Annotated in this window: 38 protein-coding genes (2 of these 38 only partly in view); 21 read left to right on the top strand and 17 right to left on the bottom strand. The window is 62.4% G+C overall.

Features of this window, described 5'->3' with window-relative positions; all coding sequences use genetic code 11:
• The 3 genes from AAEZ09_RS19335 to AAEZ09_RS19325 form a co-directional block, all read left to right on the top strand.
• On the top strand, window positions 1–9,382 hold the 3' portion of the coding sequence (locus AAEZ09_RS19335; RefSeq protein ID WP_350600395.1) for a non-ribosomal peptide synthase/polyketide synthase. Its footprint begins 2,519 nt before the window's first position; only the last 9,382 of its 11,901 coding nucleotides appear in the window; its start codon lies beyond the left edge, outside the window; the stop codon is at window positions 9,380–9,382.
• 195 nt (window positions 9,383–9,577) lie between these two features.
• The gene (locus tag AAEZ09_RS19330) at window positions 9,578–10,534 is read left to right on the top strand and encodes an alpha/beta hydrolase (protein WP_350600394.1); all 957 of its coding nucleotides are present in this window, start codon (window positions 9,578–9,580) and stop codon (window positions 10,532–10,534) included.
• Window positions 10,535–11,029: 495 nt separating this feature from the next.
• On the top strand, window positions 11,030–11,377 hold the full coding sequence (locus AAEZ09_RS19325; RefSeq protein ID WP_350600393.1) for a DUF6124 family protein: 348 nt from the start codon (window positions 11,030–11,032) through the stop codon (window positions 11,375–11,377).
• A 140-nt stretch (window positions 11,378–11,517) separates the two neighbouring features.
• Here the strand turns inward: AAEZ09_RS19325 and AAEZ09_RS19320 are convergent, their stop codons facing one another.
• The 5 genes from AAEZ09_RS19320 to pvdM form a co-directional block, all read right to left on the bottom strand.
• Complete coding sequence (locus AAEZ09_RS19320) at window positions 11,518–13,995, bottom strand: TonB-dependent siderophore receptor (protein WP_350600392.1); 2,478 nt, start codon at window positions 13,993–13,995, stop codon at window positions 11,518–11,520.
• 238 nt (window positions 13,996–14,233) lie between these two features.
• Window positions 14,234–15,883, bottom strand: coding sequence for a cyclic peptide export ABC transporter (locus AAEZ09_RS19315; RefSeq protein ID WP_045062599.1), 1,650 nt, complete (start codon window positions 15,881–15,883; stop codon window positions 14,234–14,236).
• 77 nt (window positions 15,884–15,960) lie between these two features.
• Window positions 15,961–16,839 carry a dihydropyoverdine dehydrogenase gene (gene pvdO / locus AAEZ09_RS19310; protein WP_350600391.1) on the bottom strand — a complete coding sequence of 293 codons (879 nt, stop codon included), beginning with the start codon at window positions 16,837–16,839 and terminating at the stop codon, window positions 15,961–15,963.
• Window positions 16,840–16,940: 101 nt separating this feature from the next.
• A complete protein-coding gene (gene pvdN, locus AAEZ09_RS19305) occupies window positions 16,941–18,221 on the bottom strand; it encodes a pyoverdine-tailoring periplasmic protein PvdN (RefSeq protein WP_350600390.1) in 1,281 nt (426 codons plus the stop codon).
• Window positions 18,222–18,250: 29 nt separating this feature from the next.
• On the bottom strand, window positions 18,251–19,600 hold the full coding sequence (gene pvdM / locus AAEZ09_RS19300; protein ID WP_350600389.1) for a pyoverdine-tailoring dipeptidase-like protein PvdM: 1,350 nt from the start codon (window positions 19,598–19,600) through the stop codon (window positions 18,251–18,253).
• Between the two features lie 222 nt (window positions 19,601–19,822).
• Here pvdM and pvdP point away from each other — a divergent pair, with 222 nt between their 5' ends.
• Window positions 19,823–21,451, top strand: coding sequence for a pyoverdine maturation tyrosinase PvdP (gene pvdP, locus AAEZ09_RS19295; RefSeq protein WP_350600388.1), 1,629 nt, complete (start codon window positions 19,823–19,825; stop codon window positions 21,449–21,451).
• A 146-nt stretch (window positions 21,452–21,597) separates the two neighbouring features.
• Here the strand turns inward: pvdP and AAEZ09_RS19290 are convergent, their stop codons facing one another.
• Genes AAEZ09_RS19290 through AAEZ09_RS19280 form a run of 3 tightly spaced genes read right to left on the bottom strand, consistent with a single transcriptional unit; the run spans window position 21,598 to window position 26,146 of the window.
• A complete protein-coding gene (locus AAEZ09_RS19290; RefSeq protein WP_350600387.1) occupies window positions 21,598–22,992 on the bottom strand; it encodes an efflux transporter outer membrane subunit in 1,395 nt (464 codons plus the stop codon).
• A gap of 7 nt (window positions 22,993–22,999) precedes the next feature.
• The gene (locus AAEZ09_RS19285; RefSeq protein ID WP_350600385.1) at window positions 23,000–24,973 is read right to left on the bottom strand and encodes a MacB family efflux pump subunit; all 1,974 of its coding nucleotides are present in this window, start codon (window positions 24,971–24,973) and stop codon (window positions 23,000–23,002) included.
• Window positions 24,974–26,146 (bottom strand): efflux RND transporter periplasmic adaptor subunit, encoded by a 1,173-nt coding sequence (locus tag AAEZ09_RS19280; protein WP_350600384.1) that lies wholly within the window; start codon window positions 26,144–26,146, stop codon window positions 24,974–24,976. It abuts the gene before it with no gap.
• Between the two features lie 321 nt (window positions 26,147–26,467).
• Between AAEZ09_RS19280 and AAEZ09_RS19275 the strand changes: the two genes are divergently transcribed.
• From AAEZ09_RS19275 to AAEZ09_RS19245, 7 genes are all read left to right on the top strand, one after another.
• Complete coding sequence (locus AAEZ09_RS19275) at window positions 26,468–26,950, top strand: sigma-70 family RNA polymerase sigma factor (RefSeq protein WP_272873836.1); 483 nt, start codon at window positions 26,468–26,470, stop codon at window positions 26,948–26,950.
• A 142-nt stretch (window positions 26,951–27,092) separates the two neighbouring features.
• Window positions 27,093–28,430 (top strand): lysine N(6)-hydroxylase/L-ornithine N(5)-oxygenase family protein, encoded by a 1,338-nt coding sequence (locus tag AAEZ09_RS19270; protein ID WP_205892453.1) that lies wholly within the window; start codon window positions 27,093–27,095, stop codon window positions 28,428–28,430.
• A gap of 266 nt (window positions 28,431–28,696) precedes the next feature.
• Complete coding sequence (locus AAEZ09_RS19265) at window positions 28,697–29,323, top strand: response regulator transcription factor (RefSeq protein WP_045062614.1); 627 nt, start codon at window positions 28,697–28,699, stop codon at window positions 29,321–29,323.
• On the top strand, window positions 29,324–32,929 hold the full coding sequence (locus tag AAEZ09_RS19260; RefSeq protein ID WP_350600382.1) for a transporter substrate-binding domain-containing protein: 3,606 nt from the start codon (window positions 29,324–29,326) through the stop codon (window positions 32,927–32,929).
• Window positions 32,930–33,043: 114 nt separating this feature from the next.
• Window positions 33,044–34,249: an EAL domain-containing response regulator gene (locus tag AAEZ09_RS19255; protein ID WP_045062615.1), complete on the top strand. Its 1,206-nt coding sequence runs from the start codon at window positions 33,044–33,046 to the stop codon at window positions 34,247–34,249.
• A 113-nt stretch (window positions 34,250–34,362) separates the two neighbouring features.
• On the top strand, window positions 34,363–34,776 hold the full coding sequence (locus tag AAEZ09_RS19250) for a PleD family two-component system response regulator (protein WP_045062618.1): 414 nt from the start codon (window positions 34,363–34,365) through the stop codon (window positions 34,774–34,776).
• Window positions 34,777–34,809: 33 nt separating this feature from the next.
• A complete protein-coding gene (locus tag AAEZ09_RS19245; RefSeq protein WP_045062620.1) occupies window positions 34,810–35,433 on the top strand; it encodes a response regulator transcription factor in 624 nt (207 codons plus the stop codon).
• An 86-nt stretch (window positions 35,434–35,519) separates the two neighbouring features.
• On the opposite strand, the gene AAEZ09_RS19240 is transcribed toward AAEZ09_RS19245, so the two are convergent.
• The gene (locus AAEZ09_RS19240) at window positions 35,520–36,428 is read right to left on the bottom strand and encodes a LysR family transcriptional regulator (protein WP_045062623.1); all 909 of its coding nucleotides are present in this window, start codon (window positions 36,426–36,428) and stop codon (window positions 35,520–35,522) included.
• Window positions 36,429–36,532: 104 nt separating this feature from the next.
• Between AAEZ09_RS19240 and AAEZ09_RS19235 the strand changes: the two genes are divergently transcribed.
• The 4 genes from AAEZ09_RS19235 (at window position 36,533) to AAEZ09_RS19220 (ending at window position 40,399) form a co-directional block, all read left to right on the top strand.
• Entirely contained in the window at window positions 36,533–37,399 is an 867-nt protein-coding gene (locus AAEZ09_RS19235) for a pirin family protein (RefSeq protein WP_350600380.1), read from the top strand.
• 127 nt (window positions 37,400–37,526) lie between these two features.
• Window positions 37,527–38,153 (top strand): isochorismate family cysteine hydrolase YcaC, encoded by a 627-nt coding sequence (gene ycaC, locus AAEZ09_RS19230; RefSeq protein ID WP_008011497.1) that lies wholly within the window; start codon window positions 37,527–37,529, stop codon window positions 38,151–38,153.
• A gap of 137 nt (window positions 38,154–38,290) precedes the next feature.
• Window positions 38,291–39,739 carry a mechanosensitive ion channel domain-containing protein gene (locus AAEZ09_RS19225; protein WP_350600378.1) on the top strand — a complete coding sequence of 483 codons (1,449 nt, stop codon included), beginning with the start codon at window positions 38,291–38,293 and terminating at the stop codon, window positions 39,737–39,739.
• A 219-nt stretch (window positions 39,740–39,958) separates the two neighbouring features.
• Window positions 39,959–40,399 carry a carboxymuconolactone decarboxylase family protein gene (locus tag AAEZ09_RS19220; protein ID WP_045062631.1) on the top strand — a complete coding sequence of 147 codons (441 nt, stop codon included), beginning with the start codon at window positions 39,959–39,961 and terminating at the stop codon, window positions 40,397–40,399.
• A gap of 435 nt (window positions 40,400–40,834) precedes the next feature.
• Here AAEZ09_RS19220 and AAEZ09_RS19210 read toward each other — a convergent pair whose 3' ends face one another.
• Both AAEZ09_RS19210 and AAEZ09_RS19205 read right to left on the bottom strand, forming a co-directional pair.
• Window positions 40,835–42,016, bottom strand: a complete 1,182-nt coding sequence (locus tag AAEZ09_RS19210) for an acetyl-CoA C-acyltransferase family protein (RefSeq protein ID WP_045062634.1) — start codon at window positions 42,014–42,016, stop codon at window positions 40,835–40,837.
• Window positions 42,013–42,795 carry an enoyl-CoA hydratase-related protein gene (locus AAEZ09_RS19205; protein WP_350600376.1) on the bottom strand — a complete coding sequence of 261 codons (783 nt, stop codon included), beginning with the start codon at window positions 42,793–42,795 and terminating at the stop codon, window positions 42,013–42,015. Before AAEZ09_RS19205 ends, AAEZ09_RS19210 begins: the two co-directional genes overlap by 4 nt.
• A gap of 211 nt (window positions 42,796–43,006) precedes the next feature.
• Here AAEZ09_RS19205 and AAEZ09_RS19200 point away from each other — a divergent pair, with 211 nt between their 5' ends.
• The 6 genes from AAEZ09_RS19200 (at window position 43,007) to AAEZ09_RS19175 (ending at window position 50,712) form a co-directional block, all read left to right on the top strand.
• Window positions 43,007–44,110 carry a polyamine ABC transporter substrate-binding protein gene (locus AAEZ09_RS19200; protein WP_045062637.1) on the top strand — a complete coding sequence of 368 codons (1,104 nt, stop codon included), beginning with the start codon at window positions 43,007–43,009 and terminating at the stop codon, window positions 44,108–44,110.
• A 31-nt stretch (window positions 44,111–44,141) separates the two neighbouring features.
• Complete coding sequence (locus tag AAEZ09_RS19195) at window positions 44,142–45,560, top strand: aminotransferase (RefSeq protein WP_350600374.1); 1,419 nt, start codon at window positions 44,142–44,144, stop codon at window positions 45,558–45,560.
• On the top strand, window positions 45,557–46,465 hold the full coding sequence (locus AAEZ09_RS19190; RefSeq protein ID WP_350600372.1) for a LuxR C-terminal-related transcriptional regulator: 909 nt from the start codon (window positions 45,557–45,559) through the stop codon (window positions 46,463–46,465). Before AAEZ09_RS19195 ends, AAEZ09_RS19190 begins: the two co-directional genes overlap by 4 nt.
• A 198-nt stretch (window positions 46,466–46,663) precedes the next feature.
• On the top strand, window positions 46,664–47,164 hold the full coding sequence (locus AAEZ09_RS19185) for a sigma-70 family RNA polymerase sigma factor (protein WP_045062644.1): 501 nt from the start codon (window positions 46,664–46,666) through the stop codon (window positions 47,162–47,164).
• Between the two features lie 40 nt (window positions 47,165–47,204).
• Window positions 47,205–48,188, top strand: coding sequence for a FecR family protein (locus tag AAEZ09_RS19180; RefSeq protein WP_350600371.1), 984 nt, complete (start codon window positions 47,205–47,207; stop codon window positions 48,186–48,188).
• A gap of 97 nt (window positions 48,189–48,285) precedes the next feature.
• Window positions 48,286–50,712, top strand: coding sequence for a TonB-dependent siderophore receptor (locus AAEZ09_RS19175; protein ID WP_350600370.1), 2,427 nt, complete (start codon window positions 48,286–48,288; stop codon window positions 50,710–50,712).
• A 613-nt stretch (window positions 50,713–51,325) separates the two neighbouring features.
• Here AAEZ09_RS19175 and AAEZ09_RS19170 read toward each other — a convergent pair.
• The 6 genes from AAEZ09_RS19170 to AAEZ09_RS19140 all read right to left on the bottom strand — a co-directional run.
• Entirely contained in the window at window positions 51,326–52,477 is a 1,152-nt protein-coding gene (locus AAEZ09_RS19170) for an MFS transporter (RefSeq protein WP_350600369.1), read from the bottom strand.
• A 277-nt stretch (window positions 52,478–52,754) separates the two neighbouring features.
• Window positions 52,755–53,999 carry a cytosine deaminase gene (gene codA, locus AAEZ09_RS19165; protein WP_350600367.1) on the bottom strand — a complete coding sequence of 415 codons (1,245 nt, stop codon included), beginning with the start codon at window positions 53,997–53,999 and terminating at the stop codon, window positions 52,755–52,757.
• 13 nt (window positions 54,000–54,012) lie between these two features.
• Window positions 54,013–55,284 carry a cytosine permease gene (gene codB, locus AAEZ09_RS19160; protein WP_350600366.1) on the bottom strand — a complete coding sequence of 424 codons (1,272 nt, stop codon included), beginning with the start codon at window positions 55,282–55,284 and terminating at the stop codon, window positions 54,013–54,015.
• 71 nt (window positions 55,285–55,355) lie between these two features.
• The gene (locus AAEZ09_RS19155; protein WP_350600364.1) at window positions 55,356–56,180 is read right to left on the bottom strand and encodes an alpha/beta fold hydrolase; all 825 of its coding nucleotides are present in this window, start codon (window positions 56,178–56,180) and stop codon (window positions 55,356–55,358) included.
• A 224-nt stretch (window positions 56,181–56,404) separates the two neighbouring features.
• On the bottom strand, window positions 56,405–56,761 hold the full coding sequence (gene queD / locus AAEZ09_RS19145) for a 6-carboxytetrahydropterin synthase QueD (RefSeq protein ID WP_028621713.1): 357 nt from the start codon (window positions 56,759–56,761) through the stop codon (window positions 56,405–56,407).
• A gap of 74 nt (window positions 56,762–56,835) precedes the next feature.
• Window positions 56,836–57,671: the 3' portion of a hypothetical protein gene (locus tag AAEZ09_RS19140; RefSeq protein ID WP_045060932.1), read on the bottom strand. It continues 244 nt past the right edge of the window; only the last 836 of its 1,080 coding nucleotides appear in the window; its start codon lies beyond the right edge, outside the window — the gene reads right to left on this strand; its stop codon occupies window positions 56,836–56,838.

Raw genomic sequence — 57,671 nt, 5'->3', positions numbered from 1 at the left:
CGAACTGCAGCCCTTGCCCCTGGGCGCTGTGGGCGAGTTGTACCTGGGCGGGGTCGGCCTGGCGCGGGGTTATCACCGTCGAGGTGCGCTGACCGCCGAACGTTTTGTGGTCGACCCGTTCGGCAGAGGCGAGCGCCTGTACCGCACTGGCGACCTGGCACGCTATCGCGCCGATGGCGCCATCGAGTATTGCGGGCGCATCGACCATCAAGTGAAAATTCGCGGCCTGCGCATCGAGCTGGGCGAAATCGAGGCGCGCCTGCAAGAGCATGCCCAGGTGCAGGAAGCCGTGGTGCTGGCCGTCGATGGCCCGGGCGGCAAGCAACTGGTCGCCTACATCGTGCCCCGGGAACGCGACCTGATCAGCGCCGATGCCGGGCAGCAAGGTGCCTGGCGCGAAGCGCTCAAGGCCCATCTGCTCACCAGCCTGCCGGACTACATGGTGCCCGCGCAGACCGTAATGATCGAGCAAATGCCCCTGAGCCCCAACGGCAAACTCGAGCGCAAACGCCTGCCGGCGCCAACCGCGCAGGTCACCCAGCGCGCCTTCGAAGCGCCGCGCAGCGAGCACGAACAGGTGCTGGCGCAGATCTGGCAGGAGGTGCTGGGCGTTGAGCAGGTCGGCCGCCAGGACAATTTCTTCGAGCTGGGTGGCGACTCGATCATTTCGATCCAGGTGGTCAGCCGTGCCCGTCGCGCCGGCTTGAGCCTGCAACCGCGGGATCTGTTCCAGCAGCAAACCTTGCAGGCGCTGGCCGCCGTGGTCAAGGAACAGGCCGCTCCGCTGGCCCAGCAAGGACCGGTGTACGGCCTGCAAAAACTCACTCCCATCCAGCGCTGGTTCTTCGACGAGCCAATCGCGCAACGCGCGCACTGGAACCAGGCCGTCTTGCTGACCCCCCGCGAGCCCCTCGAACTGCCGCGTCTGCAGGCCGCGCTGCAGCGCTTGCTCAAGCAACACGACGCCCTGCGCTTGCGCTTCAGCCCGCAGGCCCCGCGTGTGACCGACGCCGCAAATCCCTGTGGGACCGACGCCACAAATCCCTGTGGGAGCGGGCCTGCTCGCGATGGCGGTGGGGCAGGCGACCTCCATGTTGCCGGTGCTGAGCTCATCGCGAGCAGGCTCGCTGCCACAGAGTGGTCTGCGCGCTATGTTGGCGCGGACAGCGCCGATGTCGTCGACATGCTCTGGACCGCGCGCGTGGCCAGCGATGCTTCCCTGGAGTCGGTGTGCGATGAAGCCCAGCGCAGCCTCAGCCTGCAAGACGGCCCGCTGCTGCGAGTCGCATTGATCGCACAGGCGGATGGCACCCAGCGCCTGCTGCTGGTCATTCACCATCTGGCGGTCGACGGCGTGTCCTGGCGGGTGTTGCTGGAGGACTTGCAGGCGGCTTATCAAGGGCAGGCACTACCGGCGAAGACCAGCTCCTTCCAGGCCTGGGCTGAGCAGCTCGACACCTACGCACGTTCCAAAGCGGCTGCCAGCGAACTGGACTGGTGGCAGGCGCAACTCAGCCTCGGCAACGATTTGCTGCCAGCCGCCAACCCGCAGGCCAGCCAGGCCGGGCATCTGCGCCAGGGCGTCAGCATCGGCCTGGACCGCGAACACACTCGCCAGCTGCTGCAGCTGGCACCGGCGACTTACCGCACCCAGGTCAACGACCTGCTGCTGACCGCACTGGCCCGCACCCTCAGTCGCTGGACCGGTCACCCCTCGGCGCTGATCCAGCTCGAAGGCCATGGCCGCGAAGAGCTGTTCGACGACATCGACCTGACCCGCACCGTGGGCTGGTTCTCCAGCCTGTTCCCGGTGTGCCTGACCCCAACCCCCGACCTGCCGGGTTCGATCAAGGCCATCAAGCAGCAGTTGCGCGAAATTCCCGGCAAAGGCATGGGCTACGGCCTGCTGCGCTATATGGGCGATGCCTCGGCACAAGCCGCGCTGGCCGAGTTGCCGCAAGCGCGCGTCACCTTCAACTACCTTGGCCAGTTTGACCAGAGCTTTGCCGAAGACGCACTGTTCACACCGGCTCGTGAATCCAGCGGCGCTGCGCAGGCGGCGGATGCGCCACTGCCCAACTGGCTGTCGGTGGATGGCCAGGTGTATGGCGGCGAACTGAAACTGGACTGGACCTTCAGTCGCGAATGCTTCGACCTGCACGAAATCGAAACCCTCGCGGCGAATTTCCGTGAAGAGCTGTTAGACCTGATTGACCATTGCCTGAGCGATGGCGCAGGCGGCGTGACCCCGGCGGACTTCCCCCTGGCGCGCTTGAACCAGGCGCAACTCGACGGCCTGCCGGTGCCACCGGCGCAGATCGAGGACCTGTATCCGCTGTCGCCCATGCAGGCCGGCTTGCTGTTCCATAGCCTCTACGAATCCGACAGCGGCGCCTACGTCAACCAGCTCAGCGTCGAAGCCCATGGCCTCGACGCCGAGCGGCTGGGCCGCGCCTGGCAAGCGGTGCTCGACAACCATGGGATCCTGCGCAGCAGCTTCCATTTCCCCGAGGGGTTCGATGCGCCGGTGCAATTGGTCCATCGTCATCTGCAGTTGCCGATGACCTGTCTCGACTGGCGCGGCCGCAATGATCAGGCCGCAGCGCTGGCGCAGCTGCTCGACAGTGAACGCCTGCAGCTCGACGCAACCCGCGCACCTTTGATGCGCCTGACCCTGGTGCGTCTCGACGATGAGCGCCAGCAGCTGATCTACACCCACCATCACCTGTTACTCGATGGCTGGAGTCATTCCCTGCTGTTGAGCGAAGTCCTGCAGCGTTACGCCGGCCAGGACGTGCAGGCGCCGACCGGGCGTTTTGCGGACTACATCGGCTGGCTGCAACGCCAGGATGCCCAGGCCGATGAGTTGTTCTGGCGTGAACAACTGGCCAGCCTCGACAACCCGACCCTGCTGGCGCAAAGCCTGGCCCATGGCAATGGCGGGCAGGGGACCCCGGGCGTGTTCGCAGACCATCACCAGCGCTTCGATGTCACCACCAGCCAGCGCTTCAGCGAGTTCGCCCGACAACAGAAAGTCACCCTTAACACCTTGCTGCAAGGCGCCTGGGCCATCCTGCTGCAACGCTACAGTGGTCAGCGCAGCGTCGCATTCGGCGCCACCGTGGCCGGTCGGCCGGTGGACCTGCCGGGAGCCGAAAGCCAGCTTGGCCTGTTCATCAACACCTTGCCGGTGATCAGCAGCCCCGACTCCGTTGAAAGTGTCGGGCAGTGGCTGGGCCGTTTGCAGGCGCAAAACCTGGAACTGCGCGAGCACGAATTCACCGCCCTGGGCGACATTCAGCGCTGGGCCGGACGCAGCGGTGAACCGCTGTTCGACAGCCTGCTGGTGTTCGAAAACTTCCCGGTGGCCGCCGCGCTGCAACAGGGTGCGCCGGCGGGATTGAGTTTCCTGATTCCCCAGAACCACGAGCGCACCAACTTCCCGCTGACCCTGGCTGCCACCGCCGAGCATCAGCTGAGCATCCATTGGAGCTACCAGTGCAGCCACTTCAGCAGCGCCGCAATTGCCCGCATGAGCGAGCACCTGGCGGGGCTGCTGGTCGCCATGGTCGCTGCGCCGCAAGTCGCCTTGAGTGAGCTGCAGCTGCTGACCGCAGCGGAACGCGCGCAACAGTTAGTCGAGTGGAACCCGGCGTTTACCGTGGTCCAAAACCCGCTGTGCGTGCACCAGCTGATCGAGGCCCAGGCCGACATTCGACCGCACGCCACGGCGCTGATCTTCAACGATCTGGAACTGAGCTTCGACCAGCTCAACCGCCGCGCCAACCAGTTGGCCCATCGCCTGCGCGAGCTGGGCATCGGCCCGGAAGTCCGGGTGGGCCTGGCCATGCAGCGCTCGCCCGAGATGATCATCGGCCTGCTGGCGATCCTCAAGGCTGGCGGCGCCTACGTGCCGCTGGACCCGGCCTACCCGGCAGAGCGCCTGCGTTACCTGATGCAAGACAGCGGCATCGCGCTGCTGATCAGCCAGTCGTGGCTTCGCGAGAAGTTGCCGTCGCCCGAAGGTTTGGCGGTGCTGGACATCGACCACGAACCGCTGGCCCTCATGCCTGAAAGCAACCCGCGCAACCTGACGGGCGGCGAGAACCTCGCCTACCTGATCTACACCTCCGGTTCCACCGGTCGCCCCAAAGGCGTGAGCGTGGCCCATGGTCCGCTGGCCATGCATTGTCTGGCAATCGGCGAGTTGTACGGCATGACCCCGCAGGATCGCGAACTGCAATTTGCCTCCATCAGCTTCGACGGTGCCCACGAGCGCTGGCTGACCCCCCTGGTGTTCGGCTCGGCCGTGATGCCCCGGGACGACGAGTTGTGGAGCGTGGAACGCACCTGCGCCGAGATCGAAAAACACCGCATCACCATCGCCTGCTTCACGCCCAGCTACCTGGCGCAGATCGCCGACTTCATGGGCGAAGCGGGCCGTGACTTGCCCATCCGCTCCTACACGCCATGCGGTGAAGGCATGGCCAAGCATGCGTACGATGAGGTCCAGCAGGTGCTGCAACCCAAGCGCCTGATCAACGGCTACGGGCCAACCGAAACCGTGATCACGCCGCTGATCTGGCTGGTTTATCCGGAGACTGAATTCGACTCGGCATTCATGCCGATCGGGCGACCGGTCGGTAACCGCAGTGCCTATATTCTCGACGGCGGCCTGCAGCCATTGCCGGTCGGCGTGGCGGGCGAGTTGTACCTGGGCGGCGAGGGCGTTGCCCGGGGTTACCATCAGCGGCCGGACCTCACCGCCGAGCGTTTCGTGCCGGACCCGTTCGTGCCGGGCGGGCGCTTGTATCGCAGTGGCGACCTGGCGCGGTTCCGGGCCGACGGCGTGGTTGAATACCTCGGCCGTATCGACCAGCAGGTGAAGATTCGCGGGTTCCGCATCGAGCTTGGCGAAATCGAAGCCTGCCTGATGGAACACCCGGCTGTGCGCGAAGCCCTTGTGATCGATCGCGAAGGCCCGGTGAGTCGCCAACTGGTCGGCTACGTGGTGCCCCGGGATCCGTTGGCCGATGAGCAGGATCTGCAGGCAGCGCTGAGCGCGCATCTGCGCAGCCGTCTGCCGGCGCACATGCTGCCGGCGCACCTGATGTGCCTGGCCGAGCTGCCGCTGACACCCAACGGCAAGCTCGACCGCCAGGGCCTGCCGGCGCCACAGGCGTCCCGTCAACACCAGGCGCAGGTGGCCGCATCGACAGCTGCCGAAACCTTGCTGGTGGAGATCTGGCAGGCATTGCTCGGCCTGGACACAGTGGGCGTCACCGAGAACTTCTTTGAGCTGGGCGGCGATTCGATCATCTCGCTGCAGGCGGTCAGCCGTGCCGGGCAGCGTGGGCTGGTGTTCAGTCCCAGGCAGCTGTTCGAACGTCAGACCATTCGCGCCCTCGCGGCGGTGGCTACCCGTCCTCAAGCAGCGTTGGTCGACGCGCCGACAGTCAAGGCGTTTGCCCTGGTGCCGCACATTGATCTTGCGGCCCGGGTCGGTCTGCAAGACTTGTATCCGCTGTCGCCAATGCAACAAGGCATGCTGTTCCACTGCCTCGACTCGCCGGAACTCAACCCCTACGTCAACCAGTTGAGCGTGGCGGTGGAGGGTTTGCAGGTGCCACGCTTCCGTGCCGCCTGGCAGGCGCTGGTCGAGCGCCATGAAGTGCTGCGGGCGGCGTTCCGCTGGCGCGACGGCCTGGCCGATCCGCTGCAGGCGGTATGCGCTGAGGTCGAACTGCCGATCGAAGAGCTCGACTGGCGTGAACGCAGCGATACCGAAAAGGCCCTGGGCGAACTGGCGGCTGCGGAACAGGCCAAGGGCTTCGACCTGAGCTGCCCGCCGTTGATGCGATTCATCCTGGTGCGCCTGGGCGAGGATCGCTACCAGATGATCTGGATCTATCATCACCTGTTGCTCGATGGCTGGAGCGCCTCACGGTTGCTGGGTGAAATGCTGCGCCTGTATCACAACGACAGCCTGTCGCCCCTGACCGGGCGCTACGCTGACTACATCGCCTGGCTGCAACGTCAGGACGGGGCGCAGGCCGAAGGCTTCTGGCGCGAGCGCCTGGCGTTGCTTGAGGAACCGACCATTCTGGCCAAGGCTTCGGGTGCCGCAGGCTCCGGGCACGGCGTGATGTACAGCAACCTCGACGCCGAAGCGACGCGCAAACTGCACACCTTTGCCAAGCGTCAGCGCGTGACGCTCAATACCTTGGTGCAGGGCGCGTGGCTGCTGTTGCTGCAACGCCACAGCGGTCAGCGCAGCGTCGCGTTCGGCGCCACGGTGGCGGGCCGCCCAACCGGGCTGGCCGGTGCCCAGGACATGCTTGGCCTGTTCATCAACACCTTGCCGGTGATCCAGACCCTCGATCCGCAACAGCCGTTGGGCGAGTGGCTGCGGGACTTGCAGGATTACAACCTGATGGTGCGCGACTACGAGCACACGCCGTTGTCCGACATTCAGCGCTGGGCCGGGCAGGGTGGCCAGGGCTTGTTCGACAGCATCATCGTGTTCGAAAACCACCCGGTGGACCGCGCCTTGAAAGGCGGCGAGGAGGGCGAGCTACGCTTTGCCGAAGTCGGCAGCGGCGGGGTCACCAACTTCCCGATGGACCTGATGGTCAGCGCCAACGAGGAAGGGCTGGAAGTCGAATACCTGTTCCTGCGCGATCGTTTCAGTGACGTTGAAGTTGAGCGGATTCGTGCGCAGCTGGAAGGATTGCTGCGTGCGTTGCCAGAGGACGCTTCGTGCCTGCTCGGCAATATTGGCTTGCCGCAAGCACGCATGAGCCTGCCGCAGGTGTCCGACGACACTGCTGATTTGCTGCAGTCGTTCAATCAACACGTCAAAGCGCAGCCGCAGAAAATCGCCTTGATCTGTGAGGATCGACAAGTCAGTTACGCCGAACTTGAGGCGCAGGCCAATGGGCTGGCGCAGCAACTGATCGTTCGCGGTATTGGGCCGGAGACCCTGGTGGCGGTAGCATTGCCGCGTTCCGAACGCACCATCGTCGCGTTCCTCGCGGTGCTCAAGGCAGGGGCTGCTTACCTGCCTTTGGACCTGGCGTACCCGACCGAACGACTGGCGTACCTGTTGAGCGATTCGGCAGCCAGCCTGTTGCTGTGTGACAGCAACCTGGGGGATCGACTGACCTTGGCCGACAGCCCGCCACGTCTGCTGCTGGATCAATTGAGCGTTGCCGACGACGTGGTGTGCCCGGTTTCCCATCCGTTGCCGGGGCACCTGGCGTACCTGATTTACACCTCCGGTTCCACGGGCCAACCCAAAGGCGTGGCCGTGGCGCGGGGACCGATTGCCCGGCATTGCCGTGGCATCGTCGAGCTCTATGAACTGGCACCGCGCAGCCGGGAGTTGCACTTCATGTCGTTCGCTTTCGACGGTGCGCAGGAGCGCTGGCTGAGTGTGCTGCTGGCCGGTGGCAGCCTGGTGATCCGTGATGACAATCTGTGGACCCCGGAACAAACCCTGGAAGTGCTGCAGCGTCATGGCGTCACCGTCGCCTGCTTCCCGCCGGCATACCTGCAACAGATGGCCGAAGTCGCGGAACGCCTGGGCAATCCGCCCGCGGTCGAGGTGTATTGCTTCGGCGGCGATGCCGTGCCTGAAGCCAGTTTCGAGCAGGTCAAGCGCGCCTTGCGCCCGCAGCGCCTGGTCAACGGCTATGGCCCGACCGAAACCGTGGTCACGCCTTTGTTGTGGCGTGCCGAGGTCAGCGAAACCTGCGACGCGGCCTATGCGCCGATCGGGCGCGGTGTGGCCGGGCGAGGCCTGTATGTGCTCGACGCCGACCTCAACCCTCTGCCGGTGGGCGTCAGCGGGGAGCTGTACCTGGGCGGTGAATGCCTGGCGCGGGGCTACCACCAGCGCCCGGGCATGAGCGCCGAACGCTTCATTCCCGATCCATTTGCAGCGGGCGGGCGCATGTATCGCACCGGCGACCTGGTGCGCCAGCGCGACTGCGGCTTGATCGACTACCTGGGGCGGCTGGACCAGCAAGTGAAGATCCGCGGTTTCCGCATCGAGCTGGGCGAGATTGAAGCTCGCCTGCGTGAGTGCGCAGGGGTGCAGGATGCAGCCGTGGTGGTGCACGACACGCCAACGGGCAAACAGCTGGTGGGCTACGTGGTGGCGCTCGGCACGGTCGGACTTGATCGGCGCCTGAAATCGCAACTGCAGGCGCAACTGCCGGACTACATGGTGCCCGCGCGGATCCTGGTCCTGGAGCGCTTCCCGCTGTCGGCCAACGGCAAGCTCGATCGTCGTGCATTGCCGGTGCCGGAATGGGCCCTGGGGGGTTATCGCGCACCGCGCAATGCTTTGGAGCGCGCGTTGACCGGGATCTGGCAGGACGTACTCGGCATGCCGCAAGTGGGTATCGACGACAACTTCTTTGAGCTGGGTGGCGATTCGTTGCAAGTGCTCAAAGTCATCTCGCGGGTGCGCAGCCAACCCGAACTGGGCTTCGAACTGAAACTGCGCGACCTGATGCAAAAACCCAGCATTGCCGAACTCTGCGGCTACCAGGCCGCCGAGCCCGCCGCCGCTGCGCCAGACCCATTGCTGGCATTGAACTCGCGGCTGGCGCACGGGCCGGCGCTGTTCTGCCTGCACGCCGGTTTTGGCACGGTATTCGACTACGAACCGCTCGCGCGACGCCTGGAAGGGCGGCGCACGGTCTACGGCCTGCAATGCCGCATGCTGCTCGATCCGCACTGGCAGGATCAGTCGCTGCTGGCCATGGCCCAGGCCTACACCCAGCGCATTCGTGCCCAACAGGCCAAGGGGCCGTATTACCTGTTGGGCTGGTCGCTGGGTGGTGCGTTGACGCAACTGGTCGCCCACGAGCTGGAACAACAAGGCGAGACCGTCGCGTTCGCCGGCCTGGTCGACAGCTACGTGGCCGGCACCGCCGAAGCGGGGGACTGGCGCGAGGACCTGGGGGATTTCCTGAAGTTTGTCCTCGGTCATTCGTCTGAAGAAGCACAGGCGTTAATGGCGTTGCACGCCGCAGATCTGCCTGAGCATCAGGCCGCCGCCGTCATCGAAGCCGCGCTGCATGGCTCCAATGAACAAGCCGCACTGGGCGCTGGAGAGCTCACGCAAATCTTCAACAGCGGTTCACGCCTCAAGGCATTGGCCCTGGCCCAGCTCCAACTGCCCGCGATCAAAGTCACGGCGCACCGCTGGTGGGTAGCCGGGCGTGACGATGAGCGTCGAGTGTTCGAGGCCCAGGTCGGCCATCACGGTGTGGACCGTCTGCTGGTCGGCGGGCACTACGAGCTGCTACGCGGTGACGAATTGCTCGACGACCTCGAACTGCTATTGGAGTGCACCCTGGCCATCGCCTGACGACACGTGGAGCGCACCCTGGCCTTCGTCTGACAACACGGCCTCCTGTAGGAGCTGCCGCAGGCTGCGATCTTTTGATCTTATCGGTGCATCGAACACCGCCAAAAGATCGCAGCCTGCGGCAGCTCCTACGGGAATACCGGTGTTTCCAACATTGCGCGTTCCCCACCGATTATTGTGTAGAAGGATCCCCCCATGCCCGTCCTGCCTGAACTTGAAGCCTTCCTCGAACTCGCCGAATTCGGCCGTCTCACAGGCAAAAGCCGCCCCATGCACGACCTCACCCCGGAACAGGCCCGCAGCGATTTCGAAGCCTCCTCAAGCTTCCTCGACACCCCACTGACCCACATCAACTGCGAACACTTCACCCTCCGCGCAAGAGACGGCCACAACCTTCCGGCCCGCCTGTACCGCGACGCCAACCCGGTCGAAGGCTTGCAACCCGTCATCCTGTACTTCCACGGCGGCGGCTACGTCGTCGGCAGCCTCGACTCCCACGACGCCCTGTGCCGGCGCCTCGTCGCCCAAGGCGGCTTCGACCTCCTGACGGTCGATTACCGCCTGGCCCCTGAATGGCAATTCCCAACCCCGATCCAGGACGCCTGCGATGCCGCCAACTGGCTGGCCCGAGAAGGCGCCGCCCAGGGCCTGGATGCCACCCGCGCAGCCTTGGCCGGCGACAGCGTCGGTGCAACCCTGGCCACCGTCCTCTCGATTATCGCGATACAAACCCCCGCAGAATTGCAACTCAAACCCAAGGCCCAGGTACTGGTCTACCCCGTCACCGACACCACCACCAAACGCCCCTCCCACCGGGATTTCGCCGAAGGCTACCTGCTCGAAACCCCGACACTGGACTGGTTCTACAGCCACTACAGCCGCACCCCCGCCGACCTCGCGGACTGGCGCTGCTCGCCATTACTGGCACAAGACCTGGCAGGACTCGCACCGGCACTGGTCTACCTGGCCGGGCACGATCCGTTGCACGACGAAGGGCTGGCATACGCCGAACGACTGCGCGAGGCGGGGAATGAAATGACGCTGCTGGAACAACCGGGGATGACCCATGACTTCATGCGCATGGGTGGGTTGTTGAGCGAAGTGGAAGGGATTCACGCGCAAGTGGCGGGGTGGGTGCGGGCAAGATTGTGATCTGCAGCGACAACACTCGCGATCCCTCAAACGGGGATTACGATTTTCCGGGCAAGTTTGTGTGGTGCGATGGTGGCGGCAAAATTTCGCATGTCTTGAGGACACAACCCAATAGAGTTTTGTTCTTTAAACAGCGATTGATGCTGTGTGTTTAATCGTGCCCATGATTACTTCCTGCAGGCTACAACGCCTTGCGCCATTGCCTACAGGTACGTCAGAATCCGCCGACTTGTGCGCCTTGGGTGCGGGCTCTATCGTTGCGTGGTCACTGGAATACAGTGACCGGGTTTGGTAGCCCGTTTCGTTTTAGGCGCATAGCGTCACCTTACGCAGTCGATTTATCCGGACTCCGTTTTATGGTGGCCATGCGCAGGGCTCCTTCGGGGGCGCCGGGTTCCTAATGCGACCGGTCTACCAACCCGCGTATGGCCGCCACCCATCGTTTGGTAGCGAGGGTGATGGCTCCTTTTTGTATTCGCATTAGGAGTTTCATCTATGTTCAAGGTAACGCCCAACCCGCCGGACACTGATCCGACAACAGCCCCTGATAATTCCGATTCACCTGGCCCCCACCAAACTGCCGCACCCCGGCCCTCGATCGCCGACATCAAAGCCACCCCGCGCAAACTCTGCACGCTGTTCACCGTCAACCCCGAGCTCGACACCGAAACCTTGCTGGCCTATGCCTGCGAGTCGCTGGCGTCGGCCAATGTCATGGCCACCGACCTGGTGGATCAAATGGAGGGCAGTTCGCGCAATGCCTTGTTGGGGATTGCGCAGGTGATCATGATGGGGGAATTGGTAGTGAATCGGGCGCTGGATCAGCTTGGATGTTCTGAGTAGCTGCTGACGGATCAAACATATTAAAGTCAAAAGATCGTCCGATCGCGGCCCGAGCCTTCGGACGATCTTTTGATGTTGCTTTTAACAATAAAAAAATGCCCGCGTCGAAAGAAGCGGGCATTTTCATTTCAGCCTATCGCTCAGAAATCATACTTCGCGGTCAGCTGCAGGTTGCGCGGCTCGCCGTAGAACGTGGTGCCGAAGTTGCCAAGGCCCGACAGGTATTTCTTGTCGAAGACGTTGTTGGCATTGACGGTGAAGCTCAGGTGATCGTCGTAGTTGTAGCGGGTCATCAGGTCGACGAGGGTGTAGCCGCCTTGCTTGAGTGAGGTCTCGCCGCCTTCGCCGCCGCCCACGTCCGGGCTGTAGCTCAGGCCGTAGAACGCGCTCTGCCAGCTGATGCCACCGCCGACGGTGACCTGGTTAAGCGCGCCGGGCAGGCGGTAGGTGGTGAACGTGCGGATCACGTGTTCCGGCTTGCTGGTGGCCAGCGGGAAACCGTAGATGCGCTGATGGTCCTTGTCGCGGGTGCGGGCGTAGGTGTAGCCGGCCGAAACGTTCCAGTCCGGTGCCAGTTCGCCGGCCAGTTCCAGTTCCACGCCATTGGTGGTGGCGCCGTCTGTGGCTTCGAAGATGCCATCGCCGGTGTTCAGATCGGTACCGACCGATTGCGCGACGTTATCCTGCTCGATGCGGAAGAAGGCCAGGCTGGCGTTCAGTTGACCGTCGAGGTAGGCGGCTTTCAGACCGGTTTCGTAGCTGTCGCCTTCAACCGGTGCCAGGGTCGAGCCGTTGATGTCCTTGTTGATCTGCGGCTGGTAGATCTTGGTGTAGCTGCCGTAGACCGAGTAGGTCTCGTTCAGGTCGTAGACCACACCGGCGTAGGGCGTGACTACCCCGTGTTCCTTGTAGCTGGCATGGGTGTCGGTCAGGCTGCCACCCGGGTAGTAGGAGTAGTCTTCGTTGTACTTGAACGTGCTCAGGCGGCTGCCAAGGATGAACGACAGGTCGTCGGTCGGACGCAGGCGGGTGGCCAGGTACAGGCCGTTCTGGCTTTGGGTGCGTTCGTACTTGCCGTTTTTCGGAAACGCCTGCTTGGGCAGGGTGCCGTTCCAGTCGTAGATGCTGCCCGGGACCAGTTCAAAGGCGCTGGTGTCGTAGGTTGCCCCGGTCTGGCGCGAGTGGGCTGCCATGAAGCCGGCGACCAATTCATGCTCGCGGCCACCCAGGGTAAAAGGACCGGAAACGCTCACGTCAGCGGTGTTTTGTACGCGATGGCCTTCCCAGCGTCCCCAGTACAGAAAGTTACCTTCGCCCGTGGCACGGTCGGCGTAGCCACCGCTGGCAGAGGCCAGCTGGGTGTCGTGATCGGTGGTTTTCTGGTCGAAGCTGGCTTTGAATTTCCAGTCATTGGCCAGCGCCTGTTCCAGCGAGGCAAAGTAGGTGACGCTGTCGAAATCACGACGGCTCCAGTCTGCGCCCGGGTTGAAACTGCGGGAGAAATCGGTGCGGCCGCCATCGGTGAAGTAGGGCGCATTACCGGTCCAGGAACTGCCGCGCGGCGTCGCGCTGGACTTGTCGACGCCCAGGGTCAGCAAGGTATCGTCGGTCAGGTCGGCTTCGAGGACGCCGTAGAACAGGTCTTTCTTCTGGCTGTAGTGGTCGATGTACGAATCTTTGTCCTGAAGAGCGCCGACGAAGCGCCCACGCACAGTGCCGGAGTCGTTCAACGAGCCGGAAATGTCGCCTTCGGTGCGGTAGTTATCCCAGGAGCCTGCGGTGGCGCTGACCGATGCCTTGAAATCCTTGGTCGGCTTCTTGCGCACCAGGTTGACGGTGGCGGACGGGTCGCCCGCGCCGGTCATCAGGCCGGTAGCACCCTTGATGACTTCGACGCGATCGAGGCTGGCCGAGTCGTCGCTGTTGTTGGGGTTTTCGCCGTAGACACCGTCGTACGGCTGGTTGACGCCATCGTACTGAAAGTTGGTGATCGCAAAGCCACGGGCGGAGAACTCGGTACGGTCACTGTCGTACTTTTGCGTGGTCACCCCGGGGGTGTTGCGCAGCACGTCGCCGACGCTCTGCGCGCCGCGATCATCCATCTGCTGGCGAGTCACCACGGTCACCGATTGTGGGGTCTCGCGCAGGGTCAATGGCAGCTTGGTCGCCGTGGTCGTTGCACCGGTGGTGTAGGAGCCCGTGTCTTCGGTGGTCAGGCCCAGCGCCTGGCCGGAGATGGTGGTGGCGCCCAATTGCAGGCTCGAGCTGCCACCGGACACCAGCGTCACGGTGTTGCCGTTGATCTGGAAAGAGATGCCGCTGCCCTTGAGCAGTTCCGCCAGGGCCTGGGACGGCTCCAGCGAACCGGAGACTGCGCGGGACTTGATCCCGGCGACCTGGTCAGGGCTGTAGAGGATCTGCAGGTTGGTCTGCATGCCCAACTCGGTCAGCGCGCTGGAGAGCGGCTGCACCGGGATACTCACTTTTACAGGTGCCGCATTGACCATCGAGCTCCCCAGCAAGGTGGCGGTCAGCAGTACGCTGGTAAACAGGCTGCGATGCAGCGTCGGGCGCTGTACGGCCAGTGCGAGAGGTGTGCGGCGGGTGAGAGGTCGCATTACTTACCTGAGCTCCTGAAAAGTGTTGTGCAGTTTTTTGTGAATAAGAATGATTATTAAGACGGGGCGCGCAGGTAAAACCGGAAAGAAACGTGCAAATAAAATTCGCCGGACCCGATAAAGCACTACCTGTGGACGCGGGCTTGGTCGCCACAGCAGTGGGTCAGATAACACTCATGCAGAATGTGCTGGCCCTTTCGCGAGCAAGCCCGCTCCCACAGGTGTGTGCAGCCGGTTTTCAGGCACTGACGGGTTCGGTAACCACCCGGCCGCTTTCCATGCGCACCAACTGGTCGGCGACGTCGAAGTAACGGTCGTCGTGGGAGATCACGATGATGGTCTTGCCCAGGCGTTTCAGGTCCGGTAGCAGTTCGGTGTAGAAGATGCGGCGGAAGGTCGGGTCCTGATCGGCAGCCCATTCATCGAACACCAGCACCGGGCGCTCTTCGAGCCAGGCATTGACCAGTGCCAGGCGTTTGCGCTGGCCGGTGGACAGGTCGGTGGTGGTGAAGTTGCCATCCTTGACGCTGACCTTGTGGGCGATCTCCAGGCGCTGCAGGTATTGGTTGGCGTCTTCGGGGATGTGCTGGTCGCCCTGGATCACGTCGTCGAACAGGTAGTAGTCGGCAAAAATGGTGGTGAACAGCTGGCGATAGTCGTCGCGATTGTGCGAGTCAATCGCCTCGCCGTTGACGCGGATTTCGCCCTGTTGCGGGGTGTACAGGCCCAGCAGCAACTTGATCAGCGTGGTCTTGCCACAACCGTTTTCGCCGACGATAAAGGTGATGTCGCCTTGCTTGATCGTCAGGCTCACCGGGCCCAGCTGGAACGGCGCGGCATCTTCGGCGGCTGGGAAAGTGAACCGCACATCAGCCAGTTTCAGCTCATGCACCGCCTGTTTGACCTGGCCCTGATCGCTGAGGAGCAAGTGCGGCTCAGGGGTGGAAAATTGCTCGGACAGCTCGGCGATCCGGCGGAACGCGATTTGCGCGCGACTGACGATCGGCAGGGTGCTGATCAGGTGCTCCAGAGGGCCTTTCATGTACAGCAGCACCAGCACAAAGCCGCTCATCACGGTCTTGTCGGCGCTGGGCCAGTAGGTTTGCAGCGCCAGGGCCAGGCCGATGACCACGAAGAACAGCATGGAGCCGAAGGTCTTGGCGATGACGAAGGTGTTGATCGAGCGCACCTGGGTGTTGCAGATGAATTCGGCGGTGGCCTTGATGCCCGAGACGTACATGCGCTGGCGGCGGGGGCGATGGATGCGCAGCTCCTTGGCGCCTTCGGCGATCGCGTTGTAGTGCTTTTGCAGCTCGTCCTCGGCATCGCGGGCGGCCATGAACCCTTGCACACCCTTGCTTTGGGCATAGGCCTGGATCGCCGTGCCGATCAGGATCGCGGCAACCATGATCAGGAACATCGGCCACGACAGGATGGCGAGGTAGCCCATGCAGCCCAGGGTGACCGTGAGCGAAATCGCCAGTGGTGCGAAGGCGAAGGCGAAGTCGCTGATGGTGTCGACGTCATGGGTCAGCACCGGGATCAGGCGATGGCTGCGGTAGCGCTCGATCTGCTCGATGGGGGCCGAGAGGACCTTCTCGCCCAGCTGTTTGCGCAGCTTGGCGATGATGTGCTGGCCGACGTAGTTGGTGCCGATGTCCGAGCAGATCGAACTGGCCAGCGCCAGCAGGCACAGGCCGGCGAACAGCGCGACCACACCCTGGGTCAAACCGGTTTCGGAGTGCAGCGCGTTGTTGATGGTCGCCAGCAACACCGTGACGCTCAGGCCGCCAACCATGCCCAGGAAGATGGAGGCGGCGACGATCAGCCGAAAGGGTTTCAACAGGGCGAACAATTCGCCGATGGCGCCACGGGGAGGCTGGGTCATGGAAGACGGTTCCTTGGGTGTAAAGGCAGATACCCAGTAGAACGTCTGGTGCGGGGGTTAATTTAGCAGGGCAGCTCCTACAGATCGCGCACTACGCGAAACCCGATCCAGTCCCCGCGCTCTTGCGGGTATTGGCTGTTGCGATTGCCCGAGCGTGAAAACACCGGTGCTTCGCCCCAGTCGTTGCCGCGAATCCGTACGGCCTCGCAATTGGCTTCGAGCCAGGCGCTGCCATCGGCAGGCGCGCCGACGTAGTTGGGGTGTTCGCAGTCCTGCACCCACTCATAGACATTGCCGTGCATGTCGTACATGCCGAAGGCATTGGCCGGGTAGCTGCCCACCGGCGAGCTGTAGCTGTAGCCGTCGGCCGGGCCATAGGTGTTGGCGTGTTTGGCGATGCTGTACGCCTTGCCCTCGTCGAACGGAAAAGGGAAGGGGCCCTGGCTGCCACCGCGGGCGGCGTATTCGCGTTGGGCCTCGCTGACCATGTGGTAGGTCTGGCCGGTCTTTTTCGACAGCCAGGCGACGTAGTTCTTCACGTCATCGAAGTTCATGCACACCGCCGGCTGGCGCGCGCCCTGGGGATAGCGTGGCTTGCTGGCAATGCATTCGCGTCCGGGGCGGGTGTCGCCATTGGCGATGGTCACGCCACTTTCGCGCACGTAGCTGTCCCACTCGCCGGCGGTGACCTGGAATCGGCTCATGGCGAATGGCTTGGCGAAGGTCACCTCGTGCATCGGGCCCTCGTCGGGTTCGCGGCCGACTTCGTCTTCCGGCGTGCCCATGGTGAAAGTGCCGGCGGGCAGCACGACCATTTCCGGGCAGTCGCGGCAGTCCTTGAATACGTTGCCCGGTTGCGGCGCGGCGGCCGCCTGGGCGGTGGTTGGGGCCAGTGCGGCGATGAGTGCGGTGAGGGCGAGCGCCTTGAGCGGCAGGACTATCAGATTGCTTTTCATGGGTGTCTCGTCGAAAGAAAAACTGAGGGCGTGGACATTCCCTTTTGGGCGCGAGCAAGCGCGCTCCCACAAGGGGCACGTGTCATACCGGGGGGCAGGCATCAGACGGTGTTGCCCAGCAAGGCCATGAAGCGGTCGATCTCGTGTTCGCTGTTGAGCAGGCCTGGCGCAATGCGAATGACCGGGCCGACATCGCGGTCCACCGAGTCGCACACCACCCGGTTCTTCATCAGCTGTGCGGCGACCGTTTCGCAGTCGCGCCCCTTGACCCGGAAGAAGCTGAAGCCGGCCGACAGGTCCGGGCTCAAGGGGGTGACCAGTTCCATCTGCGGGTGCTCCAGCAGGCGATTCTTGGCATAGGTGTTCAGCCCATGGATGCGTGCCTGCACCTGGGCCTTGCCCAGTTCCAGGTGCAGCTTGAACGCCTCATCCAGCGCCCAGCGATGTTCAAAGCTGTGGTAGCCACCGGGGGTCATGATGGTCGAGAAAGCGGTAGCTTCGGAAAAGGTCGGAATGGTCGGCGTCACGTCCTTGAGCTCGGCCGAGCGGGCGCAGATGATCCCGGTGCCGCGCGGGCCGAACATCCATTTATGGGTGCCGGCAATAAAGAAGTCGCAGTGCATGTCGGGAAAATCCAGATCGTCGACGCCAAAACCATGCACGCCGTCGACCACATACAGGATGCGATCCTGGTCCGTACGGTTGCGGTTATGTTCTTCCACCAGCTTGCCGATTTCAGCAATGGGCAGTTTCACGCCGGACCCCGACTGCACCCAGGTCATGCCCAGTACCCGGGTGTTGGGGCGTATGCCCTTGGCAATCGAGCCCAGCACTTCATCCACCGACACCTCGCGGCTGTTCTCGAACAACTTGAGCTTGCGCACTTTCACGCCGTCTTTCTGCTGGCGGTAGTCCAGCGCGTAGTGGGTTGCGTAGTGCTCGTGCTCGGTGGTGAGGATTTCCTGATCCGCACGCACATGGATGCCGCCGTAGATCAGCGACAAGCCTTCGGTGGTACTGCCGGTGAGGGCGATCTGTTCGGGCCTGGCGTTGAGGTAGCGTGCGGCCCATTCGCGCACTTGCTGTTCGCGCTTCTCGGTTTCCCCCAGGTCCCAGTCCATGGCCCGGCCGGGGTTGCGATCAAGGTGGGCGCGATGCCTCTCGATGGCCTCGCGCACAGGCCTTGGGTGCGAAGTCACCAGGAAGTTGGCGAAGTGCAGGTAGTCGGGGTCCTGGTTGAATAGCTGGCGCAACTGCGCCCATTTGTCTTTCGGCAATGGCGCCGGATTAGCCGCCAGGGCCGGCAGGCCTGCAGCGGCACCCAGGGGCAGGCCCGCCGCGAGGATGCCGGCCTGCTTGAGGAATGATCGACGGTTGGTCATGGGTCAGGTTCGCTTTTGCAAAGTGGGCATCAGTTGTTCGCCAGCGGTTTCGACGACTGCTGTACCTGGGCCCACACCCGCAGGAAATTGCCGCCCCAGAGTTTGGCGATGTCGGCTTCGCTGTAACCGCGACTGATCAGCTCCGCCGTCACGTTGCGGGCTTCGCTGACATCTTTCCAGCCGTCCAGACCGCCGCCGTCGTTGAAGTCGGAGCTGATGCCGACATGGTCGATGCCGATTTTTTTCACGGCGTAGTCGATGGCGTCGCCGTAGTCCTTGAGGGTGGCTTTGGGCTCTTCCTCGACTATTGCGTACAGCTGGCTGGCGTACTCGCCGAAGCGTTGCTGCGGCCAGACGGTGATGATCGGGTCGCCGGGCATCAAGGCCATCTCCAGCCCCTGCAGCGGTTGCAGGTCGAAGCGTGCCCGCAGGGCGTTGAGCTTGTCCTGGGTCGCCTGGCTGAGCGGGCGGATGTAGGTCGGGAAGCCAACGATCTGGACCACGCCGCCGCTCTGCTTGATCAGCTGCATCTCCGCGTCGCTGAGGTTGCGCGGGATGTCCACCAATGCCCGTGGCGCCGAGTGCGAGGCCACCATCGGTGTGCGGCTTAGTTGCGCGACTTGCTCCAGGGCTCTGGTCGACATTTGCGACACGTCGATGATCACCCCGAGGTCGTTGAGCCGGTGCACGGCCTGCTTGCCGGTCTCCGACAGGCCGCCTAGGGCGTCGCGCGAGTCGTTGAAAAACGGTAGCGGCCGCGAGGAGTCAGCCCAGGCGTTGTTGCCCACGTAGCTGAAGCCAAACATGCGCATGCCGCGCGCGGCCCACTTGTCCAGGGCGTTGAGGTCGTTGCCCAGCGGGTAGGCATTGAGCATGCTCATGAAGATGGCGAACTTGCCTTCGCCATGCAGGCGCCGGAAGTCGTCCGGGGTGTAGGCGATGGCGACCTGGTTGGGAAAGTCGCGCACCAGGGTGCTGATGATCTTGTAGCGGGTTTCCTGCTCGAATCGCGCCTCGTCGACAAACCCCGCAGTGGGGCGGTGCGGAGCGTTTTCGCCATTCCAGATTTCCGGCCAGCCGAAAATGGTCAGGGCTGCGCCGGACAGGCGTCCGCGTGCGGTCTTGACCAGGTCGAACTGGCCGCTGCCATCCTTGTCGGCCTCGTTGTCGGCGGTGCCGAAGTCGAGCGGTAGGGTGACGTGGCTGTCGAAGGAGAGGATGCGCTCTTGCAGTTCATCGGCCTGCTTCATCACCTTGACCGGGTAGCCGGGGTTGTCCTTGAACCAGTAGCCCCAGGCCGCAAAGCCGGCTCCGGCGCTGATGGCCAGCACCAGCGGCAGACCGAGGTAGAGCGCCTTTTTCGAACGTGGTTTTGTCATTGCCATCTCAGTCAGGTTCGCCGGCCGCAGGGGCCTTGGTTATCTGGGAAGAACGGTTATCTGGGAAGAACGATTGACCGGTGGGAAAATTTAGATGAGCGTGCGGGCCCATATGGAGATCCCTGTGGGAGCAAGGCTTGCCCGAGATGCGCTTAAATTCTTGAAGGCAACAAACGTTCTAGCTTGGATAAAGCCTGCTTCATGGCTGACACAGGTAGGGCAATGACGATTTCTCGACGATGGTTCATGGCAGGCCTGGCGCTGACCGGTGCCGCCGTGCCTGCGGCTTATTATGGGCATCGTGAATGGACCCGGCCGGACCCGACGATCACCCCCGGCGAAGCGACGTTCGACGTGGCGGATGTTGCTGGCCAGCACCTGGCGAATACCCTGCGCGGCGTCTGGCAGATCCGCTTCGAGGGGCATGATGCCGGTATCGAAGGCTTGCCCCGGGATGGCCTGGAACTGTTTCTCGACATCGGCCACAAGGGCCGCGGCCTCACCGGTTACCTCGACACCGCCGAGCGCTTGCGCGCCACTGCAGCCCCGCGCTACCGGGTGCTGGGTGACCTGGCGGATGCCAAACCCGCCGAGCTCAGCTGGCGCTTGATCAGCGCCGATGCACTGCACGACACCCCGGATTACGAATTCAGCATGTCCCTGGACGAAGTCTGGGCGGGTTTCGGCAACGCCGGCAGCGCGACGCTCAGCGGCCGGGTATTGAACCTGGATCGGCCCTTGATGATGACTGCCCAGGACAATCGTTTTATCGCGCTCAAGCGGGTGTTTCCCGAAGCGCGTGAGCGCACGGGCCTCAACCCGACGCTGCTGGCCTGGCTGATTTCGCCGGAGCATCGGCTGTTCCACCAGCTGTGGCACGCCTCCCGGGACAAGTGGCATACCTTGCCCGAAGACAAGCGCAACGCCCTGCGCGGCATCGGCTGGCAGCCTGGGCCGCGGGACAAGGAGCGCGATGCCCGGGGCACTCGCAAGGATCGCAATGGCTCCGGGGTGGATTTTTTCTTCATGCACCGGCACATGCTCGGTACGGCGCGCTCCATGCAGGATCTGCCGTCGTGGCCGCATTTTCCCCTGCCGCAGCCGGAACTGGCGCGGGATCGAGTCGGCTTCGCCCGCTACTTCGACAATCACGATGGCACGTCTTTGCCGCCCACCTGGCTGGCCGACGACGATGCCGAGTACTCGCAGTGGGTGGCCGACATCAAGACGGCCGAGACCTACCACAGCAATTTCCAGGTGTGGGAGTCGCGTTATCGTGATCCACGTTATCTGTCGAAGCTGACGCTGGGGCAGTTCGGTTCCGAGGTCGAGTTGGGCCTGCACGACTGGCTGCACATGCGCTGGGCCTCGGTGCCGCGCGATCCGTCCAATGGCCAGCCGGTGCCGTTTGCCCGTGACCCCTCGGACTTTTCCGCGCGCTGGTTTGCCGCAGAGAACGATTTTCTCGGCGATCCCTTTTCCTCCCATGTGAGCCCGGTGTTCTGGCATTTTCACGGCTGGATCGATGATCGACTGGAAGACTGGTTCCGCGCCCACGAGCGTTTTCATCCGGGGCAGGTCAGTCGCCTGGAGGTCAATGGCGTGGCGTGGTTTGCGCCGGGGCGCTGGGTTGAGGTGGATGACCCGTGGCTGGGGCCGGGGACTCATGGTTGCAGCACTACCCCGGGTTTGCAGGCGGGCAAGTCAATGGAGATGGACCCGGAAACCATGAAGCTGGCGCTGCGCATTACTTTTGGTGAGGATGAGCAGAAACTGGCCGGGCTGTTGCGCAAGGTACCGCAGCGGCCCTGGTATGCGCGGCATTTGAAGGCCAGGCAAAGCCAGGCTTGAAGGCCGCGTTATCGTTCATCGCGGGCAAGTCGAATCGTCGCACCGCCGCTCCCACAGGTATTGGTGGTGGACGCAGCATTTGTGTTCGGCGCAGATCACTGTGGGAGCCGGGCTTGCCCGCGAAGGGGTCCTCATGGACACGCCCATCACAGCGCCCGCCACCCTCCACCCAACGCTTTATACAGCGCTACACTGGCCTGCAACCGCGCCAGCCGCAGCTGTACATTCAGGTCTTGCGCCGCATACAAGGTGCGCTGGGTCTCCAGCACCGTCAGCAAGTCCTCGGCCCCGGCCTGATAGCGATTCTGCGCGATGTTGAACGCCGTCTGGGCCTGGTTCAGCTCCTCCCCTTGCCACTGCCGCTGCTGATCCAGCCCGCGAATGCTGTTCAGGGCTTTTTCCACGTCGGCGAAACCATTGATGATCGCCCCGCGATAGTTCTCCAGGAGCTCTTCCTGGCGAGCCGTGGCCTTGTCACGTTCGGCGCCCAGGCGCCCATTGTTGAACACCGGTGCGAGCAATCCTGCGGTGAGGTTGTAGAACGGGCTGCGCAGGATATCCGCCGCGCGATCGGCGCCTGAACCCAGGTCGGCACTCAGGGTTACCGTGGGCAGCATGGCCGCCCGGGCGACGGTCACGTCGGCCTGTGCGGCCGCCAGCTGCGCTTCTGCCCTGGCGATGTCCGGGCGACGGCTGAGCAGCTCGCTGGGCACGCCGGCGGCGATGGTGGGCCATACCAGTTGATCGAAACGCTCCTGGCCCAACGGCAGCTGTTGCACTGGCTGGCCAAGGAGGGCAGCGAGGTTGACCTGCGCCTCCTGGGCCTGCTGCTGCACCAGCGGCAATTGCCGTTGCTGCGCCGCCACCAGGCTCTTCTGCTGCGCCAGTTCCAGGGCCGTGGCCGAGCCCGAGTCGTAACGGGTCTGCACCAGGTTAAGCACGCTCCGGGCGTTGGCCAGGTTCAACTCGGCGATGCGCTGCTGTTCGCGCAGAGACAAGGTTTGTGCATAAGCATTGGCGACGCTGCTCTGCAGGGTCAACTCGACCGTGGCCTGATCGAATTCGCTGGCCTGCAGCGCGAATAGCGCACTGTCGCGAGACGCACGCTGGCCCCCCCAGAAATCGATTTCGTAGCGGGCACTGAGGTTGGCGTCGAAGTAGTCCACCGCCTTGTTACTGCTGTCGGCGTCCAGCTGGCTGTAACCATTACCACGCAGCAGCTTCTGGCGATTGGCATTCAGGCCGGCCTTGAGCTCAGGTAACTGCGAGCCGCCGGCCACCACCGTCTCGGCCTGGGCCTGACGGACCCGGGCCATCGCCGCCGCCAGGTCGAAACTGCCCAAGCGGGCCTGTTCCACCAGCAGGCCAAGCTGCGGGCTGCCGAACTGCGACCACCACTGGGTATTGCTGCGGGCGGCGCCAGTGTTGTGCGGCGATTGCCAGGCGGCAGGGGTCTGCAGGCCACTGTCCGGACGCTGGGCGGGAGTGCCGCAGGCGCTGAGCAACAGGCAGAGGGTCAACAGGCTGAGTGGCGGCTTCATAAATCGATCATTCACTGGTAAGGGCCGTGACCGGGTCGAGTCGGGCAGCTTTGCGGGCCGGCATGAAGCCGAAGACAACACCGGTGACCAGGGCGCAGCCAAAGGCGCCGAGCACCGCTATCAAGGAGAACGCGACCGCCACTTCACTCAGAATCAGCACGCCGTCGACGATCAGCGCCAGGGCGATGCCGGCGAGCCCGCCGACCACCGAGAGCATCACGGCCTCGGTCAGGAACTGGCGCAGAATGTCGCGCTGACGGGCACCGGTGGCCATGCGGATACCGATCTCGCGGGTGCGCTCGCGGACAGTCATGAGCATGATGTTCATCACGCCAATCCCGCCCACCAGCAAGGAGATCGCGGCAATCGAACCGAGCATCAGCGACAGGGTATTTTGCGTGCGCGCTTCGGCCTGGATCATCGCCGCGTTGTTGGTCAGTTCGAAGTCTTTCTTGCCGTTATGCAGGCGCAACATCAACTGCTCGATGGCCTGTTCGGTTTCCTTGACCTTGCGCGCATCAGCCGCGGCGATGGCGATGTACTCCGGGTTCTGGGTGCCGAACAGGCGCACACTCGCCGCTGAATACGGAATGGCAATGCGGTCGTCGCTGTCGGAATCGCCGGAGCTGGCGCCTTTTTCCGCGAGCACGCCGACCACCTGGAACGGCACGTTTTCGATGAGGATGTACTGGCCGATCGGGTTGGCGACATTCTTCAGCAGCTTGTGCCGCACCTTGTGGCCAATCACCGCGACCGCCGCAGCGTTCTGTTCGTCCGCCTCGGTAAAGTAGCTGCCTTCGACCACGGGCCAGTTGAAGATCGCCGGGAAGTTGGTGTCGTTGCCACCGACGTAGCTGAGGTGGTCCAGGTTGCCAAAACGCACCCCGGCTTCCTGGCCGTTGACCGGCATGATGCGGGTCACCTGCGGCAGGCTGCCGACCGCCTTGACCTCGTCCAGGGTGACGATGCCCAAGGGGGTTCGCGGGTTCGGCGATGAACCGCTGAGGTAAATGATATTGGAACCGAATGCACCCATCTGCGCCATGACCTGGCGTTTGCTGCCTTCCCCAACAGCCAGCATCACCACCACCGACGCAACGCCGATGATGATCCCAAGCAGGGTCAGCGCGGTGCGAAAGCGGTTGATCCACATCACTCGCCAGGCGGCTTGCACCGCGTCCACCAGTTCACCTTTCCAGGCGCCAGTGGCTTCGGCGCCCTCGGCCAGGCGCTTGCGCAGGTCCACCGCCTGCAGCGCGCCAGGATTGGCCGAGGTCTGCACCTGGGGGTTGTCCAGGGCGCTGTCGCTGATGATCAGCCCGTCGCGAATCTCAATGATGCGCTTGGCCCGCGCCGCCACTTCGCGATCGTGGGTGATCAGGATGACCACGTGGCCCTGGCTTGCCAGTTCGTCGAGCAAGGTCATGACCTCGGCGCCACTGTGGCTGTCGAGGGCGCCAGTGGGTTCGTCGGCGAGGATGATATGGCCGCCGTTCATCAAGGCGCGGGCAATCGACACCCGTTGTTGCTGGCCGCCGGAAAGCTGGTGCGGACGATTGCCGGTGCGTGAGGCCAGGCCCAGGCGGTCGAGCAGGGCGGCGGCGCGTGCGTGCCTTTCAGCCGCTGGCGTGCCGGCATAAATGGCCGGCATCTCGACGTTTTCCTGGGCAGAGCCAGACGGAATCAGGTGGTACCCCTGGAAGACAAACCCGAAGGCTTCACGGCGCAGCCAGGCCAGCTCGTCGCTGTCGAGGCCGGCGACATTTTCTCCGGCGAAGCGGTACTCACCCGAGGTCGGGCGGTCGAGGCAGCCGAGGATATTCATCAGGGTCGACTTGCCGGAGCCGGAGGCGCCAACGATCGCCACGAACTCCCCGGCGTGGATCGACAGGTCGATACCGCGCAACACGTGGACTTCAGGGGCGTCGCCACCGCCATAGGATTTGCGAATGTCCTGCAGGTCGATCAGGGGCGTCAGCATTCAGCCGCCACTCCCGCTGGCCGTGCCGATGAGCAGGTGATCACCTTCCTCCAGGCCGTCGAGGATCTGCACCCGCAGGCGGTCGCTGATGCCAGTGCGCACAATGCGTTGCTGCAGGCTGCCATTTTCAGCGACAACCTGGGCGGTCTGCTGGTCGGCCTGGGTGCCGGCTTGCAGGGCGGCGATGGGGGCGGTGAGGACATTCCTGGCCTGGTCGGAGACGAAAAATACCTGGGCGGTCATCTCCGCCATCAGGGCGTTGTCGGCGTTGTCGACGTCGAGCAACACGGTGTACAAGACCACTCGCGCGCTGCCGCTCTTGCTCGAACTGGCCGGGCTGCCGCCGCCCTGGCTGGTTTGGTCCAGAGGTTTGGGCGGCACCGGAAGTATCTGCCGTACGGTGCTGCTCCAGCGGCGGTTGCCGCCGCTCAAGGTGGTGAACCAGGCCTGCATGCCGGGTTTGACGTGGCCGATATCGGCCTCCGAAACTTCGGCCCAGACCGTCATCGGCGACAACTTGGCGATGCGCAGAATCAGCGGAGTTTGCTGTTGGGCGTTGAGGGTCTGGCCCTCCCGGGCGTCCAGGGCGACGACGGTGCCGGCCATCGGCGCATAGATGCGCGTGTAGCCAAGTTCCGCCTGATCGCTGCGCAGGCTGGCCTGTGCCTGGCGAATCTGTGCCTGGAACATGTCGATGCGCGCCTGGGTGGCGCGCAGTTCGGCCTGGGCCGTTTGCACGTCTTCTTCGCGGGTCGCCCCGCCAGCCTTGAGCTGCTGCTGGCGCTGGAATTTTTGCCGCGCCAGCGCGTGCTGGGCCCGCTGTTCTTCAAGCTGCGCCTTGAGATTTTCAATCGAGAAGCGCCCGGCATCGAGTCTGGCCTGTTGGGTGGACGGATCAATTTCCACCAGCAACTGACCTTCCTTGACCACATCACCGACCTCCGCGTGGATCTTCTGTATCTGCCCGGAAGCCTGGGCACCGACGTCGACATAGCGCCGGGGTTGCAGGGTGCCCAGCGCGGTGACACTGCTTTCGATGTCACCCCGGGTGACCTGTACGGTGGCGAACTTGTCCCGACCGGGCGGGATCATCTGCCAGGCGGCGACGGCGATAACGGGAATCAGACACAGGGCTGCAAGCAGGGCGCGTCGGGTGTGTCGGGGACGTTTCATGCAGGGTTCCGGCCAATGGAAATCGACCCGTCGTGCGCTCTGCCGGGGAATATCCGGCAATAGTCGAACGCTGCCGGCAGGCCGGCAGAGACGGGGAGCTGTCCTTAATACGAGAAATGCCGCGGCGAATTTAGGCGCGGACTCATGTGGGCACACATATAGACCGTGACAATTTGTCGGGCAAGACCAAGCAATACTTTAAATCTATATGAGAATTACTATAAATTACGCGCCTCGCTCTGCCACTATCTTGCCACTGCCTATTTCGGCGTTCGGCGGGGTGGCTCAAGGATTGAATCCGCACCCATGCGGCTGGGAGTCATGTTGGAGAACTACTATCGGGAGCTGGTGTGTTTCCTGAACGCCAAGCTAGGTAACCGTCAGGTGGCTGAAGACGTGGTGCATGACGCCTATCTGCGGGTACTTGAACGCTCCAGCACCACACCTATCGAGCAACCGCGGGCCTTTCTCTATCGCACTGCGCTCAACCTGGTGATCGACGATCACCGACGCAATGCCCTGCGCCAGGTCGAGTCGCTGGAAGTGCTCGATAACGAGGAGCGCTACTTCACCCCGTCGCCACATAACAGCCTCGACCACGGCCAGCGCCTGGAAATGCTCCAGCGCGCCTTGTCGGAACTGCCCCGGCTGTCCCGGGAGAGCTTTATGCTGCGCAAGATCGATGGCCTGTCCCATCCCGAAATTGCCGAGCACCTGGGCATTTCCCGAGCCCTGGTGGAAAAACACATCGTCAACGCGATGAAACATTGCCGGGTGCGGATGCGGCAATGGGATGGCCATTGACCCTGACGCTCTCGTCAAGGGTAAGTATTAAATTTTGTTTCACTGTCCTCGTTTCCTATCAACAGACGACCTGGCACTCGCCGCCTTGGTCACTCAGCTTTTTCTCCCCGCTGTTGAGGGGCTCATCCAGAGGACACTGGAAATGACACAGGCAATTGCATCGCCCATCGTTCACGACCTGATCGGCGTCGGTTTCGGCCCTTCGAACCTGGCACTGGCCATCGCCCTGCAAGAGCGCGGGCCGACCCAGGGTGAACTGGATGTACTGTTCCTCGACAAACAGGCCGACTACCGCTGGCACGGCAATACCCTGGTCACCCAGAGCGAGCTGCAGATCTCCTTCCTCAAGGACCTGGTGACCCTGCGCAACCCCACCAGCCCTTACTCGTTTGTCAATTACCTCAAGCACCACGGGCGCCTGGTGGACTTCATCAACCTCGGCACTTTTTACCCGTGCCGCATGGAGTACAACGACTACCTGCGCTGGGTCGCCGCGCAGTTCGACGCGCAGAGCCGCTACGGTGAAGAAGTGCTGACCATCGAGCCGGTGCTGCACAACCAGCAGGTCGAGGCGCTGCGAGTGATCTCCCGTGACGCACAGGGCCAGCAGCACGTGCGCACCACCCGTTCGGTGGTGGTCAGCGCCGGCGGGACCCCGCGCATCCCCGAGGCGTTCAAGTCACTCAAGGGCGATAGCCGGGTGTTCCATCATTCGCAATACCTGGCGCAGATGGCCCGTCAGCCCTGCGTGAACAACCAGCCAATGAGCATCGCGATCATTGGCGGCGGCCAGAGCGCGGCAGAAGCTTTTATCGATCTGAACGACAGCTTCCCGTCGGTGCAGGTGGACATGATCCTGCGCGGCTCGGCGTTGAAACCGGCGGATGACAGCCCCTTCGTCAACGAAGTGTTCTCGCCGGAATTCACCGACCTGGTGTTCCAGCAGGCCAGCACTGAACGTGAGCGGCTGGTGAACGAGTACCACAACACCAACTATTCGGTGGTGGACATTGACCTGATCGAGCGCATCTACGGCATTTTCTATCGCCAGAAAGTCTCAGGCATCGCCCGCCACGCTTTCCGCACCCTGACCACCATCGAAAAAGCCACCGCCACCGAGCGCGGCATCGAGCTGGCGGTGCGCAACAACGCCACCGGTGAAGTCACGGTTCGCCTCTACGACGCCGTGGTGCTGGCCACCGGTTACGAACGCCAGATGCACCGCAAACTGCTGGCGCCGCTGGAACAATACCTGGGCGAGTTCGAGGTGGATCGCCACTACAAACTCATCACCGACGAGCGCTGCACAGCGGGCATTTACATGCAGGGATTTTGTCAGGCCAGCCACGGACTGAGCGACACCTTGCTGTCAATCCTGCCGATTCGCGCAGACGAAATTGCCGGGTCGTTGTATGAGCATGGCAAGAGTCGTGGGCATAGCCGCTCGGTGGTGGATTTGTTGTTGGCGACGGCTAGCTGAGATTCCCGAGGTTAGTTCGAAACACCTCTGTGGGAGCAAAGCTGGTTCGCGATTTCTGTCAGGCATTCAACATTTGAGCTGACGGGTACACCGCCATCGCGAGCCAGCTTTGCTCCTACATCAATGATCGACCACCATCGCTACAGGCCGGGCTCCTGCAAGGTTAGCGTGCGCCTGCAACCTGTACCCCATCAAAAAAAACGCCATCAGGCAGCCATCGCCGCGCCCTCTCGCTACAATGCCCGTCATGTCTTGCAGAGGTGCCTATGGTCAAAGCGATGGTGGTAGACGATCACCCGTTCATTCGGGCATCAGTCTCAATGCTCCTGCAGCAGGAAAATATCGAAGTGATCGCCCAGGCCGGCAACGGCGCGGACGCCGTGCAACGTGCCCGCGAACTCGCCCCGGACCTGATCATCCTCGACATCGCCATGCCCAGGCTTGATGGCCTGCAAGTCATCAGCCGGATCATGACCGACCAACCGCATTGCAAAATCGTAGTACTGACCTCGCAATCGCCGATCTTCTACGCCATGCGTTGCATGAAGGCCGGTGCCGCCGGCTATATCTCCAAAAATGACGACCTCGACGAACTGGTCAGGGCCATCAAGGCCGTCCTGACCGGCTACACCTTCTTTCCAAACCTGGCGAGCAGCTCAGTGCGGCGCAGTGATGCCCAGGCCACTGACCTGGAACTGATCCAGAGCCTGTCCGATCGAGAACTGACGATTTTGCAGCAATTGTCCAACGGCATGAGCAATAAGGAGATCGGCGAAGCCATGCTGCTGAGCAGCAAGACCATCAGCACCTACAAGACCCGCCTGATCGAAAAACTCAACGTGAAGTCCGTGGTGTACCTCGCCGATTTCGCCAAGCGCAATCAGTTGGTGTGAATGAGTCGGGCATGGGGTAAATGGCTGGCCGTGGTGCTGTTGTCGGGCACCGTTCATTGCGTATGGGCCGCAGCAGCGCCGGTGGAAAACCTGCGGTTGCTGGGGCGTTCCCAGATCGAAGGCTACCAGGTGGCGCTCGATGAGCCCGACCGGCAATGGCTGCGTGACAAGGGCATATTGGTGTTGGGCGCTTCGGCACCGGACTACCCGCCCTTTGGCATCACTGGCACCGGGCGTGACTATGAAGGGCTGACGGCCGACTACGCGGCATTGCTCGCCGAGCTACTGCAGGTGCGCATCGAAGTGCGGCGTTATCCGTCCCGGGCGGATGTGGTGCACGCGGTCCAGCAGGGCGAAGTCGACCTGCTCGGTACGTCCAACGACTTCGAGGCGGCGAACCCGCAGCTGGTGATGTCCAGCCCCTACGCCGAAGACCAGCCGACCCTCGTCACCCGCATCGGCGATAGCCAGAACGCCACGCCGGACCTGGCTGGAAAACAGGTGGCGATGCTTTACCACTACCTGCCGCCGGAAGCCGTCAAGGCGCACTTTCCCAACGCCCGTTTGCAACTCTATCCCTCGACCTTGAGCGCGATCGGTGCGGTAGCCTTCGGCACGGCTGACGTCTACCTGGGCGACTCCATCAGCGCCAACTACCTGATCAACAAAAATTACCTGAACAACGTGCAATTGGCGGCTTTTCTCGACACCAACGTCAACGACTTCGCCTTTGCCGTGACCAGGGACAACCCGCGCCTGCTGCGCATCGTCAATGCGGCGCTGGCGGTGATTCCGGCGAGCGAGCGGGTGAGCATCCAGCGACGCTGGAGCGCGGGCGGGGCGAACATGAGCGGGTTGCAAGTGTTGCAATTCAGCGCCGCGGAACGGCGCTGGATGGCGCAGCATCCCCACGTCAAGGTGGCCATAGACGAGAGTTTCCTGCCGGTGTCGTTTTACGGTCAGGACGGCAAGTTTCGCGGCCTGGGTGCCGATGTGCTGGCCAAGGTCGCGCTGCGCACCGGGTTGAAGTTCGACATTCAGCGCCTGCACACCGTCCCCAAACTGATCCGACAGGTCGAATCCGGCCGGGCGGACCTGCTGATCAGCCTGACCCCCAGCGCCGAGCGCGAGAAGTCCTTGCGGTTTACCCGTCCCTACCTCAGCACGCCTTACGTGCTGGTCAGCCGTACCTCCGGCGGCAGTCCCGCGACCCTGGACGAGATGGGTGGCAAACGCCTGGCGGTGATTCGCGGCACGCCGATGCGCGACCAGTTGATCGAGCAGTACCCGGGCATTGAATTGATCGATGCCGACAACGCCGAGCACGCCATGACCCTGGTGGCCAACGGTCAGGCCGATGCTGCAGTCAGCGCGCTGATCACTGCGCACTACATGATTTCCCGGCAGTATCGCGACCGGCTGCGGATCACCAGCACGGTCGGCACCGACTCCGCGCGCCTGGGCTTTGCGACCGCCCGCGATGCCGGCGAACTGTATTCGATCCTCGACAAAACCCTGCTGAGTATTCCCCCGGAGGAGCTGGACGAAGTGTCCAACCGCTGGCGCAGCGAAGTGGTGGTGGACGACAGCTATTGGGTACGGCATCGCGCGGCGATCATTCAAGGCTTCGCCCTGGCGGCCGTGTTGCTGTTGCTGGCACTGGGCTGGATCGCCTACCTGCGCCAACTGATTGCCAAACGCAAGCAGGCGGAAGTGGCCCTCAGCGATCAGCTGGAGTTCATGCGCGTGCTGATCGACGGCACGCCGCACCCGATCTACGTGCGCGACCGCCAGGCACGGCTGCTGATCTGCAATTCGGGTTACCTCGACGTATTTGGCATCGAGCGCGACGAGGTGGTCGGCAAGACCGTGATCGAGGGCATGTTCAAGAACGTGCAGGAAGCGGCGGCCTGCCATGAAGATTACCTGCAGGTGATGAAGGACGGCCGGCCCCAGGTCCAGGATCGCCAGCTGACCCTGGGCGCAAACGTACTGACCATCTACCACTGGATGCTGCCGTACCGTGCCAGTAACGGTGAAGTGAGTGGTCTGATCGGGGGCTGGATCGATATCAGCGAGCGCCAGCGCCTGGTGCAGGCGCTGCGCGAAGCCAAGGACGACGCCGACACTGCGAACCGGGCGAAGACCACCTTCCTGGCCACGATGAGCCATGAGATCCGCACGCCAATGAACGCTGTGATCGGCATGCTGGAACTGGCGATGAAGAAGGCCGAGCAGGGGCTGACCGACCGTTTTGCCATCGAAGTGGCCTCAGGTGCAGCGCGCAGCCTGCTTGATCTGATCGGCGATATCCTGGATGTCTCGCGCATTGAATCCGGGCATTTGAGCCTGGCCCCGGAGCGCGCCAACCTGGGTCAGCTGGTGATCGCCGTCACGCGTATTTTCGAGGGGCTGGCGCGACAGAAACAGCTGCGCCTGAGCCTTGAGCTGGATGTCGCCGCCCATCGCGAGGTGCTGGTCGACCCCCTGCGCTTCAAGCAGATCATCTCCAATTTGTTGAGCAACGCCATCAAGTTCACGGAGGCTGGCGAGGTCCATCTGCAAGTGAGGGTTTACCCCGGTCCAGACGAGCGCCTGACGCTGCGTCTGCAGGTTGCCGACACTGGCATCGGCATTAGCGATGAGGATCAGCAACGGTTGTTCAGCCCATTCACCCAGGCCAGCAATAATCGCCAGTCGGCGCGCAGCGGCTCGGGCCTCGGGCTGGTCATCAGCCGCACGTTGTGCGAAATGATGGGCGGCCAGCTGACGTTGAACAGCCATGTGGGGAAGGGCACCCGGGTCGACGTTGTCCTCGATCTGCCTACGCTGCAACCTCGGCATGAGCCAGCGACTGTGCCGGTCGCACCGGCACCGGCGCATCGTGCGTTGAGTATCCTGATCGTCGACGATTACCCGGCGAACCGCTTGCTGCTGTCCCAGCAACTGAGTTACCTCGGCCATCGGGTGCGGGATGCCGAAGACGGCGCGCAGGGTTTGCGCGCATGGCGTAGCCAGCCTTTTGATGTGGTCATCAGCGACTGCAACATGCCGGTCATGACAGGCTATGAACTGGCCCGGGTGATCCGCCAGGAAGAGCGCGACAAGGGCCTCGTGCCCAGCCTCATCCTGGGATTTACCGCCAATGCACAAGCCGAGGAAAAGCAGCGCTGCCTGGATGCGGGAATGGATGACTGCCTGTTCAAGCCGATCAGCCTCGAGGACCTCGGCGCCCGGCTGTCGAGCCTCATCCCGAGTGCCGAGCAGGCAGCCACCCCGCTCACGGACGAGATTGACTTGGCCGGGCTGCACCAGTTGACGCGGGGCGACGAGGCCTCCATCAAGCGCCTGCTGGATGACCTGGCGTCCAGCAACGATGACGATATGGCGCGGTTGATGCGGTTGTTCACGCAAAACGACGTGCCGGGGCTGGCGAACCTGGCTCACCGCATCAAGGGCGGTGCGCGAATCATCAAGGCTCAGGGGCTGATCGGCGCATGCGAGCGTCTGGAAACGGCTTGCGAGGTGGTGAACCCGGCGCAATTAACCGAGGCCGTTGACGAGTTGCATCAGGCGATGGAGCGACTGGCGCAGCGGTTGGCGTGACCGCACTCAGACATCATCAGACAATACTTGGGAAATTTCCTACAAGGTTTGGGGCGTTTCCTAAATATGATCCGCTGGATAATCGTCTTCCCTTCCAAGACGAGTCGAGATGACATGACCTGCCCGGCACCGCGCGTTCTGATACTCGAAGACCACGCCTTTCAACGTTCAGTGGCCGTGAGCATGTTCCGGCAGGCAGGCTGTCGCGAGGTGTTCGAAGCTTGCGACGGAGCGCAGGCGCTGGCCATCCTGCAGGAGGTGGGGCCGGTCGACATCGCCCTGTGCGATTTGCAGATGGAAGGCATGGACGGCCTGGAGTTCTTTCGCCGCCTGGGTGCCAGCGGGCAGGTCAGGTCGATCATCATCAGCAGTTCGCTGTCGGCGGACCTGCGGCGGGCGGTGCACCAGATCGTCTCCCTGCTGGGGCTTGAGTTGCTGGGTGATGTCGGCAAACCACTGCACCCCCAGGCGCTGCGCGAGTTGCTAGACAAACACCTGAGCCGTCTGCCGGTGACATCCGCGCCGGCAACGCCGTTGTTGCTGGCCAGCGAGAAGGAGGTGGGCGCGGCGCTCGCTCAAGGACAGATCCAGTCCTGGTACCAGCCCAAATTCCATCTGCACACTGGCCAGGTCTGTGGCGTCGAGGTGCTCAGCCGCTGGTTGCACCCGCAAAGGGGCGTACTGTCGCCGGCGGTGTACCTGCCGATACTGGAGCGGAACGGGCAGATGGACCGGCTGCTGTTCGCCCAGCTGGAACAGGCGCTGATGCTGCAGCGGGCCGCAGCAAGCCGCGGTTTTACCCTGAACATGGCGTTCAACCTGCAAAGCACGCAACTGGCCGACAGCGAACTGACGGCCAGCATCCGGCGTCTCTTGCTCCGCCATGGCCTGCCGGGCTCCGGATTGACCTTCGAACTCACCGAAAGCGGTTTGCTGCAGGCCCCTGCCACCAGCCTGGAGAACCTGGTGCGCCTGCGAATGATGGGTTGCAGGCTGTCCATCGACGACTTCGGTGCCGGGTTCTCTTCATTGCAGCGCCTGTGCCAGATGCCTTTCAACGAGATCAAGCTCGACGCCGAATTCGTCCGCGGCCTGGCGCACGAGCCGCGCTGTCGGGCGGCCATCATCAGCACCCTGGCGCTGGGGGACAGTCTGGGCATGTCGGTGGTCATCGAAGGCATCGAGACCGATGCGCAGCGCCTGCACCTGATGTCGCTCGGCTGCGTTCAGGGGCAGGGCTACTGGTTTGCCCGTCCCATGAGTGGCGAGGATTTGCTGGCCTGGTTGCAGCTGCGCGGCCAACTCCCGGGCGGTCGCTGATGGCGATGCGCTGACAAATGGAGTGGGAGTTTCGGAAAAGTCCTACATAAAGCTCCGTCTCGCATGCGTAGCCTTGCGTCATCTCGAATTTGACACCCTGCTGGGGGCCTACTTTGTCGAACAAAGCCTTGCGTATCCTGATTGCCGACGAGCAGCATTTTCAGCGCATGAGAATCGAACGGCTGTTCAATCAGCTCAACTATTACCGGGTCGCACCGGTTCACAGCCTTGAGGAACTGCTGACGCTGGTCGAGTACGGTTGCGAGCCGTTCGACCTGGTGGTGATCAACGCTTCGATGGCAGGTGATGCCTTGGACCTGCTGGATTTCTTTCGTGACAATGCCCAGGTTCGCCACGCCTTCATCTATGAAGGCCAGCGTGCAGAGCTTCCGCCGACTTCCGACGGTGATCAGCAGAACATCCAGGTCAGCCACACATCCCTGCCGGATCTGGCTTCGATCAGCCGCCTGATGTCGCTGATCGATCGTCGCCTACCGTCCGTCGGGACAGGCATTTCTGTCAGGTAGTTTCAATCGTCGTGTTTTGTACATGGAGTTGTGATGAAGTCAGCACTGATTGTGGACGATCATCCGGTGGTTCGCGCCGCAGTCAAAATCGTGCTCCAACAGGAAGGTTTTCAGCGGATTTACGAGGCCAATTGCGGTAGCGAGGTCATGGCGATGGTCCGCGAGCACCAACCGGACGTGGTGGTGCTGGATATTTCCCTGCCCAAGCTCGACGGGCTGGAAGTATTGGCAAGGCTTCACGACAGTGGCGAGCGATGCCCGGTGGTGGTCTTTTCCGCCCACGAGGCGATGCTCTTCCAGGACCGATGCATTCGCGCCGGTGCTGCGGCCTACGTCGCCAAGTCGAATGACTTGCAGCATTTGCACAAGGCCATACACGCGGTTACGGTCGGCTACACCTATTTTGCCCAGCTCTCGACCTCGGTTTCGCTCAGTACATCGCAATGCAGTGAAAAGCAGCGGATAGATGGCCTGTCCAGTCGTGAACTGACCATCTGTCGCTACCTGGCCATGGGCATATCAAACAAGCAGATCGCCGAAAACCTGCACCTGAGCCACAAGACCGTGAGCACCTACAAGACGCGGCTGATTAAAAAACTCGACGTCAAATCGGCGGTCCACCTGCGGGATTTCGCCCTGCGCAACCGCCTGATCTGAGTGAACGTCTTCCTGCATGGGCGTCGCCTGGCAACAGGCATACAGCGCCTGGACATCAGCCTCGCTCAGGTTTGAAGGCCTTTCCCCTAAGCAATATCCGCATGACTGAACTCCTCCCCAAGAAAATCAATCAACGCCCGCACCGACGGCAGCAAACCGCGACGTGACGGAAAAATCGCGTGGACGATTCCGCACTTCGGCGCCCATCCCGGCACCAGCTCCATCAGGTGCCCGGCAGCAATGTCGTCGCGCACCACCACGCTGGGCAAATGCGCCACGCCGACGCCTGCCAGCACCGCATGGCGCAAGGCCAACAAGTCGTCAGTGACCATGCGCGGCGCATGCCGGATCAACGCGCTGGCGCCCTCTGCGCCAAACAGCTCCCACTGGTAATCACGCTGCGCCGCGCCCCAGTGCACGCTCGGCAAGCCGCTGAGGTCCGCCGGGGTGGCAGGGGATGACAGGCGTTCGGCGAAGGCCGGGCTGCCCACCAGGCACTGAGTGCTGTTGCCCAGCACCTTCATCACCATGTCGGTGTTTTCCAGTGGCGGGAAGCGCACGCGCAGGGCGATGTCGAAGCCCTCGTGAATCAGGTCGACCCGGCGGTTGGTGCTTTCGATGAACAGCTCGACCAGCGGGTACTTGAGCATGTAGCGGGTCAGCATCGGCCCGACCCAGGAGTTGAGCAGGGCGGTAGGGCAGCTGATGCGCACCAGGCCCTGGGGTTCGGAGCGGTTGCGCTCGATCAGTTCGGCAGCACTCTCCGCTTCCACCCGCATGGCCAGGCAACGCTGGTAATAGGCCTGGCCGATTTCGGTCAGCGAACAATGCCGGCTGGTGCGATGCAGCAGGCGCACACCCAGGCGCTCTTCAAGCTCGGCGATGCGCCGGCTGAGCTTGGACTTGGGCATGTCCAGTGCACGTCCGGCCGCAGCGAACCCACCATGCTCCACCACCTGGGTGAAGTAATAAAGGGTGTTGAGATCTTCCATCATCGTTCTCCAAATAGAACGCTATGACTGATTTTTGCAGTCTAGCGCACCAAAGGCTTCGGTTTTAAGCTTTATCCATCGCAGCAAACCACAGATTCGGAGGCCACATGAAAAACATCATCGGTATTTACACCAGCCCGCGCGGTCATTGGGTCGGTGACGGTTTTCCGGTCCGCACGCTGTTTTCTTACGACAACCTGGGTAAGCACATCAGCCCGTTTCTGCTGCTGGATCACGCCGGTCCTGCTGAATTCAGCCCGACCACGGCGCGCCGTGGCGTTGGTCAGCATCCGCACCGCGGCTTCGAGACCGTGACGATCGTCTACAAGGGCGAAGTGGAACACCGTGACTCCACGGGCAGTGGCGGCAAAATCGGCCCGGGTGACGTGCAATGGATGACTGCGGCTTCGGGGATTCTCCATGAAGAGTTTCACTCCCAAGCCTTTGCCAAAAGCGGCGGCACCCTGGAAATGGTGCAGCTGTGGGTCAACCTGCCGGCCAGGGACAAAATGGCCGACGCCGGTTACCAGACGATTCTTGACGGCGACATCCCGGCCATCGCGCTGAAGAACGATGCCGGCAGCCTGCGCCTGATCGCCGGGGAATTCGACGGCCACACCGGCCCGGCGCGCACCTTCACCCCGATCGACGTCTGGGACCTGCGCCTCAAGGCGAGCAAGCCGCTGACCCTGGACCTGCACGAAGGCCGCAATACGGCACTGGTGGTGTTGCGCGGCACGGTTCAGGTCAACGGCCAGGAACGGGTCCGAGAAGGCCAGCTTGTTCTGTTTGGCCGCGATGGTCACCAGCTCAGCCTGGAAGCCAATAGCGACGCGGTGGTGTTGCTGCTCAGCGGCGAGCCCATCGACGAACCCGTCGTCGGCCAGGGTCCGTTCGTGATGAACAGCGAGCAGGAAATCCACCAGGCCTTTGCCGACTTTCAATCGGGCCGCTTCGGCCGGATGAGCGGTTGAACTCAATGCTGCACCGCTGTGGCGCGGCCGGGTCGTGTGACTACGCTTGCCTGACCGCGATGTAAACAAAAAAACCGAAATCACTGCGCCGGCTTGATCGGCATCGATAAATAGCGAGGATTACCCCATGACTACTTCCTACAAACGTCTCGACAAGGATAACGCCGCGGTTCTGTTGGTCGACCATCAAGCAGGCTTGCTGTCGCTGGTGCGCGACATTGATCCGGATCGTTTCAAGAACAACGTGCTGGCCCTGGCCGACCTGGCCAAGTACTTCAAGCTGCCGACCATCCTGACCACCAGCTTTGAAACCGGCCCGAACGGCCCGTTGGTGCCAGAGCTCAAGGCACTGTTCCCCGACGCGCCCTACATCGCTCGTCCTGGCCAGATCAACGCCTGGGACAATGAAGATTTCGTCAAGGCGATCAAGGCGACCGGCAAGAAGCAGTTGATCATCGCCGGTGTGGTGACCGAAGTCTGCGTGGCGTTCCCGGCGCTGTCGGCCCTGGCTGAAGGCTTTGAAGTTTTCGTAGTGACCGACGCTTCCGGCACGTTCAACGAACTGACCCGGCAATCGGCCTGGGATCGCATGTCGTCCTCCGGCGCGCAGTTGATGACCTGGTTCGGCCTGGCCTGCGAGCTGCATCGCGACTGGCGCAACGACGTGGAAGGCCTGGCCACTCTGTTCTCCAACCACATCCCGGACTACCGCAACCTCATGACCAGCTACAACACCCTGACCAACAGCAAGTAAGCGCGCCCATCGCCCCTTGCAGGAGCTGGCGAAGGCTGCGATCTTTTGATCTTTCGAGATCCCAAAGATCGCAAGCTTCGCCAGCTCCTGCAATGCGTGCGATGGTTGCGTAAATGAGTCCCAGCCGGAGCCGCTCGATGCTGTCATTGCTCACCGATCACCCGTTGTTCTGTGCGCTGGCCCTGATCCTCATCGATTTGGGGTTGTGGCGCCTGATCAGTGCCAATGGCAGCCAGTGGAAACTCGTGGCGCGGCTGGTGATCTTTTCGCTGTTCAGCGTCCTGCTGTTCAACGAAGGCTTGAACCCGCTGGAACCGGCGCCCTGGGCCGACAATGTGCCGTTGCACCTGGCCGCAACCGGCTTGCAGATCGGTTGGTGGCTGTTCGGCGCACGCACGCTCACGGTATTGATTGGCGCGGTGATGATGCAGCGGGTTGGGCACACCGGGCGCCTGCTTCAGGATCTGCTTGGGGCAGTGATTTTTCTCATCGCCATCATCGCCGCCCTGGCCTACGTGCTGGATTTGCCGGTCAAGGGTGTACTGGCCACCTCCGGCGCCCTGGCGATCATCGTCGGCCTGGCGTTGCAAAGCACCTTGAGCGACGTGTTCTCCGGGATCGTCCTCAACACCACCAAACCCTATCAACTCGATGACTGGATATCCATTGACGGCACCGAAGGCCGGGTGACCGACATCGACTGGCGCGCCACACGCCTGCAGACCTCCCAGGGCAGCATGGCGGTGATTCCCAATTCGCTGGCGGCCAAGGCCAAGATCATCAATTTCAGCCGGCCCACTGACATGTTTGGCGTCTCCATCAGCCTGCAATTGAGCCCGCACGCGCGCCCGCAGAAAATCATCGATGCCCTGGAGCGAGCCATGCAGGGCTGCCGCTATTTGTTGGCCAAACCGGCACCGTGCGTCGCGCTCAAAGTTTCCAGTGCCGCCGGCGTGGAGTACGAGATCAGCGGCTTCGTGGCGTCGATGGAGCACAAGCGCATGGTGCGCAATCTGCTGTTCGACCTGGCGTTCCGCCATTTGCAGGCCTCGGGTGTAAGCCTGCTGTCGAGCGTCGAATCCGATGCGCCTGCCGGCCTGTCACGGCCACTGGCATTGCTGGACAGCTCGAGCATCTTCTCGACCCTGCGTCAGGACGAAAAGGAGACCTTCAGCCAGAACATGAAGCTGCAGAACTTCCGCGCCGGCGAACTGATCCTTCCGGCGGGTGAGGTCAGCGATCATCTGTTCATCATCGAATCCGGCGTGGTGTCGGTCGAGCTGAGCCGTGATGGCGTCAGGTTCGAGTCCGGGCGCATGGGGCCGGGTGAAGTAATCGGCGAAGGCGGGATACTCTCCGATACCGCGCTGGCGGCGGACTTCACCGCCAAGACCTTCTGCAGCCTGTACCGCATCGAAAAGGACTACCTGAAACCCTGCCTCGACGCGCGCCATGACATCAGCGAGGCCATGACGGCGCTGCTGGATTACCGCCTGAACAAAGCCCGAACCCTAACCATGGAAACGCCCAAGGCGGTGGAGAAAAAAGGGTTCCTGCAATGGCTGCGGCGCCGTAGCGAAAGCTAGCTGGCGCTCTCAGTGCCTGTACTGATGCTAACTCCCACAGTTGACCGCGTTTCTCCCGTCACCCCGTCCCTACTGTGGGAGCGAGCCTGCTCGCGATGAGGCCATCACCGCCACGGCACACTCACCAATGGCCTACCCAACTTCTGAAATATTGGCTATTTGAGCAACCCACCGACGGGTTTAACGTAGCTCCACCTTCACTTGTTCCCGGAGCCCGTCATGAAACCTCGCATCGATTTCTACACCGCTTCCCCAGACGCACTCAAAGCCATGATCGCGCTGGAAACCGCCGTCTCGAAACTGCCGCTGGAAAAGACCCTGATCGAACTCGTCAAGCTACGTACCTCGCAAATCAACGGCTGCGCCTTCTGCCTGGACATGCACAGCGCCGATGCGCGCAAAGGCGGCGAAGCCGAGCGTCGCCTGTACACGCTGTCGGCCTGGCGTGAAACCCCGTTCTTCACCCCGCGCGAACGCGCCGCACTGGCCTGGACCGAGTCCCTGACCCTGCTCAGCCAGACCCATGCGCCGGATGAAGACTACGAACAACTGGCCGCCGAGTTCAGCGCCAGGGAAATGGTCGACCTGACTGTGGCGATTACCACAATCAACAGCTGGAACCGCCTGGCGGTAGGCTTTCGCAAGATGCCGCAGGACTGAGCAACGCCTTAAGCAGGCAGTCAGGACTTTTGTAGGAGCGAGCTTGCTCGCGAAAGACCGGAGGGCGCTGCGGGGTGTCAGGTGACCAGTGTCATCGTTAACGACCATCGCGAGCAAGCTCGCTCCTACAGGGGATTGGTGGTAGGCGCAGCATTTGTGTTCGGCGCAGATCACTGTGGGAGCCGGGCTTGCCCGCGATGGCGTCTGCGGATTCGACATTGATGTGGCAGGGAGATTGCCATCGCGAGCAGGCTCCCTCCCACAGGGTATTGGTGGTGGATGCAGCATTTGCGTACGGCGCGCGTCTCTGTGGGAGCCGGGCTTGCCCGCGATGGCGTCTGCACATTCAACATTGATGTGACTGGGGAAGAAAGTGGCTCCCACATTGGATATTCGCCCGGCTCGGGCGCAGTGTGGGAGCCGTGCAAGAGGTACTTAGACCCGCTCAAATATCGCTGCAATGCCCTGGCCGCCGCCAATGCACATCGTCACCAGCGCATACCGGCCGTTGATGCGGTGCAGCTCATGAATGGCCTTGGTCGCAATAATTGCCCCCGTCGCGCCTACAGGGTGCCCCAGCGCAATGCCCGAGCCATTTGGATTGACCTTGGCCGGATCAAGGCCAAGCTCCTGACTGACTGCGCAAGCCTGGGCGGCGAAGGCGATGTTTGCCTCGACCACATCCATATCCTGCACTGAGAGCCCCGCACGCTTGAGCGCCAGGCGCGTTGCGGGGATGGGGCCCAGGCCCATGAGTTCGGGCTCGACACCCGCATGGGCATAGCTGACCAGTCGCGCCAGCGGGCGCAGGCTGTTGCGCTGCACCGCGTCCCCGGTGGCCATCACCAATGCCGCAGCGCCATCGTTCAACCCCGAAGCGTTGCCCGCCGTTACCGAACCGTCCTTCTTGAACGCCGGCTTCATCTGCGCCAGCTGTTCCAGGGTGGTCGCCCGAGGGTGTTCGTCGACGTTGAACAGAATGGTTTCCTTGCGCCCCTGAATTTCTACTGTCGCGATCTGTTCGTTGAAATACCCGTTGGCAATGGCAAAGGCTGCGCGCTTTTGATCCTCCAGGGCGAGGGCGTCCTGCATTTCGCGGGTAATGCCGTTGCGCGCCGCGACGTTCTCGGCGGTGATGCCCATATGAATGCCGTGGAATGGGTCATGCAGGATACCCAGCATGTAGTCGACGGCCTGCACGTTGCCCATACGCGCACCCCAGCGCGCTGACGGCAGCAGGTATGGCCCGCGGCTCATGGACTCGGCACCGGCGCCGATGGCGATTTCGGCATCGCCGAGCAGCAGCGTCTGGGCCGCGCTGATGATGGCTTGCAAGCCAGAGCCGCACAAGCGATTGACGTTGTAGGCGGGCGTCTCCTTGGGGATGCCGGCGTTCATTGCCGCTACACGGGAAATGTAGGCGTCGCGGGTTTCGGTGGGGATCACGTTACCCATCACCAGATGGCCGACCTGCGCCGGATCGACGCCGGAGCGTTGCAGGGCGGCCTTGACCGCAGTGGTCGCCAGATCGGCCGGTGGCACGTCCTTGAGCGAACCGCCAAAAGTACCAATGGCGGTGCGGGCGGCGCTGACGACAAAAACTTCTGGAGTGTTCATGGGGGTGTTCCTTTCGACGGATTCTTTTCAGTGCTGCGATTGAGCAGGGCGCTCAGCGCTGTTTGCGCTTCCTGGGTGTTCAGGCGTTCGATAAACAGCAGGTTTTCCTGGCGGATCGTGGCTTGCAGTTCCGCCAGCGAGGCCTGCTTGAGCAATTGCCGGGACTGGCGCAATGCACCTTGCGGCAACGCCAGCAGACGTCGGGCCAGTTGCCGCGCGGCGGTCAGGCATTGCGGGCCGTCCTCGCACAGTTCGTTGGCCAGGCCCCACTGCACGGCGTCGGCGCCGCCCAGGGTTTCTCCCAGCAGCAGCAAACGAGCAGCGCGGGCGTGGCCAAGCAACCGCGGCAACAGCAGGGTGGCGCCGAATTCCGGGCACAGGCCGATGTTCACGAACGGCATGCGCAACTTGGCATTACGGCTGACGACCACCTGATCGCAGTGCAGCAGCAAGGTCGTGCCAATGCCAATGGCCGCGCCACACACCGCCGCGATCAATGGCGTTTGCAACTGGGTCACCACCTTCATCAGGTGAAATGCCGGGCTGTCCAGGTGAGTGGGCGGGTACTGCAGGAAATCCACCAGGTCATTGCCGCTGGTGAAACAGTTGTCGCCACCGGTGATGATGACCACGCCGATGGCCGGGTCCTCGTCTACGGCCTGCAACAGGTCGGCGAGCTGCGTGTACATGGCGTTGTTCAGCGCGTTGAGCTTGTCGGGACGGTCAAACGTCAGCGTCAGTACGCCGGCGTCGCGGTCCTGTTTGATCAGATCGTTCATAAGCGACTCTGTTGTTCGATGCATCGGCCACTCTAAGCGCGGGACCTGCACCGGATCTATGACAAAACGGGTCAACGCACCTGCTTCTTTTTGCCATGTTGCAAGGCCGTGAGATTGGCGACACACCCATTCGGGGTATGGTGCCGCCGCCCTGATCGCTCAATAGTGGCTGCATCCGCTCATTTAGAACGCTTGAGAAGGTGAATTTGCCATGCGCAAGGCTTTCAAGTTGATGTTCAGTGTGATCCTGGTTCCTTTGTCACTCAATGTGCACGCCGCCGAAGTCGACGGTGCGAAAACGCTGCGGTTGTACAACTGGGCGGATTACATTGGCGAGAAAACCCTTTCCGACTTCGAAAAAGCCAGCGGCATCAAGGTCATCTACGACACCTTCGATGCCTACGAAACGGTCCAGGCAAAGCTGCTCACCGGGCACTCCGGCTATGACCTGGTGGTGCTCAACGCGTCCCTCGCGCCGCCCCTGATCCAGGCGAAAGTATTCCAGCCGCTGGACAAGAAATTATTGCCGGGCTGGAACAACCTTGACCCCAAGGTGCTGCAGGACCTGCAGGGATTCGACGCCGGCACGCAGTATTCCGCGCCCTACACCTGGGGCAGCAACGGCATCACCTACAACGTCGACAAGATCAGGGAGCGCATGCCGGATGCGCCGATCGGCTCGCTGGCAATGATCTTCGATCCCAAGATTGTCTCGCGCTTCGCCGACTGCGGCGTGACCCTGGTGGATGCCCCGACCGAAGTGATTCCCCTGGCCCTGAAGTACCTCGGCCGCGACCCGCGCAGTGCCGCGCCGGCGGACCTGAAGGCCGCGCAGGAACTGCTGTTGTCGGTGCGCCCCTTCATTCGCAAGTTCGACTCGGTCAACTACCTGACCAGCCTGCCCAATGGCGATGTGTGCATGGCCATGACCTGGTCCGGCGACTATGCCACGGCCATGGCGCGCGCCGAGGAGGCCAAGCTGAAGATCAACCTGGCGTACTTCATCCCCAGGGAAGGTTCGCTGATCTGGTTCGACAACCTGTACATCCCGGCCGATGCGCCGCATGTCGCCAATGCGCACAAGTTCCTCGACTACCTGATGCAGCCTCAGGTGATGGCCGATGTCACCGATTACATCCACTACGCCAACAGCAACGCGGCTGCCACGCCCCTGGTGAACGCCGAAGTGCGCAACAACCTGGCGATTTATCCCGATGACGAGACCCGCGCGCGGCTGTTTCCACAGAAGACCCAGGACGCCAAGGACATGCGCGCGATGACGCGAGTCTGGAGCACGGTGAAAAGCGGGATTTGAGCGTTCAACTATTCGGTTCGAGGTTTTTCCTATGGCTACCCAAACTCAACACATTTTTTCCGCTGCTGAAGAGTCCCGGCTGGTCAAGGCCGACAAAGCCCACTACATGCACGGTTATCACATGTTCGACGAACACGCCGAGCAGGGCTCGCTGAACATCGTCGCCGGTGATGGCGCTTATATCTACGACACCCAGGGCAACCGTTTTCTCGATGCCGTGGGCGGCATGTGGTGCACCAACATTGGCCTGGGACGCGAAGAAATGGCCCTGGCAATAGCCGACCAGGTGCGCCAGCTGGCCTATTCAAACCCGTTCTGCGACATGTCCAACAACGTGGCAATCCAGCTCTGCGAGAAACTCGCCAGCCTGGCCCCGGGCGATCTCGACCACGTGTTCCTGACCACGGGCGGCTCCACCGCCGTGGACACCGCCTACCGGCTGATCCAGTACTACCAGAACTGCCGTGGCAAGCCGGAAAAAAAGCACATCATTGCTCGCTACAACGCTTATCACGGCTCGACCACCCTGACCATGTCGATCGGTAACAAGGCCGCCGACCGCGTCCCGGAATTCGACTACGCCCACGAGCGTATTCACCACGTGTCCAACCCCAATCCGTACCGCGCACCTGACGGCATGGACGAGGCACAGTTCCTCGAGTTCCTGGTCAAGGAGTTCGAAGACAAGATCCTCGCCATCGGCGCCGACCAGGTGGCGGGTTTTTTCGCCGAGCCCATCATGGGCTCGGGCGGGGTGATCATTCCGCCCAAGGGCTACCTTAAGCGTATGTGGGAAGTCTGCCAACGCTACGACATCCTGTTCGTCGCCGACGAAGTGGTGACCTCGTTCGGACGGCTGGGCAAGTTTTTCGCCTCGTGGGATCTGTTCGACGTGCAACCAGACATCATCACCACCGCCAAGGGCCTGACGTCAGCTTACCTGCCGCTGGGCGCCTGCATTTTTTCCGAGCGCATCTGGAAGGTTATCGCCGAGCCGGGCAAGGGCCGTTGCTTCAGTCACGGTTTCACTTACAGCGGGCATCCGGTGTGCTGTACGGCAGCGCTGAAGAACATCGAAATCATCGAGCGCGAACAGCTGCTGGAGCACGTCGATGCAGTCGGCGCGTATCTGGAAGAACGCCTGGCGACCCTCGGCGAGCTGCCGCTGGTTGGGGATGTGCGCTGCCAGAAGTTCATGGCCTGCGTCGAGTTCGTGGCTGACAAGCGCAGCAAGGCGTTGTTTGCCGACGAGATCAACATTGGCGAGAGAATTCATTCCCGGGCGCAGTCGAAGGGCTTGCTGGTACGCCCGATCATGCACCTCAATGTCATGTCGCCGCCGTTGATCCTGACCTGCGCCCAGGTCGATGAAATCGTCGAGACCCTGCGCGAGTGTATTCTTGAGGTGGCGGCCGAGCTCCAGGCGAGCGGGCAGTACCAGGGCCAATGATTGCGTCGAACAGGCTGTTACCAGGAACCCGCTCACCCGCTAGACTGCGGGGCATGAGCAAACCAGACAACGATACGCTGATCGCACTGCCCTTCGGGGCCCTGCACAGATGGCACGGGCAAATGCGCGAGGCGTTTGCCCATGTGGACGCACCTGATGCACTGGCTGACCTGGCGTCTGCCCTGGAGCATCTGGTGGGTATCGAGTCGGTGATGATCAGCCTGGAGCACCGCGATCGGCCACCGCAGCTGTTGTATCAGCGCGGCATCGCCCAGCAGTACCAGGTGTCGATTCTCGATCGCTATTTCTCCGGCGGTTATTTGCTTGATCCTTTCTGCCTGGCAGTGGAGCAAGGCCTGGCGCAGGGCTTTTACCACTTGGAGGAAATCGCACCGGATGACTTTTTCGACAGTGAGTATTACCGCACCTATTACCTGAAGGCGGGGTGCTCGGAAGACAGTTATTACATTGTCGATACCGGCAATGACACGAAGATTTCGGTGAGCCTGTTCCAGGGTTTCGGTGGCGAATGCCTGCGGGGCGAACAGTTGAATTTGCTGCGCGCGGTCGAGCCGCTGGTGTGTGAGTTCATCAGTGAGTTCAGCCAGCGTGGCATGCAGCGGATTACGGCCGTCCAGAGGCCGCAGGATGCTGCAGCAGGAGACAATCTCAAGCAACGGGTGCAGTGGGCCTTCGAGCATTTCGGCGGCAACGTGCTGACCGAACGCGAGCGCGAAGTGGCGCACATGGTGCTCAGGGGGCACTCGGTAAAGTCCACGGCGAGCGAACTTGGCATATCGCCGGAGACAGTGCGCATGCATCGCAAGAATTTGTATCTGAAGCTGGAGGTGGGTTCGCAGTCAGAGCTGTTTGCGTTGTTTATCGAGTGGTTGCGCCAGCATTGAAAGTCAAAAGATCGCAGCCGCCAACATGATCGGCTAACCCTGCACGATCGCCCCATTTCACCGTCGCGCCAAACGCCTCACGGCCCGCCTGCAACGGCACCATTTCGCCATGCCCGCCGTGGGCAATGGCCGGGAATCCATTGCTTAGGTTTAATAGGAAGCATTACTATTCACGTCCCGTCTCCACAGCACGCCGCAATGACCCCCAAGCTGCCCCGCAGGCCCGGCTTTTTCGAGCATTACGAAGAGTTGGTTGGCACCTGGACCCGTCGCCTGAGAAATCGTCAGCAGGCCGAGGATCTGGCCCACGATACCTTTGTGCGGGTGCTTGAGTCGGATCCGGCGGCGGTGGAGCAGCCTCGTGCATATCTGCATCAGACAGCGCGCAATATTGCAGTGGACGGCTATCGTCGCGAGGATCGACGAGGCGCCATGGAGTCGGGGGCGATCGATCACAGTGTGTCCTCGTGCGGCGACCCGGAGCATTTCGTGCAGGCGATCCAGTTGGCCGATTCCATCGAACTCGCGCTGGCCGAGTTGCCGGTCAATTGCCGCAAGGTGTTCGTGTGGCAGAAGATCGAAGGTCTGACCCAGGCCGAGATCGCCGAACGCCTGGGACTGTCCAAGAACATGGTGGAAAAGTATATGATCCGCACGCTGCGGCATCTGCGCGATCGCCTGGATGGGTTGCAATCATGATCGGTCGCGTCTTTCCATTCTCCGCCAAACAGGAACTTCCATGATGGATACTCGTGATTGCGCGTGCGGACCCACGGCGGTTCGCGATGAGGCGGCGCGCTGGTTCGTGGTTTTGCAGGAGCCGGTGGTGGATGTCCTGGAGCGTCAGCAGTTTGCAGCCTGGTTGGCCGAGCATCCACAGCACCACTATGAATTCCAGGTACTTGAGGGCATGTGGTCGGCGGCTGACCTGCTGCCGGCGGCGCGTCTGCAGGCCTTGTGTGACGTGCCGCCAGCGCGCAGCACACGTCGGCCAATCTTGCGTTATGCCGTGGCCGCCAGCGTGCTGGCCGTGGCTCTGGGGCTGGGCTGGTTCACCACGATGGATCAGCCGGCTACCTACACTGGCGAGTTCTCCACGGCGCTGGGCGAGCGTCGACAAGTGGCGTTGCCGGACGGTTCGACGATCGACCTCAACAGTCGCAGCCGTATTCAAGTGCATTTTGCGCAGCACCGTCGCGCCGTCGAGCTGACCGAAGGCGAGGCGATGTTCAGCGTCGAGCACGACGCCGATCGTCCGTTCGTGGTGGAGTCGGGCAGTGGCAGAGTCACGGTGACAGGCACCCGTTTTGATGTGCGCCGCGACGCCGGCGAAACCCGCGTGGTGGTCGAGCAGGGCACCGTCAAGGTCCAGGGACGGGACGTTGCCGATAGCCCCTCCATCGACCTCGTCGCCGGCATGGGCACCCGTGTCGATCCCCAGGGCAAGGTCGCCGCGGCGTATGCGGTGGATGCAGCGCAGCTGACCGCCTGGCGCAGCGGCAAGCTGGTGTTCAATAACGCGAGCCTGAGCGAAGTGGCCGCCGAAGCCTCCCGTTATCGTGACAAGCCGATCACGGTCGCCAACGAAAAAGTGGCCAATCTACGCCTGACCAGCGTGTTCAAATCTGACAACACCGATGCCCTGTTGAAGGCCTTGCCAAGCATTCTCCCGGTAGCCGTGCGCACCCTCGATGACGGCAGTCAGGAAATAATTTCAAAATAGATTCAGGTTTTTTTCGAGTTCTTCGTCTTCTTGTCCAACTGCAACTGGTTTGCATTAACAAACGCATGCTCTTGCGATTCACAGGACAAGTTTCGACGTGAAAAAAACCATCGCCCATAACAAAAAATCACCCTGGTTGCCGCTGGCCCTGGCCTTGGCCGTCAACTGCGCGCTGCCCCAGGCATTTGCTGCGGACGCCATCCACATCGAGGCGCAGCCGTTGGGGCAGGCCTTGAGTCAGCTGGGCCAGCAGACTTCGCTGCAGGTTTTTTTCAGCCCGGAGCTGGTCGCCGGCAAACGGGCACCGGCCGTAGACGGTAACCTTTCCCCCGAGCAGGCCTTGCGCCAGCTGCTGCAGGGCAGCGGCCTGGATTATCAGATCGATGCAGGCTCGGTGACCCTGACCCCCACACCGACTTCCGCCCAGGAAGGGCCGCTGGAGCTCGGCGTGACGGATATCAAGGTGGTCGGCAATTGGCTCGGCGATGCCGATGCAGCCGTGGTGCAGAACCACGCCGGCGCACGCACGGTGATCCGTCGCGAGGCCATGGTCGAGCAAGGCGCAATGACGGTCGGCGACGTGTTGAAGCGGGTACCGGGCGTGCAGGTACAGGATGCCAACGGCACCGGTGGCAGCGATATTTCCCTGAACGTCGGCGTGCGCGGCCTGACGTCGCGCCTGTCGCCACGCTCCACCGTGTTGATTGACGGCGTACCGGCGGCCTTCGCGCCCTATGGCCAGCCGCAACTGTCGATGGCGCCGATCTCCTCCGGCAACCTCGACAGCATCGACGTGGTGCGTGGCGCCGGCTCGGTGCGTTATGGACCGCAGAACGTGGGCGGGGTGATCAACTTCGTCACCCGGGCGATCCCTGAACAAGCGTCCGCCGAGATAGGCACCACCCTGGAAACCTCCCGGCACGGTGGCTGGAAGCACATCGATACGGCGTTCGTCGGCGGTACGGCGGACAACGGCATGGGCGTGGCGCTGTTGTATTCGGGCGTCAACGGCAACGGTTACCGTGAGCGCAACAATGGCAACGACATCGATGACGTGATGCTCAAGACCCACTGGGCGCCCACCGATGTGGATGATTTCAGCCTCAATCTGCATTACTACGACGCCAGTGCCGATATGCCCGGCGGTCTGACCCAGGCGCAGTACGACGCCAATCCTTTCCAGTCCGACCGCAACAACGACAGCTTCACTGGACGTCGCAAGGAGGTGTCGTTCAAGTGGGCGCGGCAGATCGATGACCGCACCCAGGCTGAAATGCTGACTTACTATTACGACAGCTTTCGTGGCAGCAAAATCGCCGCGCGCGATCAGAAAACCCTCGGTTCCTTCCCGCGCACCTACTACACCTTCGGCATCGAGCCGCGGGTGTCTCATGTGTTCGACCTCGGCCAGACCACCCAGGAAGTCAGTGTCGGTTATCGCTACCTCAAGGAGGGCATGCACGAATCGGCCAGCCGGTTGGGGCTGAACGACAGCAACGAGCCGGTGGTGAGTCCGGGCGCCGACGGGCATGTGTACCAGGACCGCACGGGTGGCACCGAGGCCAACTCGGTCTACGTGGACAACAAGATCGACGTCGGCAAGTGGACCGTAACGCCGGGCATCCGCTTCGAACACATCAGCACCGACTGGCACGATCGCCCGGTACTGGACACGGCGGGCAGGCCGGTAGCGGAAAAAAACCGCAGCATCGACAGCAACGAACCGCTGCCGGCGCTGAGTGTGATGTACCACCTTTCCGACGCCTGGAAGCTGTTCGCCAACTACGAAACGTCCTTTGGCAGCCTGCAATATTTCCAGCTCGGCCAGGGCGGCACCGGTGACGAGACGGCCAACGGCCTGAACCCGGAAAAGGCCAAGACCTATGAGATCGGCACTCGCTACAACGATGACGTGTGGGGCGGGGAGGTGACGCTGTTCTACATCGACTTCGATAAAGAACTGCAGTACATCAGCAATGACGCGGGCTGGACCAACCTCGGTGCGACCACTCACCAGGGCCTCGAAGCCTCGGTGCATTACGACCTTGCCGCGCTGGACCCACGACTCGATGGCCTGACGGCCAACGCCGGCTTCACCTACACCCGGGCGGTGTATGAAGGAGAAATTCCAGGCTTCAAGGGGCGCGACTTGCCGTTCTATTCGCGTCAGGTAGCCACCGCCGGGCTGCGCTACGACGTCGATCGCTGGACCTGGAACGTGGACGCGTTCGCCCAGTCAAAACAGCGCTCACCGGGTACGGCAGTGAACGCCGATGGTAGTTTCAGCGGCAATTACATCACCGAAGGCACCGCGGATGGTCAGTACGGCGACATTCCGGGGTACGTCACCTGGAACGTGCGTGGCGGCTATGACTTTGGCGCGACGCTGTCTAACCTGAAGCTGGGGGCGGGGGTGAAGAACGTCTTCGACAAGCAGTACTTCACCCGTTCCAGCGACAATAATGCGGGCATGTATGTGGGGGCACCGCGGACGTTTTTTGTGCAGGGTAGTGTTGGGTTTTGAGATCAAATTAATGTGTTGGGTTTAGCCAAGAATTGGGCGTTATCGTTGACCTGCATCGTCGGAACGCCGTCCGGATCAAGCTTTGCTCCCAATGTTATCACCGCCCATAGGTGTTCATTTCAATTCGGGATGTGCGCACAAACGCGCGCAGCGCGCCGGCTTGATGCCTTGGTCGGCCCGAAGGCCGCCACGGCGAAGTTCTTGATCGCAGGCGCCCCGTTAACCACGCTGGCCGAACGCAGGCATTGCGTAGCGGGGAAACCGGCAAGGATGCCGGTTTAGCCGCGCTGGGCCAGGGATGGCCCATCGCGGCGACCCGCGGAGCACTGCCGGAGTGAGGGCACACCGAGCCTAGGCGAGGTGCCGAGTGGTGGGGCAGAAAGCGCTTGGTTACTTGGCGCTTTTCCAAGTAACCCGCTGTAAGAGCGGAACCGATAGAAGCCCTGACCGCAGTCATGGATATGTACACAAAAGCAAGATCAAAGGATCGCAGCCTCGTTTCACTCGACAGCTCCTACGACAGCTCCTACAGGAAACATCAGATGCCGTAGGCGCGGAGCTATGAGCGCCGAGACCGCAGAAACGGATATGGGCCCAAACCTGAAAACAGCAGTCAAACCTTCAACACCTTCCCGCCAATAGCCACCGCCACCAGCAACACCGCCATCAACCCAAACGCAAAACTCAAACTGCTGCCATGGGCGATGAACCCGATCACCGCTGGCCCCGCAAGGATCCCTGCGTAACCCAGGGTAGTGATAGCCGGCACCGCGACGCTCTCGGGCATCACTGTCTGCTTACCGACAGCGGTGTAAAGCACCGGCACAATGTTCGAACAACCCGCGCCCAGCAGCGCATACCCCACCAGGGCAAACTCCCAGTTGGGTGCAAAGGTCGCCAGGAACAACCCCGCCGCCGCCGTGAGCCCGCCAAACACAATCACCCGGGTGGCGCCCAGATGCCGGACAATTCGGTCACCGGTCAAGCGGCCCACGGTCATGGTCAAGGCAAACGCCGCGTAACCCAACCCGGCATAGGCCGTGTCGATGCCGCGCTCCTGCGCCAGGAACACCGCGCTCCAGTCCAGCGCCGCGCCCTCGGCGAGGAACACGATGAAGCACATCCCGCCAATGAACAGCACGATGCCATGAGGAATGGCGAACGCCGGACCCGAGCTTTCGCTGCCGTAAGGCAGCATGTGAGGGGCAGCCTTGCACAGCGCGACCAGCAGCATCACCACCACCACCAGCATCGCCATCAGCGGCGTAAGGCCAAAGCCGAGCAGGGCACTGACCCCTGCTGCGCCGACGATCCCGCCGAGACTGAACAACCCATGGAACCCCGACATCATGGTCTTGCCGCTGGCGCGTTCGACGATCACCGCTTGCAGGTTGACCGTCGAATCCACCGTGCCCAGGCCTGCGCCAAACATGAACAGGGCGGCGATCAGCGCCGGTATCGACGTCACCGTTGCCAGCAATGGCAGCGCCGCACAAATCAGCAGCGTGCCGCCGACCGCCACTCGCCGACAGCCGAAGCGCGTGGCCAGGATCCCGGCCATTGGCATCGCCAGGATCGAGCCCACCCCCAGGCACAACAGCAGCAGCCCCAGCGTGCCCTCATCCAGCCCGGCCCTGGCCTTGGCATAGGGCACCAGGGGCGCCCAGGCGGCGATGCCAAAACCGGCGATGAAAAAAGCGACCCGCGTGGACATCTGCTCCAGGCGTCCGGGGATGAAGGTGGTGGGGGTGTTGAGGTTACTCATTGCAATCCTTGGTTAAAACGTCGCGTCCCCAAGGGACAGCGACTGTCCTGTGAGGTTCGGTGAAGCGGAGTGACATCCTTGCACAGGCGGTGGGGGAATCGCGAGATGTTGGGTGAGGTTTACGGGCAGTCAGAGGTTACTGCGCTGAATGTCAGGCAGCCTTCGCGGGCAAGCCCGCTCCCACAGTTGATCATTGGCGTACACGAAATGTGTGTTCCCTGCGATCACTGTGGGAGCGGGCTTGCCCGCGAAGGGGCCAGTGCAGTCAACGCATTACTCAACGCTGAGCAAAAAACTCAACCTCAGGCATCGTCCGTTTCATCAGCACCTTGCCATTGCGCACCGAATACAAAGGCAAACCCTGGCTGCGAATCACCTCGTAGTCGCTGTCTGCCGACAGGATCAGCAGGTTCGCCGGCCTCCCGCGTTCCAGGCCGTAGCGGTCACCCAGGGCCATCGCTTTAGCACTGTTGTCGGTCACCAGGTCCAGGGCGCTTTGCAGGTTGCGGTAGCCGAGCATGTGACAGATGTGCAGCCCGGCCTCCAGTACCCGCAGGATGTTGCCATTCCCCAGCGGATACCAGGGGTCGACGATCGAGTCCTGGCCGAAGCACACGTTCATGCCCGCTTCGAGCAGTTCGTTGACCCGTGTCACCCCGCGACGTTTCGGGAAGTTGTCGTAGCGGCCTTGCAGGTGAATGCTTTCGGTCGGGCAGGAAACAAAACTGATCCCCGAATGGCCCAGCAGGCGGAACAGCTTGGCGCAGTAGGCATTGTCGTAGGAGCCCATGGCCGTGGTGTGACTGGCCGTGACGCGCGACCCCATGTCGCGGCTACGGGCCTCTTCGGCCAGCACTTCAAGGAAGCGCGAATGCGGGTCGTCGGTTTCGTCGCAGTGCACATCCACCAGGCAGCCGGTGCGCTCGGCCAGGTCCATCAGGTACTTCACCGAGCTTACACCCTGGTCCCGGGTGTACTCGAAATGCGGAATGCCGCCCACCACGTCGGCGCCCATGCGAATGGCTTCTTCCATCAACTCGCGACCGTTGCGATAGGACTCGATGCCTTCCTGGGGGAACGCGACGATTTGCATGTCCACCAGGTGCCGGCTTTCCTCGCGCACTTCGAGCATCGCCTTCAGCGCAGTGAGCTGCGGATCGGTGACATCGACGTGGGTGCGCACATGCTGGATGCCATGGGTTGCGAGGGCCTGCAGGGTTTTGCGGGTGCGGGTCTTGGTATCTTCTTCGGTAATGGTGACTTTGCGCTCGCTCCAGCACTCGATGCCTTCGAACAGCGTGCCACTCATGTTCCAGCGCGGTTCGCCGGCGGTGAGGGTGGCGTCGAGGTGAATGTGCGGTTCGACAAAGGGCGGGATCACCAGGTTGCCGCCAGCGTCCAGGTCTTCGGGGCCCAGGGTCGGGGCTTCGGTCTGCCGGGAGATGTTGCTGATCAGGCCGTTTTCCAGGTGCAGCTCATGCAGGCCTTCTTGGTTGCGCAGGCGGGCGTTGATGATATGCATCAGGCGAATCCTTCTAGAGATCTTGTAGTGGTGCGTTGGCGACTCGGGCGCCAAGTACACTGGTCATTAGCACATACGTTAGCGCGGCAGCGGCAATCCCTACCAGAGGCGCGACCCACGGCGAACTGAAAGCGGCCACGGTGCCGACCGCATAAGCGCCCAGCCCGGGCCAGTTGAACGCCGGCAGGCGCGCTTCGGCCAGTCGTGGATATTGACCGCGATAGCGGAAGAAAAAGTCCGCCATGATCACCCCGCCTATCGGCGGAATCACCGTGCCGAGCAGGATGAGGTAGGGCACCAGCATGTCGTACATGCCCAGCAGGGCCAGCGCCGTACCGATCACTGCGCCGGCCAGGGTCACGGTCTTGCGTCGACCGGTGCGCAGCAGGTTGCAGCCGGCAACCGCGAAGTTGTAGATGGTGTTGTCCTGGGTGCTCCAGATGTTGAGCAGCAGCATCGCCATTGCGGCCATGGCAAAACCTTGCAGCAACAGCACTTCGACCACGTCCGGTTGCTGGTAGACGATGGCCCCGTAGGCGCCGATCAACACCATCAGGCCATTGCCGATGAAAAAACCGATCAGGCTCGCCAGCACCGCCACCCGCGCCGAGCGCGAGAAGCGTGTCCAGTTGGTCGCCTGGGTAGCGCCGCTGACGAAGGTGCCGAACACCAGCGTGATGGCGGTCGACCAATCCAGCGTCCCCGTGGGCACGACGGCCAGCAGGCCGTCGATGCCGCCAACTTCCACCGTGGCCACCCACATCGACAGCATCAGAAGCAGCATCATGGCGGGCACGGCAATGTAGGAAAGAATTTCCAGGCCGCGATAACCCACATACGCGGTGGCGCAGAAGGCCAGGCCGAACAGCACCATCAAGCCCAGCACGGGGCCGTCGCCCAGGCCGAAGTATTTGCCCAGCACCACGGCGGCGGTCGCGGTGCCCCAGGCGTACCAGCCGATCTGGGTAAATCCCAGGATCAGGTCGCTGAGCTTGCTGCCCACTTCGCCAAAACAGAAACGCCCCATCAGCACCGAATTGAGACCGCTCTTGAAGGCGATGTATCCCAGGGCTGCGGCGTATAGCCCCAACAGCAGGTTACCGACAAGAATCACCGCCATCATCTCGCCGAAACTGAACGCCACGCCAAGCTTGCCGCCGGCGAACATGGTAGCGGTGAAAAAGGTGAAGCCCAGTAACACCATGGCGGTGGAGGCCAGGCCTTTGCGCGCGTGCAGGGGGACTTCGCTGAGGGGATAGTCGTTGCCGGGGGCGTTTTGCGTCATGAGGCGTTCCTTTGCTGGAGGGAGGACGCGAGGAGGGTTGCAGTGGTCGTGCCAATGTCGCGGGTCTGGGCTCAGGGGAGTAATGGCAGGAAACGTAATAGCGCCGCGACGATGGCCTCCGGGGCATCTTCCTGCATCAGGTGCCCGGCATCGGCGATCGGATGAAACTGCGACCCTGGAATCATCTGGTGCAGCGCACGCCCGCGGTCGATGGGGATCCACTGATCGTCCTCGCCCCACAGGATCTGCACGGGACACCGAACGTTCGGGTACTGGTTTTCGACTTCTTGGGTATAACGCTCGTCCATCTGCGCTATTTGTCGATAGAACGCTGCCTGCCCCGGATCGCCCAGCCACGGCTTTACATAGTGCGCGAGTTCCTCATCGGGGATATCACGCTTGATCGCTCCACGGATATAAGCCGGCACGATGGCGCGCTGGATGTAATCGGGCAAGCCACTGAACGCTGCTTCATGCTGGCGCACGTGCTGCACGAAAGGTGAGCCCCAGGGCGTGAGCGCCACCGGGTCGATCAGCGTCAAGCTGCGGTAATCCTTGCCGTTGAGCAAGTGCGCTCGCAACGCGGTGGCGCCGCCGAAGTCATGGGCAACCACATCCGGGCGGTCCAGCCCCCAATGTTCCAGCAGTCGCGCCAGCAGCTCGTTCTGAATGCCCAGTGACACATCGCCGTCGATCTTCTCCGACTGCCCGTAGCCCAGCAGGTCGAAGTAGTGCACACGGTGGGAGGCAATGAAATGCGGCGCGATGCGGTGCCAGACATGGGACGAGAAGGGCGTGCCATGCACGAACACCAGCGGCGGGCCGTCGCCGCGTACGGCGAAGCGGATGGCGTGTCCGTTGAAGCGATAGGTTTGGGGCAGCGGCCAGTCAGTCATGCCCATGTCCTCCTGGTGGGAAAGAGGCCAAAAGCATAGGCATAAAAAAACAGCCCAGGGGGCTGTTCGGGTGTTTCACTGACGAAACGCATGTCGTCAATCTGTAGGAGCTTGCTTGCTCGCGATGGTCTTCAACGATAACGCTGGAAGTCTGGCATCCAGCGGCGCTCCCAGGTTTTTCGCGAGCAAGCTCGCTCCTACAGTAGGGGATGTGTTTGTCTGGGTTATTCGCCGCGATAGATGCAGCCACTGGTACAGGTTTCATGGATGCGGATCGCGCTGAGTTCCGGCAGCAATGGCTTCAACTCACCCCAGATCCACTTGGCCAGCACTTCACTGGTCGGATTCTCCAGGCCAGGAATGTCATTGAGGTAGTTGTGATCCAGTCGCTCATACAGCGGCTTGAAGATCGCCTTGATCTCGGAGAAATCGCGAATCCAGCCGGTATGCGGATCAAGGTCGCCACTGAGGTGAATCGCCACCTTGAACGAGTGACCGTGCAGGCGGCCGCATTTGTGGCCGTCCGGGACATGGGGCAGGCGGTGGGCGGATTCGAACGTAAACTCTTTGAAGATTTCCACAGTGTCTTGAGCTCTGTCAGGTGGCGATCGCCGCAGCGATAGGGGCAGGCGGCGAGTTTAACAGCTTGTCCTGACTAAAGGGTCAGCAAGCGTTCGCCGAGGCGACCGTTGGCGGCCAGTTCGAGGAACTCGTCGCCCAGGCGACGGCTTTCGTCCATCGCCACGCGCCAGTACTTCTGCCGGCTTGGCGCATCGCCCATGAAGCGCTTGAAGTCATTGCGGTCGGGCAGCTTGCCGAAGGGCAGGCGCGCCAGATATTGCCTTGACGGTGCCAGCAACAGCACGTCCTGCAGCCGCGTCGAACAGGCGCGGCGCCAGGGCAGGGGCTTGTCGAACCAGCCGGGAATGATCCGGTCGGTGAAGTGCGGGTACAGCACGATGTCATTGCCGCTGTAGGGCAGGTCGAGGTGGTAGTCGAGCAGGCCGCCGTCGCGAAAGGTTCCGGCGCCAGCGCCCGGCAGGTCCCGAACACCTTCCATCACCATGGGGATCGAGCCGGATGCGAGCAGTGCCTGGCGCAGGTTGGCGGCGTTCAATGCGACGAAGCGCGAGGGGAAATCGGTCAGTGGGTGCACCGGCGGGGGGAGACGTGGATCGTGGATGATCAGACGTTCAAAATGCCGCGACAGGCGCGAGCGGTTGCGCAGGTTGTCGGCGATCACCGTCGACAACCCCAGGCCCAAGTGACCGCGATGGTCTTGCGCAAGCCGGCCGTGGCTTTTGACCACCATGATGTTCAGCCGATAATGCGCATTATCGAGAATCGCCGAGTCGCGGCCGTCGAGCAGCTCCTCGAGCATGCGCCGCGAGCTCTGGCTGATCTGTGCCATGGTCACGCCTTTGTTGAAATCCTGCTCGGTGTACAGCCGGCCGAGACGCCGGATGCCCTCGGCGGCGTCCGGCAGGCAGG

Origin of the sequence: Pseudomonas sp. 65/3-MNA-CIBAN-0223, assembly GCF_040310425.1 — a bacterium.
GTDB lineage: Bacteria > Pseudomonadota > Gammaproteobacteria > Pseudomonadales > Pseudomonadaceae > Aquipseudomonas > Aquipseudomonas gregormendelii.
The sequence above is the reverse complement of the archived record's forward strand: the minus strand, read 5'-3'. Positions and strand labels throughout refer to the sequence as shown.

What these genes read in the sequence shown, in the direction of transcription:
- AAEZ09_RS19190 (WP_350600372.1), top strand. Translation starts at nt 45,557, where the DNA reads ATGATTGCGTCGAACAGGCTGTTACCAGGAACCCGCTCACCCGCTAGA.
- AAEZ09_RS19280 (WP_350600384.1), bottom strand. Translation starts at nt 26,146, where the DNA reads ATGAAACGTCCCCGACACACCCGACGCGCCCTGCTTGCAGCCCTGTGT.
- AAEZ09_RS19320 (WP_350600392.1), bottom strand. Translation starts at nt 13,995, where the DNA reads ATGCGACCTCTCACCCGCCGCACACCTCTCGCACTGGCCGTACAGCGC.
- AAEZ09_RS19155 (WP_350600364.1), bottom strand. Translation starts at nt 56,180, where the DNA reads ATGACTGACTGGCCGCTGCCCCAAACCTATCGCTTCAACGGACACGCC.
- AAEZ09_RS19290 (WP_350600387.1), bottom strand. Translation starts at nt 22,992, where the DNA reads ATGAAGCCGCCACTCAGCCTGTTGACCCTCTGCCTGTTGCTCAGCGCC.
- AAEZ09_RS19200 (WP_045062637.1), top strand. Translation starts at nt 43,007, where the DNA reads ATGCGCAAGGCTTTCAAGTTGATGTTCAGTGTGATCCTGGTTCCTTTG.
- AAEZ09_RS19275 (WP_272873836.1), top strand. Translation starts at nt 26,468, where the DNA reads ATGTTGGAGAACTACTATCGGGAGCTGGTGTGTTTCCTGAACGCCAAG.
- pvdN (WP_350600390.1), bottom strand. Translation starts at nt 18,221, where the DNA reads ATGACCAACCGTCGATCATTCCTCAAGCAGGCCGGCATCCTCGCGGCG.
- AAEZ09_RS19235 (WP_350600380.1), top strand. Translation starts at nt 36,533, where the DNA reads ATGAAAAACATCATCGGTATTTACACCAGCCCGCGCGGTCATTGGGTC.
- ycaC (WP_008011497.1), top strand. Translation starts at nt 37,527, where the DNA reads ATGACTACTTCCTACAAACGTCTCGACAAGGATAACGCCGCGGTTCTG.
- AAEZ09_RS19330 (WP_350600394.1), top strand. Translation starts at nt 9,578, where the DNA reads ATGCCCGTCCTGCCTGAACTTGAAGCCTTCCTCGAACTCGCCGAATTC.
- AAEZ09_RS19260 (WP_350600382.1), top strand. Translation starts at nt 29,324, where the DNA reads ATGAGTCGGGCATGGGGTAAATGGCTGGCCGTGGTGCTGTTGTCGGGC.
- AAEZ09_RS19315 (WP_045062599.1), bottom strand. Translation starts at nt 15,883, where the DNA reads ATGACCCAGCCTCCCCGTGGCGCCATCGGCGAATTGTTCGCCCTGTTG.
- pvdM (WP_350600389.1), bottom strand. Translation starts at nt 19,600, where the DNA reads ATGACAAAACCACGTTCGAAAAAGGCGCTCTACCTCGGTCTGCCGCTG.
- AAEZ09_RS19255 (WP_045062615.1), top strand. Translation starts at nt 33,044, where the DNA reads ATGACCTGCCCGGCACCGCGCGTTCTGATACTCGAAGACCACGCCTTT.
- AAEZ09_RS19240 (WP_045062623.1), bottom strand. Translation starts at nt 36,428, where the DNA reads ATGATGGAAGATCTCAACACCCTTTATTACTTCACCCAGGTGGTGGAG.
- AAEZ09_RS19285 (WP_350600385.1), bottom strand. Translation starts at nt 24,973, where the DNA reads ATGCTGACGCCCCTGATCGACCTGCAGGACATTCGCAAATCCTATGGC.
- AAEZ09_RS19270 (WP_205892453.1), top strand. Translation starts at nt 27,093, where the DNA reads ATGACACAGGCAATTGCATCGCCCATCGTTCACGACCTGATCGGCGTC.
- AAEZ09_RS19225 (WP_350600378.1), top strand. Translation starts at nt 38,291, where the DNA reads ATGCTGTCATTGCTCACCGATCACCCGTTGTTCTGTGCGCTGGCCCTG.
- AAEZ09_RS19210 (WP_045062634.1), bottom strand. Translation starts at nt 42,016, where the DNA reads ATGAACACTCCAGAAGTTTTTGTCGTCAGCGCCGCCCGCACCGCCATT.
- codB (WP_350600366.1), bottom strand. Translation starts at nt 55,284, where the DNA reads ATGACGCAAAACGCCCCCGGCAACGACTATCCCCTCAGCGAAGTCCCC.
- AAEZ09_RS19205 (WP_350600376.1), bottom strand. Translation starts at nt 42,795, where the DNA reads ATGAACGATCTGATCAAACAGGACCGCGACGCCGGCGTACTGACGCTG.
- AAEZ09_RS19245 (WP_045062620.1), top strand. Translation starts at nt 34,810, where the DNA reads ATGAAGTCAGCACTGATTGTGGACGATCATCCGGTGGTTCGCGCCGCA.
- codA (WP_350600367.1), bottom strand. Translation starts at nt 53,999, where the DNA reads ATGCATATCATCAACGCCCGCCTGCGCAACCAAGAAGGCCTGCATGAG.
- AAEZ09_RS19170 (WP_350600369.1), bottom strand. Translation starts at nt 52,477, where the DNA reads ATGAGTAACCTCAACACCCCCACCACCTTCATCCCCGGACGCCTGGAG.
- AAEZ09_RS19325 (WP_350600393.1), top strand. Translation starts at nt 11,030, where the DNA reads ATGTTCAAGGTAACGCCCAACCCGCCGGACACTGATCCGACAACAGCC.
- AAEZ09_RS19220 (WP_045062631.1), top strand. Translation starts at nt 39,959, where the DNA reads ATGAAACCTCGCATCGATTTCTACACCGCTTCCCCAGACGCACTCAAA.
- pvdP (WP_350600388.1), top strand. Translation starts at nt 19,823, where the DNA reads ATGACGATTTCTCGACGATGGTTCATGGCAGGCCTGGCGCTGACCGGT.
- AAEZ09_RS19185 (WP_045062644.1), top strand. Translation starts at nt 46,664, where the DNA reads ATGACCCCCAAGCTGCCCCGCAGGCCCGGCTTTTTCGAGCATTACGAA.
- AAEZ09_RS19180 (WP_350600371.1), top strand. Translation starts at nt 47,205, where the DNA reads ATGATGGATACTCGTGATTGCGCGTGCGGACCCACGGCGGTTCGCGAT.
- AAEZ09_RS19265 (WP_045062614.1), top strand. Translation starts at nt 28,697, where the DNA reads ATGGTCAAAGCGATGGTGGTAGACGATCACCCGTTCATTCGGGCATCA.
- pvdO (WP_350600391.1), bottom strand. Translation starts at nt 16,839, where the DNA reads ATGAAAAGCAATCTGATAGTCCTGCCGCTCAAGGCGCTCGCCCTCACC.
- AAEZ09_RS19195 (WP_350600374.1), top strand. Translation starts at nt 44,142, where the DNA reads ATGGCTACCCAAACTCAACACATTTTTTCCGCTGCTGAAGAGTCCCGG.